This window comes from Phreatobacter sp., assembly GCF_027532945.1.
GTDB lineage: Bacteria > Pseudomonadota > Alphaproteobacteria > Rhizobiales > Phreatobacteraceae > Phreatobacter.
On the sequence record NZ_JAPZTZ010000014.1, the window covers coordinates 1 to 55,879 of the forward strand.

51 protein-coding genes, 1 tRNA gene and 3 pseudogenes are annotated in these 55,879 nt (G+C 69.1%); 17 read left to right on the forward strand and 38 right to left on the reverse strand.

Annotated features, from left to right (window positions below):
* Positions 1–125, forward strand: a pseudogene (locus tag O9344_RS10510) (IS630 family transposase); the annotation flags it as partial.
* Here the strand turns inward: O9344_RS10510 and O9344_RS10515 are convergent.
* The 6 genes from O9344_RS10515 to O9344_RS10540 all read right to left on the reverse strand — a co-directional run bounded on the left by O9344_RS10515 (position 97) and on the right by O9344_RS10540 (position 7,809).
* The gene (locus tag O9344_RS10515) at positions 97–462 is read right to left on the reverse strand and encodes a DMT family transporter (protein WP_298476348.1); all 366 of its coding nucleotides are present in this window, start codon (positions 460–462) and stop codon (positions 97–99) included. The pseudogene O9344_RS10510 and the gene O9344_RS10515 sit on opposite strands and share 29 nt — an antisense overlap.
* A gap of 115 nt (positions 463–577) precedes the next feature.
* Complete coding sequence (locus O9344_RS10520) at positions 578–2,362, reverse strand: DUF882 domain-containing protein (RefSeq protein WP_298476351.1); 1,785 nt, start codon at positions 2,360–2,362, stop codon at positions 578–580.
* A gap of 236 nt (positions 2,363–2,598) precedes the next feature.
* Positions 2,599–4,239 (reverse strand): L,D-transpeptidase family protein, encoded by a 1,641-nt coding sequence (locus O9344_RS10525; RefSeq protein WP_298476354.1) that lies wholly within the window; start codon positions 4,237–4,239, stop codon positions 2,599–2,601.
* A gap of 138 nt (positions 4,240–4,377) precedes the next feature.
* Complete coding sequence (locus O9344_RS10530) at positions 4,378–5,859, reverse strand: sigma-54 dependent transcriptional regulator (protein WP_298476357.1); 1,482 nt, start codon at positions 5,857–5,859, stop codon at positions 4,378–4,380.
* Between the two features lie 100 nt (positions 5,860–5,959).
* Positions 5,960–6,976, reverse strand: coding sequence for a glycosyltransferase family 1 protein (locus O9344_RS10535; protein ID WP_298476362.1), 1,017 nt, complete (start codon positions 6,974–6,976; stop codon positions 5,960–5,962).
* Between the two features lie 5 nt (positions 6,977–6,981).
* Positions 6,982–7,809 (reverse strand): UDP-2,3-diacylglucosamine diphosphatase, encoded by an 828-nt coding sequence (locus O9344_RS10540; protein ID WP_298476365.1) that lies wholly within the window; start codon positions 7,807–7,809, stop codon positions 6,982–6,984.
* Positions 7,810–7,992: 183 nt separating this feature from the next.
* Between O9344_RS10540 and O9344_RS10545 the strand changes: the two genes are divergently transcribed.
* From O9344_RS10545 to O9344_RS10580, 8 genes are all read left to right on the forward strand, one after another.
* Complete coding sequence (locus tag O9344_RS10545) at positions 7,993–8,673, forward strand: class I SAM-dependent methyltransferase (RefSeq protein WP_298476368.1); 681 nt, start codon at positions 7,993–7,995, stop codon at positions 8,671–8,673.
* 123 nt (positions 8,674–8,796) lie between these two features.
* On the forward strand, positions 8,797–10,641 hold the full coding sequence (locus O9344_RS10550) for a M3 family oligoendopeptidase (protein ID WP_298476370.1): 1,845 nt from the start codon (positions 8,797–8,799) through the stop codon (positions 10,639–10,641).
* Between the two features lie 73 nt (positions 10,642–10,714).
* Complete coding sequence (locus O9344_RS10555) at positions 10,715–12,079, forward strand: AarF/ABC1/UbiB kinase family protein (protein ID WP_298476373.1); 1,365 nt, start codon at positions 10,715–10,717, stop codon at positions 12,077–12,079.
* A 7-nt stretch (positions 12,080–12,086) separates the two neighbouring features.
* Positions 12,087–12,371 (forward strand): DUF4031 domain-containing protein, encoded by a 285-nt coding sequence (locus O9344_RS10560; RefSeq protein WP_108178333.1) that lies wholly within the window; start codon positions 12,087–12,089, stop codon positions 12,369–12,371.
* 64 nt (positions 12,372–12,435) lie between these two features.
* The gene (ispH, locus tag O9344_RS10565) at positions 12,436–13,395 is read left to right on the forward strand and encodes a 4-hydroxy-3-methylbut-2-enyl diphosphate reductase (RefSeq protein WP_298476384.1); all 960 of its coding nucleotides are present in this window, start codon (positions 12,436–12,438) and stop codon (positions 13,393–13,395) included.
* Between the two features lie 8 nt (positions 13,396–13,403).
* Complete coding sequence (locus O9344_RS10570) at positions 13,404–14,366, forward strand: homoserine kinase (RefSeq protein WP_298476387.1); 963 nt, start codon at positions 13,404–13,406, stop codon at positions 14,364–14,366.
* Positions 14,363–14,824, forward strand: a complete 462-nt coding sequence (gene rnhA / locus O9344_RS10575) for a ribonuclease HI (RefSeq protein WP_298476390.1) — start codon at positions 14,363–14,365, stop codon at positions 14,822–14,824. Before O9344_RS10570 ends, rnhA begins: the two co-directional genes overlap by 4 nt.
* Before the next feature lie 98 nt (positions 14,825–14,922).
* The gene (locus O9344_RS10580; protein ID WP_298476393.1) at positions 14,923–15,444 is read left to right on the forward strand and encodes a cupin domain-containing protein; all 522 of its coding nucleotides are present in this window, start codon (positions 14,923–14,925) and stop codon (positions 15,442–15,444) included.
* 78 nt (positions 15,445–15,522) lie between these two features.
* Here O9344_RS10580 and O9344_RS10585 read toward each other — a convergent pair whose 3' ends face one another.
* Both O9344_RS10585 and O9344_RS10590 read right to left on the reverse strand, forming a co-directional pair.
* On the reverse strand, positions 15,523–16,008 hold the full coding sequence (locus tag O9344_RS10585; RefSeq protein WP_298476397.1) for a peroxiredoxin: 486 nt from the start codon (positions 16,006–16,008) through the stop codon (positions 15,523–15,525).
* A gap of 110 nt (positions 16,009–16,118) precedes the next feature.
* A complete protein-coding gene (locus O9344_RS10590; RefSeq protein WP_298476399.1) occupies positions 16,119–16,940 on the reverse strand; it encodes a protein-disulfide reductase DsbD domain-containing protein in 822 nt (273 codons plus the stop codon).
* A gap of 124 nt (positions 16,941–17,064) precedes the next feature.
* Between O9344_RS10590 and O9344_RS10595 the strand changes: the two genes are divergently transcribed.
* Positions 17,065–17,682 carry a YqgE/AlgH family protein gene (locus O9344_RS10595; protein ID WP_298476401.1) on the forward strand — a complete coding sequence of 206 codons (618 nt, stop codon included), beginning with the start codon at positions 17,065–17,067 and terminating at the stop codon, positions 17,680–17,682.
* Between the two features lie 112 nt (positions 17,683–17,794).
* Positions 17,795–19,228, forward strand: coding sequence for a pyruvate kinase (gene pyk, locus O9344_RS10600; protein ID WP_298476404.1), 1,434 nt, complete (start codon positions 17,795–17,797; stop codon positions 19,226–19,228).
* On the opposite strand, the gene O9344_RS10605 is transcribed toward pyk, so the two are convergent.
* From O9344_RS10605 to ykgO, 3 genes are all read right to left on the reverse strand, one after another.
* Positions 19,225–20,169, reverse strand: a complete 945-nt coding sequence (locus O9344_RS10605; RefSeq protein WP_298476407.1) for an alpha/beta hydrolase — start codon at positions 20,167–20,169, stop codon at positions 19,225–19,227. The two genes, pyk and O9344_RS10605, sit on opposite strands and share 4 nt — an antisense overlap.
* Positions 20,170–20,211: 42 nt before the next feature.
* The gene (locus O9344_RS10610) at positions 20,212–20,847 is read right to left on the reverse strand and encodes a tetratricopeptide repeat protein (protein WP_298476410.1); all 636 of its coding nucleotides are present in this window, start codon (positions 20,845–20,847) and stop codon (positions 20,212–20,214) included.
* A gap of 96 nt (positions 20,848–20,943) precedes the next feature.
* Positions 20,944–21,069, reverse strand: a complete 126-nt coding sequence (ykgO, locus tag O9344_RS10615; protein ID WP_106749089.1) for a type B 50S ribosomal protein L36 — start codon at positions 21,067–21,069, stop codon at positions 20,944–20,946.
* A 192-nt stretch (positions 21,070–21,261) separates the two neighbouring features.
* On the opposite strand from ykgO, the gene greA reads away from it, so the two are divergent.
* Complete coding sequence (gene greA / locus O9344_RS10620) at positions 21,262–21,738, forward strand: transcription elongation factor GreA (protein WP_298476413.1); 477 nt, start codon at positions 21,262–21,264, stop codon at positions 21,736–21,738.
* A 4-nt stretch (positions 21,739–21,742) separates the two neighbouring features.
* On the opposite strand, the gene O9344_RS10625 is transcribed toward greA, so the two are convergent.
* The 5 genes from O9344_RS10625 to O9344_RS10645 all read right to left on the reverse strand — a co-directional run bounded on the left by O9344_RS10625 (position 21,743) and on the right by O9344_RS10645 (position 27,733).
* The gene (locus O9344_RS10625; protein ID WP_298476416.1) at positions 21,743–23,869 is read right to left on the reverse strand and encodes a hypothetical protein; all 2,127 of its coding nucleotides are present in this window, start codon (positions 23,867–23,869) and stop codon (positions 21,743–21,745) included.
* Positions 23,870–23,899: 30 nt separating this feature from the next.
* Positions 23,900–24,472, reverse strand: a complete 573-nt coding sequence (locus O9344_RS10630) for a HutD family protein (RefSeq protein ID WP_298476419.1) — start codon at positions 24,470–24,472, stop codon at positions 23,900–23,902.
* Between the two features lie 5 nt (positions 24,473–24,477).
* A complete protein-coding gene (locus O9344_RS10635) occupies positions 24,478–25,563 on the reverse strand; it encodes a TRAP transporter substrate-binding protein (protein ID WP_298476422.1) in 1,086 nt (361 codons plus the stop codon).
* Between the two features lie 137 nt (positions 25,564–25,700).
* A complete protein-coding gene (locus O9344_RS10640) occupies positions 25,701–26,765 on the reverse strand; it encodes a neurotransmitter-gated ion-channel ligand-binding protein (RefSeq protein ID WP_298476426.1) in 1,065 nt (354 codons plus the stop codon).
* Entirely contained in the window at positions 26,765–27,733 is a 969-nt protein-coding gene (locus O9344_RS10645) for a cache domain-containing protein (RefSeq protein ID WP_298476429.1), read from the reverse strand. The genes O9344_RS10640 and O9344_RS10645 overlap by 1 nt, the downstream gene beginning before the upstream one ends.
* A gap of 127 nt (positions 27,734–27,860) precedes the next feature.
* Between O9344_RS10645 and O9344_RS10650 the strand changes: the two genes are divergently transcribed.
* The gene (locus O9344_RS10650) at positions 27,861–29,459 is read left to right on the forward strand and encodes a peptide chain release factor 3 (RefSeq protein ID WP_298476432.1); all 1,599 of its coding nucleotides are present in this window, start codon (positions 27,861–27,863) and stop codon (positions 29,457–29,459) included.
* Here O9344_RS10650 and O9344_RS10655 read toward each other — a convergent pair.
* The 4 genes from O9344_RS10655 to O9344_RS10670 all read right to left on the reverse strand — a co-directional run bounded on the left by O9344_RS10655 (position 29,441) and on the right by O9344_RS10670 (position 33,007).
* Positions 29,441–30,046, reverse strand: coding sequence for a lipase (locus O9344_RS10655; protein ID WP_298476435.1), 606 nt, complete (start codon positions 30,044–30,046; stop codon positions 29,441–29,443). The genes O9344_RS10650 and O9344_RS10655 overlap by 19 nt on opposite strands.
* Before the next feature lie 299 nt (positions 30,047–30,345).
* Positions 30,346–31,023 carry a hypothetical protein gene (locus tag O9344_RS10660; RefSeq protein ID WP_298476437.1) on the reverse strand — a complete coding sequence of 226 codons (678 nt, stop codon included), beginning with the start codon at positions 31,021–31,023 and terminating at the stop codon, positions 30,346–30,348.
* A 125-nt stretch (positions 31,024–31,148) separates the two neighbouring features.
* On the reverse strand, positions 31,149–31,748 hold the full coding sequence (locus tag O9344_RS10665; protein WP_298476440.1) for a protein-S-isoprenylcysteine O-methyltransferase: 600 nt from the start codon (positions 31,746–31,748) through the stop codon (positions 31,149–31,151).
* Positions 31,745–33,007 carry a hypothetical protein gene (locus O9344_RS10670; protein ID WP_298476443.1) on the reverse strand — a complete coding sequence of 421 codons (1,263 nt, stop codon included), beginning with the start codon at positions 33,005–33,007 and terminating at the stop codon, positions 31,745–31,747. Before O9344_RS10670 ends, O9344_RS10665 begins: the two co-directional genes overlap by 4 nt.
* Positions 33,008–33,382: 375 nt before the next feature.
* On the opposite strand from O9344_RS10670, the gene O9344_RS10675 reads away from it, so the two are divergent.
* A complete protein-coding gene (locus O9344_RS10675; protein ID WP_298476446.1) occupies positions 33,383–33,673 on the forward strand; it encodes a hypothetical protein in 291 nt (96 codons plus the stop codon).
* A gap of 44 nt (positions 33,674–33,717) precedes the next feature.
* Here the strand turns inward: O9344_RS10675 and O9344_RS10680 are convergent, their stop codons facing one another.
* The 3 genes from O9344_RS10680 to O9344_RS10690 all read right to left on the reverse strand — a co-directional run bounded on the left by O9344_RS10680 (position 33,718) and on the right by O9344_RS10690 (position 34,756).
* Entirely contained in the window at positions 33,718–33,918 is a 201-nt protein-coding gene (locus O9344_RS10680; protein ID WP_108178357.1) for a hypothetical protein, read from the reverse strand.
* Positions 33,919–34,176: 258 nt separating this feature from the next.
* A tRNA-Glu gene (locus tag O9344_RS10685) sits at positions 34,177–34,252 on the reverse strand.
* Between the two features lie 141 nt (positions 34,253–34,393).
* Entirely contained in the window at positions 34,394–34,756 is a 363-nt protein-coding gene (locus O9344_RS10690; RefSeq protein ID WP_298476450.1) for a hypothetical protein, read from the reverse strand.
* Positions 34,757–34,825: 69 nt separating this feature from the next.
* Between O9344_RS10690 and O9344_RS10695 the strand changes: the two genes are divergently transcribed.
* A complete protein-coding gene (locus O9344_RS10695; RefSeq protein WP_298477033.1) occupies positions 34,826–35,809 on the forward strand; it encodes an RluA family pseudouridine synthase in 984 nt (327 codons plus the stop codon).
* Positions 35,810–36,145: 336 nt separating this feature from the next.
* The gene (rpoH, locus tag O9344_RS10700; RefSeq protein ID WP_298476455.1) at positions 36,146–37,054 is read left to right on the forward strand and encodes an RNA polymerase sigma factor RpoH; all 909 of its coding nucleotides are present in this window, start codon (positions 36,146–36,148) and stop codon (positions 37,052–37,054) included.
* 92 nt (positions 37,055–37,146) lie between these two features.
* Here the strand turns inward: rpoH and O9344_RS10705 are convergent, their stop codons facing one another.
* The 8 genes and pseudogenes from O9344_RS10705 to O9344_RS10740 form a co-directional block, all read right to left on the reverse strand.
* Positions 37,147–38,739 (reverse strand): hypothetical protein, encoded by a 1,593-nt coding sequence (locus O9344_RS10705; RefSeq protein WP_298476458.1) that lies wholly within the window; start codon positions 38,737–38,739, stop codon positions 37,147–37,149.
* A 27-nt stretch (positions 38,740–38,766) separates the two neighbouring features.
* Positions 38,767–40,056: an adenylosuccinate synthase gene (locus O9344_RS10710; protein WP_298476461.1), complete on the reverse strand. Its 1,290-nt coding sequence runs from the start codon at positions 40,054–40,056 to the stop codon at positions 38,767–38,769.
* Positions 40,057–40,238: 182 nt separating this feature from the next.
* Positions 40,239–41,879, reverse strand: a complete 1,641-nt coding sequence (locus tag O9344_RS10715; protein ID WP_298476464.1) for a mucoidy inhibitor MuiA family protein — start codon at positions 41,877–41,879, stop codon at positions 40,239–40,241.
* Between the two features lie 87 nt (positions 41,880–41,966).
* Positions 41,967–42,785, reverse strand: coding sequence for a phosphate ABC transporter ATP-binding protein PstB (gene pstB, locus O9344_RS10720; protein ID WP_298476466.1), 819 nt, complete (start codon positions 42,783–42,785; stop codon positions 41,967–41,969).
* A 31-nt stretch (positions 42,786–42,816) separates the two neighbouring features.
* Positions 42,817–43,650 (reverse strand): annotated as a pseudogene (pstA, locus tag O9344_RS10725) (phosphate ABC transporter permease PstA); the annotation flags it as partial.
* 519 nt (positions 43,651–44,169) lie between these two features.
* A pseudogene (locus O9344_RS10730) lies at positions 44,170–44,655 on the reverse strand (DUF3333 domain-containing protein); the annotation flags it as partial.
* Positions 44,648–46,027, reverse strand: a complete 1,380-nt coding sequence (pstC, locus tag O9344_RS10735; protein ID WP_298476469.1) for a phosphate ABC transporter permease subunit PstC — start codon at positions 46,025–46,027, stop codon at positions 44,648–44,650. The gene pstC and the pseudogene O9344_RS10730, both read right to left, overlap by 8 nt.
* A 91-nt stretch (positions 46,028–46,118) precedes the next feature.
* Complete coding sequence (locus O9344_RS10740; RefSeq protein WP_298476474.1) at positions 46,119–47,144, reverse strand: substrate-binding domain-containing protein; 1,026 nt, start codon at positions 47,142–47,144, stop codon at positions 46,119–46,121.
* Between the two features lie 309 nt (positions 47,145–47,453).
* Between O9344_RS10740 and O9344_RS10745 the strand changes: the two genes are divergently transcribed.
* On the forward strand, positions 47,454–48,338 hold the full coding sequence (locus O9344_RS10745) for a DMT family transporter (protein WP_298476475.1): 885 nt from the start codon (positions 47,454–47,456) through the stop codon (positions 48,336–48,338).
* Positions 48,339–48,430: 92 nt separating this feature from the next.
* Here O9344_RS10745 and O9344_RS10750 read toward each other — a convergent pair whose 3' ends face one another.
* From O9344_RS10750 to O9344_RS10780, 7 genes are all read right to left on the reverse strand, one after another.
* The gene (locus tag O9344_RS10750; protein ID WP_298476476.1) at positions 48,431–48,880 is read right to left on the reverse strand and encodes a hypothetical protein; all 450 of its coding nucleotides are present in this window, start codon (positions 48,878–48,880) and stop codon (positions 48,431–48,433) included.
* 70 nt (positions 48,881–48,950) lie between these two features.
* The gene (gene serA / locus O9344_RS10755) at positions 48,951–50,543 is read right to left on the reverse strand and encodes a phosphoglycerate dehydrogenase (protein WP_298476477.1); all 1,593 of its coding nucleotides are present in this window, start codon (positions 50,541–50,543) and stop codon (positions 48,951–48,953) included.
* Between the two features lie 239 nt (positions 50,544–50,782).
* A complete protein-coding gene (locus tag O9344_RS10760; protein WP_298476478.1) occupies positions 50,783–51,955 on the reverse strand; it encodes a phosphoserine transaminase in 1,173 nt (390 codons plus the stop codon).
* A 116-nt stretch (positions 51,956–52,071) separates the two neighbouring features.
* Positions 52,072–52,890 carry an outer membrane beta-barrel protein gene (locus O9344_RS10765; protein ID WP_298476479.1) on the reverse strand — a complete coding sequence of 273 codons (819 nt, stop codon included), beginning with the start codon at positions 52,888–52,890 and terminating at the stop codon, positions 52,072–52,074.
* A 235-nt stretch (positions 52,891–53,125) separates the two neighbouring features.
* The gene (locus O9344_RS10770; protein WP_298476480.1) at positions 53,126–53,944 is read right to left on the reverse strand and encodes an outer membrane beta-barrel protein; all 819 of its coding nucleotides are present in this window, start codon (positions 53,942–53,944) and stop codon (positions 53,126–53,128) included.
* A 150-nt stretch (positions 53,945–54,094) separates the two neighbouring features.
* Positions 54,095–55,441, reverse strand: a complete 1,347-nt coding sequence (gene glmM / locus O9344_RS10775; RefSeq protein ID WP_298476481.1) for a phosphoglucosamine mutase — start codon at positions 55,439–55,441, stop codon at positions 54,095–54,097.
* A 172-nt stretch (positions 55,442–55,613) separates the two neighbouring features.
* A complete protein-coding gene (locus O9344_RS10780; protein WP_298476482.1) occupies positions 55,614–55,862 on the reverse strand; it encodes a DUF3297 family protein in 249 nt (82 codons plus the stop codon).
* Positions 55,863–55,879 lie beyond the last annotated feature (17 nt).

Below are 55,879 nucleotides of genomic sequence, written 5' to 3' on the forward strand. Positions count from 1 at the left end.
TGCTCAGAAAGGCCGCCGAGCGAACCGTGGACGGGCTATGGGCCGCGATCGGCCGCCTCATCGACCACTTCCAGCCCGCCGAATGCCGGAACTACTTCAACGCAGCAGGGTACGATGCAGCCTGATCGAATGGCGCTCTAGCACGATAGCCCAGAGCGGCGTGGTGAAGGTGAGGATGGCCGCCCGCGACGTCGTCGTGTTGAGCTGCGCGAAGACCACCGCGAGATTGAAGAGGGCGATGTTGAAGGCGCCGGAAATAATCAGCGGCACCCATGACGCCCGCGCCACCTTCAGCGACCGTCCGAGGAGGGCGGCGAGAGCGATCAGGATCAGCGCCCCTGCCCCCATGCCCACCGTCCGCAGCGCAAAGGGGGGCACTTCCGACAGGCCGATCTTCACCGCCGGCCAGTTGAGCCCCCACAGCACGGCGAGGGCGACGGGAATGAGGCGGGTGAAATCCATGGGCTCCATCGCGGACGCGGCAAGGAGCCGGCGCCGGGCGACGATGCGACAGCGGATGGGTGCTTCGCCATGGGGCACGGCGCAGGGCAGGCGCGCGAGGCGCCGTCGGGCGGGCTCAGCGCGAGAGCCAGGCTCCGCGCTGGCGGGCCGGAGCCGCCGGCTCGGCAAATTCCAGCGTGCGGAGCGAGGCAACGGCCTCACCGCTGAAGCGCTGGGTCGGCACGGTGGCGGGCGCCGAGGCGGAGAAGGTCATGGCGACGACCTGGGCCGGCTGTTGCAGCAGCTGGCGCTCACGCGGGTCCGGCGCCTGCAGGGTGGCGGCGGGAACGGCGCGATCGGTGGTCTGGCGGGCGAAGACGACGGTGCCGCGCGACCCGTTGATATTCGGCGGCACCATCGCGGGGGCGGCGACGCGGGTCGGGCGGGCGGCGGGACGCGGCGCGGTGGCAGGTGCCATCGCAGCCTGGACAGGAGCCTGCGGGGCAGCCCGCACGGCCTGGGCCGGGCGGGGCTGCGGACCCTGGAGGGATGTCTGGCCCGGCAGCGTGACCGGCTGCGACGGGGAGGCGAAGGCAAGCGCCATCGCCGGCTCGCCCTCGGCCTGGCGGCCGCGCTGCTCACCCGTCGTGATGAGCGGCGGCAGGGTCGGCTGCGACGAGGCGGCGGCGAGAACCTGTGGGCGCGCGGGCGGCAGCGGCGCCTGGGCGACCGCGGCCGGCTCGCTGAGGACGGTCGGCCGGGTCGACGGTTCCGGCGCCAGGGCCACGGCGGTGCCGGGCATGGCAGGGCGGGCGGCGGGCAGCGGCGCGGCGACGAGGCGGGGCTCCGCCTCCTCCTCGGCATTGCCGCGCAGGCGCTCGGCGGCGGGGGGCGCGCGCAGCGGCAGCGGAGCGGCGGCGATCTGCATCCGCGGCGGCGCGTTGGTGACGATTTGCACCGGGCGGCCAGGGGCCGGCTGGTTGATGGCGGTCGGCACCGGCTGGGCCGGCGCGGCGGCGGCAGGGGCCGGAGCGGCTTCCGCGGCGGGGGCGGGAGCCGGGGCAGGAGCCGCCGGCTGCGGCGCCGGGGCCGCCTGCTGCTGGCGGTTGCCGAACAGACCGGCGAACAGGCCCATGGACGAACTGCGCTGGCGGATGACCCCGCCACGGGCGCTGTCATCGTCGTCCTCGTAGGTCACGGCCTCGTCGGCCCGCGAATCGTAGAAGCGCGAGGCGGTGCCGCCACGGGCGCGGACCATGGCCAGCGCGGTCTCGAAGCCGGCCAGCGGGCGGCCGTCGGACGGGATATGGACGGTTCGACCGTCTGGGAACAGGCGGGCGAGATAATCGCGCGACACTTTCGGCCAGTGGCGGACGGAGCCAGTGTCCATGTGGACGAACTGGTTGGCCGAGCCCGGATAGAAGCCGACGCCGCCGCGCTGCAGCAGCAGGCCGGCTTCGCGCACCCGGGTCATGGACGCGCCGGGAATGTAGAAGTCCATCGCCTGGCCGGTAATGTGCCGGGACTGCTGGGCGACACCGCGCGAACGGCGGCGCAGCATGGCGTTGGTGCCGGCGGAGCGATAGGCCGAGACGACGTGGATCTGTGACTGCGCGCCGACCGAACGATAGACCTCCCAGACGATGTCGAAGAGGTGCGGGTCCATCCGCGTCGGCTCGTCGCGGCGCCAGTCGCGCAGGAACCAGTTGAGCTTGTTCAGCGCTTCCTGGTCATAGCGGCCGTTGCGCTTGAAGGTGATGAGGATCTGCTCGCCCGTATGCTTGTGCAGCATGGACAGCGTGCGCGTGTCGCCGTTCGCCACGACAGTCTGCGTCGAATTGCTGATGGCGATGAGGAAGCCGACACCGAGAGTGACGGTGGCACAGGCGCGCAGGGCTTTGCGCGAGACCAGGCCAGGCACGGATCGGTGGGATGAGGGCACTATGACCTGGCTCTGTCGCTGCACGAAGCACGGGACCAGGGCCGCCAGGCGACCATGGTGAACGCATCATCGCCGGGAACGGTTAAAGATCCCTGACATCCGTCAACAGTTCGCCAACCATGCGACCGTTCACGGCAGCGTGAGCGGTAGGCAGCAAAAGTGGCGAAATCATGCTGCGACACGCACGCCCCCTGCCCGCGTTGTGAACGAAACCTTTAGCCGCGCATCCCGGTCAGGGCGGCACGAACCCGGGCATTGTGGCCGTAGATATCGGGAAGCTCAACGAGCTTCCCTGTCGCATCCACTGTCATCGTGAAATAGACGAGGTGGATCGGGATGGCCTGGCGGAAGCGCACCGTGCGCTCGCCCGAGCCATAGATGCTACGCATCCTGGCCGTGGACCAATTGTCTCCGGGCAGGGCGATGCCGAGCAGCAATTCGGCAAGCTCCTCCGGATTCTGCACGCGCACGCAGCCATTCGACAGGGCGCGGTTGCTGTGGGCGAAATAGGAGCGCGACGGCGTGTCGTGCAGGTAGACCGCGTGCCGGTTGGGGAACATGAACTTCATCCGCCCCAGCGCATTGGCGGTGCCGGGCGGCTGACGGAAGGAGTAGCGGCCGATATTGGCGGAGGCCCAGTTGATGGTGGAGGCGTCGATGACCCGGCCGCCCTGCATCACCTGGATGCCGCGATGGGCGAAATAGCCGCCGTTGCGGGCGGCCGAACTCAGCATCGAGCGCCGCACGATCGAATGCGGCACGTGCCAGGACGGGTTGAAGACGATGAAGCTCATCGCGTCAGAGAAGACCGGCGTCTGAGTCTCCGGGCGGCCCATGACGGCGCGGGTGCGATGGACCACCTGGCCCTCGCGCACGACGTTGACATGGTAATCCGGCGAATTCACCCAGATATGGGTCTCGCCCAGCGTCCGCGGCAGCCAGCGCCAGCGCTCCAGATTGGCGATGAGGTCGCGCTCGCGCAGCGCATGGAGGCGCGAGGCCTCGGTGGTGCTCATCTCCCGGCGCTCGCCGCGCATCTCGATAAGCTTGGCGCGCAGAGCCCGGAAGCCCGCATGCGGCGGGTTGAAGCCGTCGATGGCAGCAGAGACGTCAGCCGCTGCGGCGAGCGCGCCGAGGGCGACCGCTGTCTCGATGCGCGGCGGCGCCACGTCGAAATAGCCGGAGAGGCGCTTGGGGTCGGTGCGGCCACCCGAGGCATGGGAGGCATAGCGCGCCACGGCCTGGGCGAGGGCCAGCTCGAGGCGGGCGACGCTTTCGGCGTTGCGCGGGCCCGTTGGCAGATCGATCCGATAGGCGGAGGGGTCGAGCCCGTCCTCGCCGGCCCGGGCAAGGCGGTTCAGCACCTGCTGGCCACGCTCGGAGATGATGCCTTCCCTGACGAAGAGCGGCTGGTAGGCGCGGCCGGCATAGAACGGGTTGAAGCCCTGCTGCAGGGCGCGGTCACCACCCGGGCGGGCGAGCAGGACGCGCAGCTGCTGGGCGACGCGCTCGGCGCTGATGGCGGGGTCGGGCTGGCCGGCCTCGACGAGGCTCGGCGGGTCGTCCGGCATCGCGGCGAAGTCGGCCTCCGTCGGCTGCGGCACCGGCGGGGCCTGCACCGTCTCCGGCGCCTCGTCGTCGGGATTGTTGACCTCGGCGACCAGCGGCGAGACGGGGAAGGCGGCGAGGCCGAAATCGGCCGGCTTCAGCGGACCCGCGCCATCAAGGTCCGGGCGCGGGATCGCCTGTTCGACCTCCCAGCCGGCGAGGCGGAAGCGGCTGGCCTCCTCGGCACGGGTCACAAGCCCCGTGGCGCCCACCAGGGCGCAAGCGAGCAAAGCCGAGCGCAGTTGCATTCCCGTCCCCTCACGTCCCGGCGAATCCGGCCGGACCGCCCATGCTTTGAAACCGCCCGTTTTTCCGTCATGTGTCGCGGAACGATCAAGCCACGAAGTCTTGTTCGGCCGCGAATTCCGCGCCGCGCGACTTCGCGGTCACACCTCCTCGGCGGCCTCGGAGCCTTCCTCGAGGCCAAGATCCTTCAGCTTGCGGTAAAGCGTCGAGCGGCCGATGCCGAGCCGCCGCGCGACCTGCGACATCTGCCCGCGATAATGATCGATGGCAAAGCGCAGCGCGTCGGTCTCGATCTGCTCCATCGGCCGGACATGGCCGGCCTCGTCCACGAGGGCGATGGAGGCGCCCGGCACGATCATGGCGGGCTGGGCCATCATGGCCGGCTGGATGCTCGGGGCGGCTATGACCGGCGGCGGGGCGAGCGGCACGACCACCTCATAGCCGTCGACCTGCGCGGCGATCTGCGGGAAATCGGCCACCGAGAGCTCATCGCCGTCGCAGAGCACCACGGCGCGGAAGACGGCGTTCTCGAGCTGGCGGACATTGCCCGGCCAGGGATAGGCGGAGAGCAGGCCGAAGACGGCGGGCTGGACGCCGCGAATGCGCTTGCCCTCCTCCGCCGCAATCCGCGCGAGGAAGTGACGGACGAGGTCGGGAATGTCCTCGGCGCGCTCGCGCAGCGGCGGCAGCGTCATGGGGAACACGCAGAGGCGGTAATAGAGGTCCTCGCGGAAGTTCCCGTCCTTCACCGCCTTGATCAGATCGCGATTGGTGGCGGAGACGATGCGGATGTCGACCTTCACCGGGCGCTTGGCGCCCACGGGATCGACCTCGCCCTCCTGGATGGCACGCAGCAGCTTCACCTGCGTCTCGAGAGGCAGCTCGCCCACCTCGTCGAGGAAGAGCGTGCCGCCATGGGCCTCGACGAACTTGCCGGTATGCTTCTCCGTGGCGCCGGTGAAGGCGCCCTTCTCGTGGCCGAACAGGATGCTCTCGACGAGGTTCTGCGGGATGGCGCCGCAATTGACCGCGACGAAGGGCTTGCCGCGGCGCTCGCCGGATCCGGCAATGGCGCGGGCGAGCAGCTCCTTGCCGACGCCGCTCTCGCCCTCGATCATCACCGGGATCATCGACGCTGCGGCCTTCTCGGCCATCTTGAGGAGCGGCTGCATCCGCGGCGAGCGCGTGACGATGTCCTTGAACGACATCGTCCCCTCGGCCTTGCGCTTCAGCCGCTGCACCTCGGCAACGAGGGCCTCGGTCTTCAGGGCGTTCTTGATGGAAACGGAGAGACGCTCGGCCCCGACCGGCTTCACCACGAAATCCGTGGCGCCTGCCCGCATGGCGTTGACGACCGTGTCGATGCCGCCCTGGCTGGTCTGGACGATGACCGGTTTGACGATGCCTTCCTCGCGCATGGCGGCGAGGACACCCATGCCGTCGCGCTCGGGCATGACGAGGTCGAGGAGCACGAGGTCGATCGCGTCCCCCTCGGCGGCGAGAACCTGCATCGCCTGCTCGCCGTTCTCGCACATCCGCGGCTCATAGCCGAACCTGCGCACCATGGCCTCCACCAGCCGGCGCTGCACCGGATCGTCGTCGCAGATGAGGATGGTGGTCATGGGCATGCACTCCCGATGCGGATGTCTCGATTCGGGAGAAGGTGGTTGTCGCCGCTTAAGGTCGGGTTAACGGCCCTCTAACGCCCTGGCCGGGAACGGATCAGGCCGCCCGCGCAACGCTGGCGAAAGGCGCAAGCGCGCTGGCGAACTGGCGCGCCGCGGCCTCCCAGCTGCGGGTCAGCGCGAAGGCGCGGCAGGCCGTCCGGTCGAGGGTGAGCGCCCGGCGAATCGCTGCCGCAAGGTCGCCATCGAGCGCCCCGACCGCCGGATCGGTGATGACGTCGAGCGGGCCCGCCACGGGGAAGGCCGCCACCGGCACCCCCGAGGCGAGCGCCTCCTGCATGACATTCCCATAGGTGTCGGTCAGGCTCGGGAAGACGAAGACGTCGGCACTCGCGTATAATTCGGCGAGCGCCTCGCCGGTGCGCGACCCGAGGAACACAGCGTCGGGATGGCGCTGCTCCAGCGCCGCACGCTGTGGCCCGTCACCGACCACGACCTTGGTGCCCGGCAGGTCGAGCGACAGGAAGGCCTCGAGATTCTTCTCCACCGCGACCCGGCCGACGCTGAGCATCAGCGGCCGCGGCCATGCGACGGCGCCGAGCTCCCGCGGCCGGAACAGTCTGGCATCGACGCCGCGCGACCAGACCGACAGGTTCCGGAACCCCCAGGAGGCGAGTTCGCGCCGCATGGTCTCGGTCGGCACGAGGGTGCGCGAGGCCGGCCCGTGGAAGTGGCGCAGCCATGCATAGGTCAGCGCTTCCGGCACCGGCGCGCGGGCCCGCACATATTCGGGATAGCGGGTGTGATAGCTGGTGGTGAAGGGCAGACGCCGCGCCAGCGCCCAGCGCCGCGCCGCATGGCCGATCGGGCCTTCGGTTGCGATGTGGAGCGCGTCGGGCGCGAGGCGGTCGAGCCGCTCGGCCACCGCCGACCCCGCGCCGATAGCGAGGCGGATATCCGGATAGGTCGGGAGCGGCCAACTCGGCAGGCCCTCCGGCGTGATGAAATCGACGGCGTAGCCCAGCGGGCCGAGCGCCGCCGCCGTTTCGGTCAGCGAGCGGACCACACCGTTGATCTGCGGGGCCCAGGCATCGGTGGCGAGGGCGACGCGCATGGGCCTCAGGCCTCCACCTTGGGCCGCCCGGGCATGGCGAGCGGCGTCGGGACGAGGGCGGGCTCCTCCTCCGGCAGGCTCGCGGGAGCGGCAACCGGAACGGTCCAGCGGATGATCTCGAAGCGGCCGTCATGGCTCTCGGCGAGAGCGGTGCAGCTCTCCACCCAGTCGCCGCAGTTCATGTAGCGGATGCCGAGCTGGTCCTTGATGGCGGCGTGGTGGATGTGGCCGCAAATGACGCCGTCGACCTTCTGGCGACGCGCCTCCAGGGCCAGTGCCTCCTCGAAGGCACCGATGAAGTTCACGGCCTTCTTCACCTTCAGCTTGGCCCAGGCCGACAGCGACCAGTAGGTGAGCCCGAGGCGGCGACGGAAGAAGTTGACCCAGCGGTTGCAGTAGAGCGCCGCGTCATAGGCCCAGTCGCCGAGATGGGCGAGCCAGCGCGCATGCATGACGACGACATCGAAGGCGTCACCGTGGATGACGAGGTAGCGCTTGCCATCGGCCGCCTCGTGGACAATCCGGTCCATCACCTCGATGCCACCGAAATGGGTGCCGAAATAGTCGCGCAGGAACTCGTCGTGATTGCCGGGGAGATAGACGAGGTGGCTGCCCTTGCGGACCATGCGCAGCAGCTTCTGCACCACGTCATTGTGCGCCTGCGGCCAGTACCAGCCGCGCCTGAGCTGCCAGCCATCGACGATGTCGCCGACCAGATAGACGACATCGGCCTCGTTGTGGCGCAGGAAGTCGATGAGGAGCTGTGCCTGCGAACCCCGGGCGCCAAGATGGACGTCGGAGATGAACAGGGCCCTGTGCCGCTTCACCGTCATGCCGTGGCTCCGCCAGATTGTTTGCTGGACCCAGACCAGATTCCCGCTGCGCTTTTGTGACAGGTTGCCGCAGCGGCGCGAGAAACCTGCGACATCCTGTCGTCGAACTGTCGTCCGCCGCTGCTAGCGCTCCGCTTTCAGTCGCCCGGGCCATCGTCCGGGCCTCATTGCCGGGAGTGCCGCATGGCCGGAGATCTCGATCGCGATACGATGGAACGCGCCTATGCGCGCTGGGCGCCGATCTACGACGCCGTCTGTGGTCCCATCTTCGAAAGCGGCCGTCGCGCCGCCACCGATGCGGCCAAGCGTGCCGGCCGCCGCATCCTCGAACTCGGTGTCGGCACCGGCCTGTCGTTCCAGGACTACGGCCCGGAGCACGAGGTCTATGGCATCGACCTCTCGGAGCCGATGATCGCCCGCGCCCGCGACCGCATGGCGAGCGGCGCCTTTCCGCATGTGAAAGACGTGCAGGTCATGGACGCCCATGACCTCGCCTTTCCCGACGGGATGTTCGATGCAATCACCGCGCAGTTCGTCATCACGCTGGTCGAGCGCCCCGAGCGTGTGCTCGACGAATGCGCCCGCGTCCTCAGGCCCGGCGGCGAGATCATCCTCGTCAACCACCTCTATTCCGAGAAGGGCCTCGCCGCGGCCGTCGAGCGCTGGTTCTCCAAGCACGCCCACGCGTTTGGCCTTCGGCCGGAATTCCCCTTCCACCGCCTCGAGGCCTGGGCCGCCAACCATGGCGGCGTGATGGTGGTGGAGCGCCGCCGCGTCGCGCTGTTCGGCGTCTATACGCTGGTCCGCTTCCGCAAGCTCACCGCCGCAGACGCCGTTCCGCAGGCCTTCGCCGCAGTCGGCTGACCCGCCCCGTTGCCGATCGGCAACGGCTCGCGCCAGAGGACCCCGGCCAGCGCCGCGGACGTTGATCCGCCGGGGCGGAACGCCCATACAGCCTCCTGTCCGCCGAAGCTTCAGGAGGCCCGCATGCGCCGGTCCGTCAACGACGCCGCCTCGAAGAGCGCCGCCTCCCGCGGCCGTGCCGACGAGGCCGTCGGCGCCCTGCCGGAATGGGACCTCGCCGCCCTTTACCGCGACATGGACGATCCGGCGATTGCCGCCGATCTGCAGGCCGGCGAGACCGAGGCCGTGGCCTTCGAGGCGGCGTTCAAGGGCAGGCTCGAGGCCGTCACCCGCGCCCCCAGCGCGACCGCCGATCTCACCGACGCCGTGACCCGCTTCGAGCGGCTCGAAGACCGGCTCGGCCGCCTCGCCTCCTATGCCGGCCTCGTCTATGCCGGCGACACGACCGATCCGAAGCGGGTGAAGTTCTATGGCGACATCCAGGAGAAGATCACCGCGATCTCCTCGCACCTGCTGTTCTTCACGCTGGAGCTGAACCGCATCGACGACGCGCTCCTCGACCAGGCCATCAGCCGCGATCCGCTGGCGCATTACCGGCCCTGGCTCGAGGATATCCGCAAGGACAAGCCGTTCCAGCTCGACGACCGGATCGAGAAGCTCTTCCACGAGAAGGCGATGACCGGCCGCGCCGCCTGGAACCGCCTCTTCGACGAAACCATGGCGAGCCTGCGCTTCGACATCGACGGCGAGAAACTGCCGCTCGAACCGACGCTGAACCTCTTGCAGGACAGCGCCGAGGAGAGCCGCCGCAAGGCCTCCGAGGCCCTCGCCGCCACCTTCAGGGAGAACCTGCGCACCTTCGCCCTCATCACCAACACGCTGGCGAAGGACAAGGAAATCTCCGACCGCTGGCGCGGCTTCGAGGACGTCGCCGATTCCCGCCACCTTGCGAACCGCGTCGAGCGCGAGGTGGTCGACGCCCTGGTCGCCGCCGTCCGCGAGGCCTACCCCGCCCTCTCGCACCGCTATTACCGGCTGAAGGCCAAATGGTTCGGCAAGGACACCCTGCCGCACTGGGACCGCAATGCGCCGCTGCCGAAGGTCGAGCAGCGGACCATCGCCTGGACGGAAGCGCGCGACACCGTGCTCTCCGCCTATGGCGGCTTCTCACCGCGCCTTGCCGACATCGCCCGCCGCTTCTTCGACGAGGGCTGGATCGACGCCCCGGTGCGCCCCGGCAAGGCGCCGGGTGCCTTCGCCCATCCGACCGTGCCCTCCGCCCATCCCTATGTGCTGCTGAACTACCAGGGCAAGCCGCGCGATGTGATGATCCTTGCCCACGAGCTCGGCCACGGCGTCCATCAGGTCCTCGCCGCGCCGAACGGCGCGCTGATGGCGCCGACCCCGCTCACCCTCGCCGAGACGGCGTCCGTCTTCGGCGAGATGCTGACCTTCAAGGCGATCCTGAAAGGCACCACCGACCCCGTCCAGAAGAAGGCGCTGATCGCCTCCAAGGTCGAGGATATGATCAACACGGTGGTGCGCCAGATCGCCTTCTATTCCTTCGAGCGGAAGATCCACACGGCGCGCCGCGACGGCGAACTCACCGCCGACGACATCTGCGCCGCCTGGATGAGCGTGCAGGGCGAGAGCCTCGGCCCCGCCATCGAGCTGAAGCCGGGCTACGAGACCTTCTGGGCCTATATCCCGCACTTCATCCACTCGCCCTTCTACGTCTACGCCTATGCTTTCGGCGATTGCCTCGTGAACTCGCTCTATGCGGTATACGAGAAGGCCGATTCAGGGTTCGCCGAGCGCTACCTCGCCATGCTCTCGGCCGGTGGCACGAAGCATCACGCCGAACTCCTCGCGCCCTTCGGCCTCGACGCCCGCGATCCCGCCTTCTGGCAGGGCGGCCTCGGCGTCATCGCCCGGCTGATCGACGAGCTGGAGGCGATGGAGGGGTAGGCCGAACCATAGCCCCCTCGAAACCGGCACCGCGGCACCCTATCTGCCCCTCGACAGCACGAGGACGCACCGCATGCCCCCACGCGACGACGAAGCCAACCGTCTGACCGGACGCCTGTCGCGCTATGCCCGCGTCGGAACCAATGTCGCGGGCGCCGCCGCCTCCATCGCCGCGGCGCGCCTCTTCGGTGCGAACCTCGATCGCGAGAAGAATGCCGCCGACCTCACCCGGGCGCTGGGCGGCCTCAAAGGCCCGATCATGAAGGTGGCCCAGCTTCTCGCCACCATCCCCGAGGTCCTGCCGCCCGAATATGCCGAAGAGCTGCAGAAGCTGCAGTCCGAGGCGCCGCCCATGGGCCCGGCCTTCGTCAAGCGCCGGATGATGGCCGAGCTCGGGCCGGACTGGGAGCGCAAGTTCGCGACCTTCGACAAGATCCCGTCTGCCGCCGCCTCGCTTGGCCAGGTGCACCGCGCCACCGCCCATGACGGCATGGCCCTCGCCTGCAAGCTCCAGTACCCCGACATGCAGTCGGCGGTGGAGGCCGATCTCGCCCAGTTGGAAGTGCTCTTCGCCATCCACCGCCGCATGGACCCGGCGGTCGACACCCGCGAGATCATCAAGGAGATCGGCGCCCGCGTCCGCGAGGAGCTGGACTACCGGCGCGAGGCGAAAAATGCCGCGCTCTATCGTGGCGTCCTCGCCGACGAGCCTCTGGTGCGCGTGCCCGACGTGCGCGACGAGCTGTCGACCGGCCGCCTGCTGACCCTCTCCTGGCTCGACGGCACCAAGATGCTGAGCCACGTCGACACGTCGCTGGAGATCCGCAACCGTCTCGCCATCGCGATGTTCCGGGCCTGGTGGCACCCCTTCACCGCCATCGGCGTCATCCATGGCGACCCGCATCTCGGCAATTACACGGTCTTCGAGGAGGCAGGCGAGCCGGGCGGCATCAACCTTCTGGACTACGGCTGCATCCGCATCTTCCCGCCGCGCTTCATCGGCGCGGTGATCGACCTCTACAAGGGCCTCGAGACCCATGACGACGCCCGCATCGTCCATGCCTACGAGACCTGGGGATTCCGCAACCTCAACCGCGACCTCATCGACATCCTGAACCTCTGGGCGCGCTTCATCTACGGCCCGCTGCTCGACGACCGCGTCCGCTCCATCGCCGACGGGATTTCGCCCGGCGAATATGGGCGGCGCGAGGCCTTCACCGTCCACAAGGCGCTGAAGGAGAAGGGGCCGGTGACGATCCCGCAGGAATTCGTGCTGATGGACCGCGCCGCCATCGGCCTCGGCGGCGTCTTCCTGCATTTGAAAGCCGAGCTGAACTTCTACCGGCTGTTCAACGAACAGATCGACCAGTTCTCGCTGGAGGCGGTCACCGCCCGCCAGGACGCGGCACTCGGCTCGGCCGGGCTTCTTGCCGCCTGAGGCGAGCATGGCGGTCTATGTCGATGATCCCATCTGGGACTGGCAGGGCCTCAAATGGTGCCACCTCCTCGCCGACACCGAGGAGGAGCTGCACCGTTTCGCCCGCGCCATGGGCGTCCACCGGCTGATCTACCAGGGCCCCCCGAAGACCAGCGCGCCGCACTACGACCTCACCGGCTTCGAGCGGCGCCGCGCCATCGCCATGGGCGCCATCCCCTGCACCCGCCACGAGATCGTCGCGGTCTTCCGCCGAGTCAGGCAGCCGCGCGCATCGCTGCCGCGCGCCGCCTGAGGCGCCTCGCCTTGACAGGCGCGCCGCTTCCCCCGAAACGGGAGCGTCCCATCCGGAGAGCGCCTTGACGAAGCCGCCGCTGAAGATCCTGCTGTGTTCGCCGCGCGGTTTCTGCGCCGGCGTGGTGCGGGCCATCGATGCCGTCGAGCAGGCCCTCAAGCTCTACGGTCCGCCGGTCTATGTCCGCCACGAGATCGTCCACAACCGCTTCGTCGTCGACGGGCTGAAGGCCAAGGGCGCCATCTTCGTCGAGGAACTCGACGAGATCCCCGACACCGCCGCCCCCGTCATCTTCTCCGCCCATGGCGTGCCGAAATCTGTGCCGGCCGAGGCGCAGGAGCGCAACTTCCTCGCCATCGACGCCACCTGCCCCCTCGTCACCAAGGTCCATCGCGAGGCGGAGATCCACCATCGCCGCGGCCGCGAGGTGGTTCTCGTCGGCCATGCCCGCCACCCCGAGGTGGTCGGCACCATGGGCCAGTTGCCCGCCGGCGCGGTGACCCTGGTCGAGACCATCGAGGATGCCCGCGCCTTCACCCCGCGTGACCCCGGGGCGCTCGCCTTCGTCACCCAGACGACCCTGTCGGTGGATGACACCCGCGAGATCGTCGAGTGCCTGCGGGAGCGCTTTCCCGCCATCGTCGGGCCCCACAAGGAAGACATCTGCTACGCCACGACCAATCGCCAGGAGGCGGTGAAGCGCGTCGCGCCGCATGTCGAGGCGATGATCGTCGTCGGCGCGCCGAACTCCTCCAACTCGCAGCGCCTGCGCGAGGTCGCCGAGCGCGAGGGCTGCCACATCGCCGACCTCGTCCAGCGCGCCGCCGACATCGACTGGACCCGCTTCGGCGCCATTGCCTCGCTCGGCATCACCGCCGGGGCCTCGGCCCCCGAGGTCCTGGTCGAGGAGATCATCGAGGCTTTCGCGGCACGCTACGAAGTCTCGGTCGAGACCGTCTCCACCGCCGACGAGAGCGTCTTCTTCCCCCTGCCCCGCCAGCTGCGCCCCGACGCGGCGGCCTGAGACCTGCCATGGCCGTCTATACCGACGTCACCGCCGAGGACCTCTCGGCCCATCTGGCGCGCTACGACATCGGCACGCTGCTCTCGTTCAAGGGCATCGCCGAGGGCGTTGAGAACTCGAACTTCCTGCTCCACACCACCGGCGGCAGCTTCATCCTCACCCTCTACGAGAAGCGGGTCGATCCGAAGGACCTGCCCTTCTTCATCGGCCTGATGGAGCATCTGGCCGCCCGCGGCCTCACCTGCCCGCAGCCGGTGCACATGAAGGACGGCGAGACGCTCGGTGAGCTGGCTGGACGGCCGGCCGCCATCGTCACCTTCCTCGATGGGATGTGGATCCGCCGGCCGCAGGTCCTGCACTGCGCCGCGGTCGGCAAGGCACTGGCCGAACTCCACCTCGCCGGCTCCGGCTTCGCCCTGACCCGCGTCAACGCCCTCTCCGTGCCGGGCTGGCGGCCGCTCTACGAGCGCGCGAAGGACCGTGCCGACACGGTCGCGCCGAACCTAGCCGCCACCATCGCCGCCGAACTCGCCCATTGCGAGGCCTTCTGGCCGCAGGACCTGCCGGCTGGCGTCATCCATGCCGACCTGTTCAACGACAACGTCTTCTTCCTCAACGACCGGCTGTCGGGCCTCATCGACTTCTACTTCGCCTGCAACGACATCCTCGCCTACGACCTCGCCATCTGCCTCAACGCCTGGTGCTTCTCGCCCGACAGCGAGTTCGATTTCGCCAAGGGCAGCGCGATGATCGCCGCCTATCAGGCGGTGCGGCCGCTGAGCGCCGCCGAGACCGCCGCCCTGCCGCTGCTCGCCCGCGGCTCGGCGCTGCGCTTCCTCCTCACCCGGCTCGTCGACTGGCTGAACGTGCCGCCGGGCGCGGTGGTGACGCCGAAGGACCCGCTGGAATATCTGCGCAAGATGCGCTTCCACCAGAAGGTCACCTCCCCCACCGAATACGGCCTCGCATGAGCACCGCCGCTGCTGATCCCCGTCGCGTCGAGATCTTCACCGACGGCGCCTGCTCGGGAAATCCCGGCCCCGGCGGCTGGGGCGCGATCCTGCGTTATGGCGAGGTGGAGAAGGAGCTGAACGGCGGCGAGCCGGTCACCACCAACAACCGCATGGAGCTTCTCGCCGCCATCAACGCCCTGGAGGCACTGCGCCGCCCCTCCCGCGTCGACCTGCACACCGACAGCCAGTACGTGAAGAACGGCATCATGACCTGGATCCACGGCTGGAAGCGCAACGGATGGCGCACCGCCGACAAGAAGCCGGTGAAGAACGCCGAGCTGTGGCAGCGCCTCGACGACGTCGCGGACCTTCACGAGATTACCTGGCACTGGGTCAAGGGCCATGCAGGCCACCCCGAGAACGAGCGGGCCGACGAACTCGCGCGGATGGGCATGGCGCCCTTCAAGACCCGCTGACGCGGCCACGCCATCACGCCAGCGTGAAACTCGGCAAGGCTCTTGCGATCTCCTGACGCAACCGGGGCGCGTGTCCCGGCGTGACACAGGAGACGTCCATGACGCGGCCGCCTTTCTCTGCCGAGAGCCTCGCCCATCTCGACCTCGACCCCGCCCCGATCCGTCCCGAATGGGTCATCGGCGGCAACCCCGTCGCCCGCTGCCGCCACTGGTCGGATTCCTCGGATGGCACCACCTCCGCCATGGTCTGGGACTGCACGGCCGGGTCTTTCCGCTGGTATTTCGGCGGCGACGAGATCGTCCACATCATCGAGGGCGAGGTGATCGTCTCCGGCGATGGCGCGGCTCCCCGCACCCTACGCCCGGGTGATGCCGCCCTGTTCCGTGCCGGGACATGGTCGACCTGGCATGTGCCTCACTACGTCCGCAAGCACGCCATCTGCCGCGACAGCCTTCCCGCTCTCGTCACCCTGCCGCTGCGCGCCGCACGCAAGGCGGGCCGCATCGTCGAGCGTCTGCGGCAGATCCTGCCTGCCCGCACGCCCGCCTATGCCATGCGCGCCGGCGTGCCGCTGGTGGGCATCGGCCTCCTCGGCGCCATTGGCGTCCTCGGCTTCTGAAACGACGACGCCGCCCGGGCCGGCAGGCCGGGGCGGCGCGGGACGTGATGCGGCGGCCGGTCGGACCGGCCGCAGCGCTCAGAGCTGCTTCAGCAGGTTCTCGGCGCCCGAGACATCGGCCTTGCCCGGGCCGTCCTCGATGTTCAGCGAGGTGACGACGCCGTCCTTCACCAGCATGGAATAGCGCTTGGTGCGCATGCCCATGCCGAAGGAGCTCATGTCGTTCTCGAGGCCGACGGCCTTGGCGAAATCGGCGCTGCCATCGGCGAGGATGCCGACCTTGTCGACCGCGCCGGTGGCCTTCTGCCAGGCGTCGAGGACGAAGACGTCATTGGTCGAGGTCACGTAGATCGCGTCCACGCCCTTGGCCTTGATGGCCTCGAAATTGGCGACGAAGCCCGGCAGGTGGTTCTTGTGGCAGGTGGGCGTGAAGGCGCCTGGCACGGCGAAGAGCACGACGGTCTTGCCGGCGAAGATCTCCCCGGTGGTACGGGCGGCGGGGCCCTCGGCCGTCATGGTGCGGAAGGTGGCTTCCGGCAACTTCTCGCCGACCTGGATCGTCATGGGGAACTCCTCGATGAAGGATAGGGAACGCAGCCCGCGGGCCGCCTGTTGCAAAGACGCGACAACACTTAGTGCGTCACCCAGCCGCCGTCGAGACGGCATCGGCGCGATCAGCGGGGGGTGAGCTTTGCCTCCAGCGCACGCTGGCCCGAGACCAGCGTGAAGGTCAGCGCATGGCCGAGCGGATCGGTGCCGCGCGGCGCCCCGTCGAGCGTGAGCTTGAAGCGCCGCATCGCGCCGGATGTGTCCTGCGGCTCGGGCAAGGGCAGCGTCCAATGGGCGTCCGGCCCCTCGGCGAAGAGATCGGCCGGCGCGCCGGCCTCCACCTCGGCCTTCAGTGTCACCACCGGCCACTGGTCGGAGCGATCCACCGCATCGATGGCAAGGGAAAGGCCCGGCACGGCCTGCTGTGGCACGCTCGCCCGGTAGCGGGCGATGGCGGCGGCGGCAGCCGGGTCGGAGGGGGTGCGTGAGAGGCCGAGGAGCGCATCGGCCTTGGCGGGAATGCAGATCTGGTCGCAGACCGCATAGTCGAGATGGAGGCCGAGCCGCACCTGTTGGCCGGCGACCTTCGGCTTCACCGTCAGCGGGAAGACGACGCCGGTCTTGTAGCCGATGGAAAAGCCGTTGCCGTCGGGAAAGCGCAACGGCGCCGGCCAGGACACCGCCACATCAGCGACATTGGTCGACTTCGACCAGTCGAAATGGGGAGGGACGCCGGAATCGCCGGGTGTGCGCCAATAGGTCTTGGTGCCCGGATCGAGGGTGATCTCAACGCCGGCGAGATGGACACCGCCCTCGAACCCGCCGTCGAGCAGCCGGACCGCGGACTTGGTGTCGCGCGACCAGGCAGACGCTGATGGTGCCGCCAGGACCGGCGTCCCGGTCCCGGCCAGCGCCAGGAAAGACAGGAGGGCGCGCCGGTCGAGCATGGCAGGAACTCTTATGTCCGCCGCCGGATTTTTGCCACTGACGTTCCGTTGAACATGCAGACACCGCACGTCCACCGCCTCCTCGCGCGTTGGCAAATCGCGGCTGTCCGGGTTAGCGTGGGGCATGGCAGGCAAGATCCGAAGCGGGGGGCGCGACCGCGTCCGCGGTTATCTCGATGGACAGATGCTCGTCGCGATGCCGACCATGCGCGACGAACGGTTCTCGCGCACCGTCATCTACCTCTGTGCCCATTCGGCCGATGGCGCCATGGGCATCGTGGTGAACCAGAGCGCCGCGGATCTCGCCTTTTCCGACCTGCTGGTGCAGCTCGACATCATCCCCGAGGCGCGGAAGATCACTCTGCCGCCCCGGGTCGATTCGATCCGGGTGCTGCGCGGCGGGCCAGTGGAGACCGGCCGCGGCTTCGTCCTACACTCATCCGACTTTTATATCGAGAACTCGACGCTCCCCATCGACGAGGGCATCTGCCTCACCGCGACCCTCGACATCCTCAAGGCGCTCGCCATTGGCGAGGGCCCGGCCAGCGCCGTCCTCGCACTCGGCTATGCCGGATGGGCGGCAGGCCAGCTCGAAAACGAGATCCAGGCCAATGGCTGGCTGCACTGCCCGGCCGACCCGGACCTGATCTTCGGCGCTGACGTCGAGACCAAGTACGAGCGCGCCATGCGCAAGATCGGCATCGACCCGGGGATGCTGTCGAGCGAATCCGGCCACGCCTGACATCGGGGCGTCACGGCCCTCACTCAAGCGTTCTTCCGCGCGAAACCGTCGCCCGCCTCTCGCCCTGCGCGATCGAACCGGTTTAGGATCGCGTCAGGGAGTGAATTCACACATGCGACGCCAGCGCCGGACCAAGATCCTCGCCACCCTCGGACCCGCCTCCACAAGCCGCGACCAGATCAGCGCCCTTTTCGCCGCCGGTGCTGATGTCTTCCGCATCAACATGAGCCACACGCCGCACGACAAGCTGCGGGAATTCGTGGAGACGATTCGCTCCATCGAGCACGAGGTGCAGCGGCCCATCGGCATCCTCGCCGACCTCCAGGGCCCGAAGCTGCGCGTCGGGACCTTCAAGGACGGGCCGGTCATGCTGGTGAACGGCGCGACCTTCGTCCTCGATTCGGACAAGGCGCCCGGCGATGTCGGCCGCGTCCACCTGCCCCATCCGGAGATCCTTGCAGCGCTCGAGCCGGGGCATCGCCTCATCCTCGACGACGGCAAGGTGCTGCTGGAGGCGGTTGCCTGCACGCCGAAGCGCGCGGAGTGCCGCGTTCTGGTCGGCGGCAAGCTGTCGGACCGCAAGGGCGTGTCGCTACCCGACACCACCCTCCCCGTCTCGGCGCTCACCGACAAGGACCGCTCCGACCTCGATGCGGCGCTGAATGCCGGCGTCGACTGGATCGCGGTGTCCTTCGTCCAGCGGCCCGAGGACGTCGCCGAGGTGAAGAAGGTGGCGCGCGGCCGCGCCGCCGTCATGGCCAAGATCGAGAAGCCGCAGGCGGTCGCCCGCCTCGCCGAGATCATGGAGATTTCCGACGCGCTCATGGTCGCCCGCGGCGATCTCGGAGTGGAATTGCCCATGGCCAAGGTGCCGGGCATCCAGAAGCAGATCACCCGCCAGGCCCGCCGCACCGGCAAGCCGGTGGTCGTCGCCACCCAGATGCTGGAGAGCATGATCACCGCGCCGGTGCCGACCCGCGCCGAGGTCTCCGACGTCGCCACCGCCGTCTTCGAGGGTGCCGACGCCATCATGCTGTCGGCCGAGAGCGCCGCCGGCCAGTATCCGGTCGAGGCGGTGGCGATGATGAACCGCATCGCCGAGGAGGTGGAGGCCGATCCCACCTATCGCGCGGTGATCCAGGGCCAGCGCGCCGAGCCCGAGGCGACCGGCGCCGACGCCATCGCGCTCGCCGCCCGCGACATCGCCGAGACGCTCGACCTCTCGGCCATCGTCTGCTGGACCATGTCCGGCTCGACGGCGCTGCGTGTCGCCCGCGAGCGACCGAAGCCGCTGACTATCGCCCTCACCCCGAAGATCGCCACGGGCCGCAGGCTCGCCCTGCTCTGGGGCGTCCATTGCGTCGTCACGCAGGATGCCCGCGACCTCGACGACATGGTGAGCCGCGCCTGCCGCTTCGCCTTCAAGGACGGCTTCGCCAAGCCGGGCCAGCGCATCATCGTCGTCGCCGGCGTGCCGCTCGGCACCCCCGGCGCCACCAACATGCTGCGCATCGCCTTCGTCGGCTCGGACGACGCGGAGATCTAGGCTCCGGCCTGCAGCGCCCGGATCTCGGCGATAATGCGCTCCGGATCGGCATGGTGCGGCCCATGGCCGACGCCGGGCATGATGATGAGCTTCGTCTGGGCAATGTCACGGGCAAGGCCCGCCGAGTGGAGATGGGTCCAGACGACGCCATCGGCATCGCCCGAGATCACCGTCACAGGGCAGCTTATGTCGCCGTAGAGCCGCGACTGCTCCTCGACCTGCGGCAGGAGCCCTGCCACGTCCTCGGCATTGGCGCGGAACTGGTGCGGCCGCAGCACCAGCGGGATGCCAGCCGCCTCGGCATAATCGTCCTCCACCGCCTGCGGGCTGAAAACGCCGGCAATGCTGGCGCGCATCCAGGCCTCGCCCACGGGGAGGGCCACGGTCCAGGAGAACAGCGGGCCGAGGACCGGGCTCGCCGCAACCGCATAGTACCAGTGGACCCCGCCGGGCCAGGGATGGGTGGCCGGCGCGATGAGGCAGAGGCCCGCCACGCGGTCGGCATGGTCGAGCGCCATGCGGCAGGCAAGCGCCCCCGCCCAGGAATGGGCGACGATGACGGCTTTGCCGATGCCGAGCCCGTCCAGCGCATCGACGATGGCGCCCGCCTGGTGTTCGAGGCGCGCAGCATCGCGGCCCGCCCGCCGCTCCGAGGCGCCATGCCCCGGCCGGTCGACCAGCAGCACGCGGCCGAGCCCGTCCAACCGGTCTCCGAAGGCAGGCCGCCAGCTTAAGGCCGAGCCTGACGCGCCGTGGAGGAAGACGACGGGCGGCTGCTCATCGGCATCGCCACTGTCGATGAGGTGCAAGGCGCCGGCCCGCGTCGGCAGGAACCGCCCTTCCGGCGGGAAGCTGCGGGTGATGCGGCGGGCGCGCATGGCGGTCCAGCCGGCGAGCAGGGCCGGCACCGCGGCGGCGGTGATCAGCGGATCGAGAGCCATGGGGGATCTACGGGAGGGCGCGGGTCGCGGATCGCCGGAGCCTCAGAGCTCGACGCCGTCGACCTTCGGCTTGAGGCGCTGGATGATCTGCGGCACCCGCTCGATATGCGGGTTGACCTCCATCGCCTGCTGGAAGGCGGTCAAGGCCCCCTTCTCGTCGCCGAGCTGCTGCAACAGCATGCCGAGGCCGACCATGGCGCCGAAATGGCGCGGCTCCAGCCGCAGCACGTTCTCGAGGTCGGAGAGCGCCCGGCCGAATTCGCGGCGGGCGAAGTAGAGCGTGGCGCGGCGGCTCCAGGCCTCGGTGAAGTCCGGCTGCAGGTCGATGACCGCGTCGAGCAGCGAGAGGGCGAGATCGGCCTGGCGCTGCTGCATGGCCTGCTGGGCGCGGCCCATGAGGAGATCAGCCGTGTCCGAGCCGGAGACCGACATGAGCATGCCGATCTGGGCCTCCAGCACCCGCGCCTGCCGGGCATTCTCAGCTTCGCGCAGGCGGGAATAGAGTTCGTCCAGCCGGCGGGCGCGCTCGGAAGCGAGAGCCGGCGGGGTGATGGCACCGGCGGCCGGCGCGGCTTCTGACGGCGGCGTCGGCACCGGACCGGTGGTCTGGGCGTGCGAGGCCGCGCCGCCAAGGGCCGTACCGAGCAGAGCAAAAAGAAAAACCGCCGCGCGAGTCATGGCACCAAGCTGGGCCAGGACACGGCGACGGTCAATGTCGGGACGATGACAGCCGCGTGAGCGGCGTCAGTCCCAAAGGACGGCGTTCAGCCGGCCTCAGCCCTGACGCGCCTTGAAGCGCTTCTGGGTCTTGTTGATGACGTAGACGCGGCCCTTGCGGCGCACGATCTGGTTGTCGCGGTGGCGACCGCGCAGCGACTTGAGTGAGTTGCGGACCTTCATGGCGGCGATCCCTGGGAGACGAGCACCGGGATCGGGGGACCCGACGGACGCTGCGTCGATAAAGAAGAGGCGGCGGCTATACGTGTCCGGGGCGGGAGTGTCAAGGTTGCGGCGGGGAGATCGCCGCCCCATCTGGCGGGATCACGGGCCCCGGGGCCGGACAGTCACCCCATAGCACGAGAGACGGGACGGATGAGCGTCGCCTTCACCAAGGAGAACGACCGGGACGGCACGGAGGCGAACCTCCAGGACCGGCCGATCTCGCCCCATCCGAACCTCGTCACGTCAGCCGGCCTCGCCGCGCTCGAGGCGGCGGTGGAGGAAGCCCGCGCCGCCGTGCTCGCCGCCAAGGCCGCCGGCGAGGATGCCACCGGCATCGCCTATGCCCGCGCCGCCCGCGACCTGCGCTACTTCCAGGCCCGCCGCGCCAGCGCCGAGGTCCAGCCGGCCCCGCCCGCCGATGGAAGGGTGCATTTCGGCAGTCGCATCACCATCGACCGGGAGGACGGCCGGCGGCAGACCTACACCATCGTCGGCGAAGACGAGGCGAACCCGTCCGTCGGCACCATCTCCTATGTCTCGCCCATGGCCCGCGCGCTCATGGGCAAGGGCGTCGGCGACGTCGCGATCGTTGCCGGCCACGAGGTCGAGATCATCGCCATCGGCTGAGGCCTCAGAACAGGCCGCCCGTATCCGACGGCGCGATCCAGCGCGGCTCGCCCACCGCGACCCATTCGCCGAAGCCGTCGCCGTCGTCGGTGACCACCAGCGCCATGCCGGGCCGCAACAGCCCGGCGGGAAGCAGCAGGGCATACCAGAGATGGTGCTCGCGGAAGGCGGGCGCGGCCTCGGCCAGCACGGTTCCATCGACATCGACCAGCCGGACCGTCTGGCGGCGATGATCCTCGCCCGTCGCGATCGGCAGGGCGAGCGTCTGGCCCTCGGCCACGGCACGGATCTCGATGCGCAGGACCCCGCGCCGCGCCGCACCGGACGACCCGCTGCCATGGACCGTCGCGACACCGGCCAGGGGCCGCAGCGGAGCCGGCGGCGCACCTGCGCGGTCGAAGCCCTCGCCGCTGATCACGACATCCGCGGGCGTTCCGGCAAGGCCCGGCATGAACGGCATCTGCGCGAGGAGAACGGGCGAGGAGGCCGGCATGGCGAAGCGGCAGAGGATCGTCCCGGCCGCATCGAGGCCGATGATCCCGCCGGGCGGCGCCTCGCTGCGGGCCGCGAGCGCGAAAACGTCGCTCTGCGGGCTGATCACGGAGCGCCGCGGACGGGTCCAGCCGGCGATCGGACCGCCCTCGTCGCGGGCCACGATCCAGGCCGGGGCAGCCGCCGCCCGGCGATCGACGACGCCCGAGACCCTGACCGCGCCCGGCCCGATCCGTGTCACCGCGGTGATGGTGCCGGCACAGGCGGGAGGGTCCGGCGGAGCGGCGCCCGCAAGCGCGGCGAGCGGCGGCCAGGCCGGTCCCGCCGCGCGGTCGTAGAGGCCGAGGCCGGCGCGGCGCAGGCTCACGAGGATGGGCTTCAGCGCCTCGGCGGAAGGATAGGCGAAGCGCAGAACCTCGGGATCGGCGATGCCGTTCCGCGCCATGTCGGCGACATCGGCGAGCCGCTGGCGCTGCTGGATCACCTGCGACACCCAGGGATGCGGCACGGCGGCGACCACTGCGAGGCCGACCAGCGCGAGACGCCCGGCCAGCACCACAGCGGCCCGGTGCAGCCAGAAGCGCACGGCGGCGAGGACGATGAGCAGCAGGCCCGTCAGGGAGACCAGCGCGTAGCGCGAGACGAGCGCATAGGCCGGCGGCCCCTCTGCGCCGCGGGTGAGGCCGGTGGCGAGCGCCACCGCCAGGATGAGGCCAATGCTGCCGAGGAGGCTTGCCGCACGCGGATCGAGCGGCCTGTCACGTCGCCAGCAGCGATGGGCACCCCAGGCGATCAGGCTGATCCCGGCCAGCGCGATGGCGAGGCCGACGGCCTGCGCCAGTCCCACCGTGCGGGTGGGCGTGACCGATCCGAGGAAGGCGAGGCCATAGGCCAGCGCCTCCATCGGCGCGGCAAAGGCGCGGGCCGGCGCCGGCCCCTCGACGGAGAGGGTGGCGAGCCCGACGGCGATCGAAGTCGGCACGGCCATCGCGACGGCCCGCGGCAGGTCGCGTCGGAACATCAGCGCTGCCGCGCCCGCCGCCACCGGCGCGAGGATCCCTGCGGCCATGGTGTAGGCGCACAGGACCGCCAGCGGACAGGCAACGAGGAGCGCCGTTGCCGTGTTGCGCGCCGCCATCGCCGCCCAGACCAGCCCCAGCGACAGCATGAGAAACAGCGGGAACTGCGCCTGCGTGAACCAGGTGGTGTTCTCGACATGGACCGGGGCGAGGAAGAGACCCGCGCCCGTCACCATCAGGACGACGAGCGAGGCGCGGTCCACCCGGTCGGCGAGGGCGAGGACGAAAAGAAAGGCGCCGGCGGCAGCCATGAGCGCCAGATGGATCCAGAGCCCGATCCCCGGCCGGCCGTACCAGTCCGCCAGCATGACCAGCTTGGCGAGGCCCGGCCGATGCTCGTTGTGCCGGTGGTGCAGCGCCCGCGCCCAGTCCGCGAGGCTGCCGCTCTCATGGGCGCGGAGCAGAACCTCGGCATAGCCCCAGCCATCCCAGTAGAGGGTCGGCAGGGCATGGAACAGGCTATAGCCGAGGCCGAACGCAGCGAAGCCCAGGGCCCCCGCGAGCGAGACAAGCATGAGCCAGCGCGGCGACGCCAGCGGCGCCTCGCTGTCGTCGGTCACGACTGGCCGCGGAGGCTCCGCCACGGAACGTCAGGCGAGATCGATGGCGACGACGGCGAGACGTCCGCCCGCAGCGCCGCTAACGGCGAGGCCGGTGCCGGCCTCCACGAGAAGCCCGGCCCCTGCGGGAAGAGCGATGTCGCCGGTCGCCGTCGCCACACGCCAGTCCCCCTCCACCGCGAAGAGGACGCTGATATCGGCGCCCGCGAGCGCCTCAACCGCGCCGCCGCCGGCGAGGATTCTCACCGTTCCGCGTGCCGCCCCGTCCCGCGTCAAGAGGTTGAAGGCGGTCGCCGGCACGCCGTCGACGAGCCGGCAATAGGGCGCCGGCGCACCGGAAAAGACCGTCGGGACATCGAGGGGCACGGGTCGTGCCCCCTCCCCTGCGAAGTCCAGCGTGACGCCCGCACCGTGAATCACGGTGAAGGTGCGCGTCACGCCCGCATAGTCGGAGAACGGACCGTCGCAGTCGATCGCGGCGGTGCCGACGCGCCAGTCCGGCTCGCCATCGGCACCGAGCTTCTGGGCGATGTCGGTAGCCGTACCGCCACCGTTCTTCCAGGGAACGGTGCGGAACGAGGCCGGATCGAGCTGGCGGATCATGCCGCTCACTGCGCCACGTAGGTGATGCCGCTGATGGGCGAGACGATGCGGTTGTAGATCTCGCCGCAGCGGGCGCCGCAGCGCTTCACGAAGGCCGGCAGCACCACCTTGGTCAGGGCCTCGCGCAGCGTCGCCTCGTCGGCGGCCGTGGCACGGGTGACGGTCATGGGACGGTTGGTGACCACATGGCCGATCTTGCAGCCGTCGGCATTGCCGGCATTGCACTGGATGCCGTCTTCGGTGAGCTCGGCGCCGAGCTTCCACTGCGCCTCCTCCACCTCGTTCATCGTCGCCTGCAGGAAGTCGCGGACGGCGGGGTCGAGGCGGTTCCACCACGCAAGATTCACCGCATAGGCGGCGACGCCCCACTGGATCGGCAACGTGTAGAGATGGCGCGTCACCTCGTACCAGCGCGCGCCATTGCCAGTGGCCGTGCCGGTCACGGCGCAGTCCACCACGCCGCGCTCCAGCGCCGAATAGACCTCAGGGAAACCGATGGCGACCGGCTGGCCGCCGATGGACTGGATGAAGTCGTTCTGCGAGCCGCCGGGCGTGCGCACGCGCCGGCCCTTGAGGTCGGCGAGGCTGGTGACCGGATCGCGGCAGAACAGCACCTGGCCGGGGAAGGGATAGAAGGCGACGATCTTCACCCCGAAGCGCTCGAGCTCCTGGTTCAGCGTCGGCAGCATGGCATGGGCAATGCGCCGGCCCTGCTCATGCGAGGGGTTCTGGCCCGACATGTCGATGATGTCGAGCAGCGGCACGTCACCGGCCACCGTCGGCAGCGCCATGCCCGCCAGGTCGATCTGGCCGGCGCGCAGCACGCGGATGAGGTCGGGGCCGGAGAGATTGCGCTCCGGCCAGCTCGCCAGCGTCACGCGGATGCGGCCGCCGGAGCGCGCCGGGATGCCCTCGCGCAGCATGGGGATGTCGACCCTGGTGTATTGCGGGATCGAGGGCGAGAGCTGCGTCACCATCTGGATGGAGACCGGCGGGCCCGGCGGCAGGGTCGGGGCCTGGGCGAGCGCCGGTGAGGCAAGGGCGAGGCTGGCCGCGCCAAGCGCGGCAAGGGGCAGGCGAGACGAAACCATGGGAGACACCCTCCGGCAGCGGCGAGATGACCGCCCTCCTGCGACTATAGGACGCCGCCGCGAAGCGTCGAGGCCGGCCACCGCAGGGCTCGGCCGGGACGACCCGGCCATAGCGCATGGCTCCCGTCGCGGCGGGCTCAGCCCGGCAGCGCCCGGAGCGCCGCCCCGAGACAGACAATGACCATCATCGCCGGCAGGGCCCAGCGCAGGTGTGAGCGCAGCGCCACCGCCTCGTCACGCCAGCGCGCCGTCGGCGAGGCAACGGCGACCGAGAGCACCACCTCGAAGAGCAGCACGGCGACGAGGTAAAGGTAGCCGAGCGAGATCATCTCCGCGACCGGGGTGTTCAGCGAGATGGCGCCGGGAAAGCTCGATTCGAAGGTGAAGCTGATGGCGGCGAGCGCCAGCAGCGAGGAAAAGATGAGGCTGCCCTTGTCCTTCTCGAGGAGACCCGGCCCCCACAGCACAAAGAGCGACACGGCCAGCACAGCGATGACCGGCACGAAGATGCGCAGCACATAGCGCTGGGCCTCACGGGCCAGCGTCACCGTCACGTTGAGCCGCGAATAGGAGCGGGCATTCCAGCCCATGGCGAGGTCGTTGACGAAGCGCAGGCCGATGGGCCGCCAGTCGACAACCGCGAGGGCCCGCTCGATGCCGGAGAACTGCCGGTCGGCCTCGGTGGTCATCAGCACCGCCTCCTGCTGCGGATGGCGTGGCAGCGAGAGCGCGAGGGTGAGGTTTTGCTGGTCGAAGGGAAAGGCGTCCATGGTCATGCGAACGCGCACATCCGCCTCGAAGCGCTCGATCAATACCGCCTCGCCATGGGCGTGAATGGAGAGGGCCACCGTGCGCGAGTCGCGACCGCCCACCTGATTGTCGAGGACGAGGCCCGGCGTCCAGATCGCCTTCAGCCGCTCGTCCGCCTCCGCTCCGACGCTGTCTTCACGCGACAGACCGCGCGCCACGGCGTCGAAAGCGAGGCGCGGATCGTGCCAGCGCTGGGTGATCTCGAGATGGAGCCGCGCCTGGCCGCCGACCTCCCGCACCTCCAGCACATTGAGGACGCGCACGGCGACGCGCACGCGCACCGGCAGTTCGACGCCGCGCGGCAGGGCGGTGAGGCCCTCGCCGGCCCCCTCCGCATGGGCGATGAGGCCGAGGCCGAGGAGCCAGAGCCAGGCGAGGAGGATGCGGGCCATCACGCCTCCTGCCGGCGCAGGCGGGCGAGAACCAGGAAGGCGACGAAGGCAACGATGCCGCCGACAAGGGCCATGACCCAGAGCTCCGTGGTCAGCCGCCGCCCGTCGGAGCCCATCTCTTCGCGGGCGATGACGGTGAGGCCGATGAGCCGGCCGGAGAAATCCACCAGCGGCTGGGCCATGACGGCATAGGTTCGCCCGTCGAGGCGGCGGGTGCCGATGCTCACGTCGCGGACGGCGCGCAACGGCTCGGCGCGCATCAGCCCGGTGAACAGCGCCTCGTCGGTCGCCGCCATGACGGTGAGGTCGCCCACCGCCGGCAGCTTGGGGTCGAGCGTGACGCCGGCGAGCGAGGACGCGGCAATGACGGCGATGTCGGTATTGGTCGCAGTCTTCACGAGGTCGAGGATCGGCCGGATGTCGAGGCCAGCCTCCACCGTGCCGAGCAGGGAGGCGCCCTGCTCGACCGGCGCGACGCCGCGGATGCCGATGCCGGCAATGCCGATCTCGACGCCGGTCTGCGCCCGGCGCAGGCGGTTCGCCGCCACCACCATGGCGCGGAAGGTGGAGATGTCGTCACCGTGCTGGTCGGGCCGGTGCATGCGCAGGAGGTAGCGCAGGTCCGGCGTGTGAAAGCCGAAGATCTGCACACTCGCCTGGCCGCCGAGATAGCCATAGGCCTCGGCCGAGAGCGCCTGGAGCCGCTGCCGGTCGCTGGCGGCAAGGGCCGCGCGCACCTGCGGGTTGCGGCCGAAGGATTCGGCGATGGCGAGGGCGAATTTCGCCGCCTGGTCCATGTTGGCGCCAAGCAGCGAGCCGACGAGCTGCATTTGCGCGGTGCGGTCGCGCTCCTCGACGGCGCGAAGGCTCGCCTGCTGGTGGCGGAGCATCGCCCCAAGCACCAGGGCGATCACAAGGGCCGGCGCCAGAGCGCTGGCGCCGATCCGTCTCCACTGCACTGCCACCACGATGCACGTCCCTGAAAATGCATTGCGCCCTAGCACGGGCACCATCGACGCGGCTGATAGGCGAAGGCCGGGCGGAGAACAAGGGTGGCCGACACGAGCCCTCGCGCATTGACCGGGCGCGGCCCGCATGGCTAAACCGCCGGCCATGACCGTCACCCAATCCCCCGCCTCGCGGCGGCGCACCTTCGCGATCATCTCGCACCCGGACGCCGGCAAGACGACGCTGACCGAGAAGCTGCTGCTCTTCGGCGGCGCCATCCAGCTCGCCGGCGAGGTCAAGGCCAAGCAGGGCCGCCGCCAGACCTCCTCCGACTGGATGGCCATCGAGCGCCAGCGCGGCATTTCGGTCGTCACCTCGGTGATGACCTTCGAATATGGCGGCTGCGTCTTCAATCTCCTGGACACGCCGGGCCACGAGGACTTCTCCGAGGACACCTATCGCACGCTGACGGCGGTGGATTCCGCCATCATGGTCATCGACGGCGCCAAGGGCGTCGAGGACCGCACGCGCAAGCTCGTTGAGGTCTGCCGCCTGCGCGACATCCCCATCATCACCTTCGTGAACAAGATGGACCGCGAGAGCCGCGATCCCTTCGACCTCATGGACGATGTGGAGAAGGCGCTGGCGATCGACACCACGCCGATGACCTGGCCCATCGGCCAGGGCCGCGAATTCGCCGGCACCTATGATCTCGTCCACAACCACATCCGCCGCATCGACCACGATGACGATGTCATCAAGGTCAACGGGCCGGAGGCCGCGGTCTTCGATGAGCTCCTGCCCAACGGCACCGACGACTGGCGCGAGAGCGCCCTGCTCGCCAAGGAGGGCGCCAAGCCCTTCGACCTCGCGAGCTATCGCGAAGGCCACCTGACGCCCGTCTATTTCGGCTCGGCCCTGCGCAATTTCGGCGTCCGCGACCTCATCGACGCGCTCATCGCCTATGCCCCGGCGCCGCGCGCCCAGGTCGCCGACAGCCGTACCGTGCTCGCCGACGAGCCGCGCATGACCGGCTTCGTCTTCAAGATCCAGGCGAACATGGATCCGAACCACCGCGATCGCATCGCCTTCCTGCGCGTCTGCTCGGGCAAGCTCTCCCGCGGCATGAAGGCGCGGCTGGTGCGCACCGGCAAGCCCATGCCGCTGAACGCGCCGCAGTTCTTCTTCGCCCAGGACCGCCAGCTCGCCGAGGAGGCCTTTGCCGGCGACATCGTCGGCATTCCCAACCACGGCACGCTGCGCATCGGCGACACGCTGACCGACGGCGAGGACATCGTCTTCAAGGGCGTGCCGAGCTTCGCGCCCGAGCAGCTGCGCCGCGTCAAGCTGAAGGATGCGATGAAGGCCAAGAAGCTGCGCGAGGCGTTGCAGCAGATGGGCGAGGAGGGCGTCGTCCAGCTCTTCGTGCCCAATGACGGCTCACCGGCCATCGTCGGCGTCGTCGGCGCGCTGCAGCTCGACGTGCTCAAGGAGCGACTGGCGGCCGAATACACCCTGCCGGTGGACTTCGACCCGTGCCAGTTCTCGGTCTGCCGCTGGATCTCCTCCGACGACGAGCGCGTGCTCGACGCCTTCATCGAGAGCCATGGCTCCTCCATGGCGCGCGACCTCGACGGCGCGCCGGTCTACATGGCCTCCTCGGCCTTCTCGCTGCGCTACGAGGAGGAACGCGCCGCCGGCATCACCTTCTCGGCGGTGAAGGACTATCAGCGCGCCGCAGCCTGACGGCCATTGCCGCGCGGCGAGCCAACCGCCTGGCCGATCCAGCCGATGACGCGGTTGTGCAGGCCGGCATCCTTGTCGATGTTGAAATGCGTCAGGTTGGCCTCCTGGCGCAGGTCGATGTTTTCCAGCCGGCCGCGATAGCCCGGCACGGCGAAGACCTGGGTCCCCCAGCCATTGTTGGACTGGAAGAGGTTGACGTAGCGCCGCGCACCCCCTGCAAGGGACTGGCGAACCGTCGGGTCGAAGGCCACCGCCAGCGCCAGGGTCCCGCCCTGCTGCGCCACGGCATTGGCGATATCGGTGACGGCATTGGCGCCGAGCGAATGGCCGATGACAACCGCCTGGTGGCGCCCGCCGGTCGCGCGCTGGTTGGCGACGATCTCCGCAGCGATGGTGCTCCAGGCGCCGTGCTCGTGGACGGTGGCGTTGTAGCCGCGCGCCCGGAGCTTGGCGCCGAGATCGTCCATGCCCTGCGAGAAGACATTGGCGAGGCCGCGGATCAGGTAGATGCGCGGCGGGATGGCCGTCGTCCGGCGCGCCGAGGCGGTGGAATAGACATCACCCCGGGCCATGGCGTCGCGTGCCATCTGCACGGCTCCGCCCCCCTCTCCGCTGATCTCCGCCGTCGTCTGGCACCCGGCCAGCAACAGACCCGAGAACACGACGCCCAGAACCCGGACGCGCAGCGACACTGCCATGGCCAACCCCAGCCTTCGACGACCTGCTCCAAACCCGGGCGCACCGCTGCGGTTCACCCGGCAAGACTCGCCGGTCAACCTGACGGAACGTGGTTAATCCAAGCTGAAGATGGGGAACCGTGCCTGTCAACGGTTCGCTGAGCGAGCCCGCGCCATGGCCTGGCAGCTGTTGCAGCCTTGCCGCGCTGTCAGGAGGGGCGGCCGTCGCGCGCCCGGGCGACGGCAGGCACCGGCGCTGCCCTCGCAGGGATCTGGCGGATCGCGGTGAGGACCCGCTCATGCACCCTGGCGTCGCGGTCGATGGTGAAATGGGTCAGGTGCTCCATCGTCTTGAGGTCGATGTTCTCGACCCCTCTGGCGCCAGCCCCCACACCGACCGCGCGGCCCCAGCCATTGTCGGACTGGTAGAAATTGAGGAACTGGCGGGCGCCACCCTGGACGGTGAGGTCCACCGTCGGATCGAAAGTGACGGCGAGATCGACCTCCACGCCGCGAGCCGCAAGGGTGTTGACCAGAGCGACGACGGAATTGGCGCCCAGCGAATGGCCGACGATCACAGCGCGAGAGGCCCCGCCACTGGCCCGCCGGTCCTCGATGATCTGCGCCGCGATGGCCGGCCATTCGCCATAGGCGTGAACGCTGGCGCGATAGCCCTGCCGCACGAGCTTGGCGGAGAGGTGATCGACGCCCTCGGAGACGGTCTGGGCGAGGCCGCGCATGAGGAAGACGCGCGGCCGCGATCGGGCGGCGGGATCGGTGTCGAGCGGCGTCGCGGCGGCCAGCGCCGGTGCGGCGCCCGCCTGCGGCAGGGCCTCGCTGGGCGCGACCATCTCGATGGTCTGGCAGCCCCCGAGGAGGCCCGCCACGACCAAAGCTCCGACCAACCTGCGCAACACGACCATGAACTGAACCGACACGACAAACGACTGCGACGCCCGGGCCGGGGCGCCGGGCGATGGTCGAAAGACTCAAAGGCAGGGGCGGTGAAGAGTCAATGAACGAAGGGAATGATCCGCTTCGTCTGCGCCACATAGGCCTCGTAGGCGGCGCCGAAAGCCTCATGCATCATCCGCTCCTCGCGGCCGACGCGGAAGGCGTAGAGCGTGCCGAAGCCGATGAGACCGGCGGGCCCGACAACCCAGTTCTGCAGGAGAAGGAGCTGAGCGAGGCCCCAGAGGAAGAAGGCCGTGTACATGGGATGGCGCACCAGGCGGTAGACGCCATGGGTGACGAGCGTGTGCCCTTCGCGCAGCTCCAGCGTCTGCGACCAGTTGCGGCCGAGCTGGCGGTGGGTGGCAAGGAAGAGCGCCAGCGCGCCGGCGAAGACCAGAACGCCGAGCGAGGCGACGGCCGCAGAGAACGGCAGGTCGGCGAAGGCAAGGACGCGCCTGAGGCTGGCGGACAGGCAGTAGGCAATGGGCAGGATGCCGAGGCCGGTGAGCGACACGAACAGCAGGACCTTCTCCTGGCGGTCGGCCTGGCTCACCTCGATGCGGTTCTTCCGCTTGTTCTTGATCTCGTGGGGGATGCGGATGGCGCCCCAGCCGAAGACGCCGATCAGGAAGACGATCTGGGCGAGGAAAGGGGTCATCGGGCCGGCATGTCCATGGTGGAGGGGAGCGGGGTGGCGGCGGCGGCGAGAGACCCGTCGGGGCCGAGAGCCCCCGGCAGATCCTCGCCGCGCCGGGCGATGTCGGCGAAGCGAAAGGGCCCGCAGGCGATCATGTGGACGTCATAGAGATATCGCTGCTCATTGCCCATCACGTATTGGCGGTGGATGCGCAGCAGATTGCCGCGGAAGCGTCGCCAGGTGGCCGGCGCCAGCATGCGCGACAGGCGGATGGAGCGCCGCAGCGGCGGATGGGCGACGGTGAGGCCAAGGGCGGTCGGCGTGTCGTTCTTGTAGAAGCAGATGAAGTCGACATGGCTGTCATACTCGGCCCAGGTGATGCCCGGCGCATCGGCCACCCGCTGCACCGCCGCACGGAGCCAGCCGGCGGCCGGGTGAAGGGCGATCTTCAGGGTGGAGGATCCGGCGCCGACGAGACCGAGCGGGCGGCCGGTCGACACGAGGGTGGGATCGGCGGAAAGCGCCCGCGCCACGGCATCGGCCATCCAGGCGGCGCCCAGGCTGTGGGCGACGATGACGACCTCGTCGAAGCCGGGATCGGCGAGCCCGGCGGCGATCTCGCGGGCGAAGGCCTCGGCGCGGGCATCGATGCCGGGCCGCCGCTGGCGCATCATGTCGCGGGCGAAGATCCAGTCGGCGAGCATGTAGGTGAGGTGCATTCGCGGCCCGGCGAACATGGTGAGGCCGAGGAAGGTGGCGAGGCCAAGCGCCAGGCGGACCGGCCAGGGCGCCCCGAAGCCGAGCAGCCCCGGCACCAGGCTCGCGAGGATGCCGACAAGGCCGAACAGGACCAGCAGGACCAGCGGGTAGGCGGCGAAGAGGCCGTAGCGCCAATAGGCGGCGACATAGCGGGCGAAGGTGCCCGTGACGAGGATGTCACCGGCGGCAAGGAGATAGCGCGGCAGCCGCTGCCAGAGCGGCATCTCCATGTCCTCGGCGACGATGTCGTCCCAGCGCAGCAGCCGGACCTCGGTCTCGACGCCGAAGTCCGGACCTTCCAGCGCCACCGGCCAGGTCGCGACCGGCCTGTCGGGGATCTCAGTGAGGCCGCCGACCGTCGCCTTCAACGACCAGGTCGCCTCGAAACGCCTGATCTCGCGCGCGAAGCGATGGTGGTGCGCCGCCGGCGGCAGCGGCTCATAGCCGGTCAGGAGGAAGGTGAGGCGGCGGCGGACGGGGGAGATGGCAGGCCTCCGGGTCAGCAGCGGCCTCGCCGCCATGCAGGACGGGCGCCTCCGGTCCGGTGCCCTGCCGCACCGGCGGAATGCCCAGGTGGGGTCAGTGTGATGCCATGGCGCGGCTGGCATCGCCAGTCCGGTCATGCCCTTGCGGCGGCGTCATCCCCAGAAGGAGCCCTTGGGGACGCAACGTCAGCGAGGCGTCGACGGGTCTGGATCGTGGTCGCGAAGCCAACTTGCCCCACGCCGATCGGGCAGGCCGGGCGGCATCGCCCATCACGACATTGCGTTCAGCGCATCCCCCATCGGCCAGTTGGGGCTCTTCGCCCCGGCGGGCGAAACAGGTTATGCTCCCCTTGATCGACCGGTATCGGCCGATCGCCCTCGCCGTTTCCCGTCGACAGGAGACAGGGGCCGATGACGCGCGATGACGACCACAGGGATGACAGGCCGGCCCTCTTCCGCAGGGCCCCGACCTGGACCCTCGAACACCGGCGGCAGGAACCGGAAAAGCCCGGGTTCAACGCCTGGGACGAGCGTGTCCGCGCTCGCCAGAACCTTGCCGCAGCCGCCGTCGTCACCCTCCTCGGCCTCGCCACCTACTATGTGATGATCGAGCTGCGGGCGACCTCCCGCACCATGGCCTGCATCGAGGCGGGGCACCGCCACTGCAACCAGCCCGTCATTCCCGGCAACGGCCACCGCTGACCGCCGGCCCGCGAGCCCGGCCGGCGCCGTGAGCCGCCCCCCGCTCAGGGCAGCTTCACCAGCTCCAGATGGCCATAGGCCCTCAGGAAATTGCGTCCCTCGGCCCGGTCCTCCGCCAGCGCCGCGAGATCGTCGAGCAGCGCTCGGATCGCCCGGCGCACGTCGCCGTCGAACTCCGCCAGCACGGCCTCGACCTCCTCATCCACCAGATCCGCACCCGTCGTCACCGCCGCCTGCCCTGCCATGATCGACCTCCCGGTTGATATGTTCTTATTTTGTTCTCATCGATCCCATAAGTCAAGCCCCGGCTGACGGAACTGTTCACGCGGATCTGGGTCTTCGGCCTGCTGGTCGCCTGTCTCGAGAGCACCTTGCTGGCGACCACCGGCGCGCTCTGGTTCTCGATGCTCATGGCGATTTTCGGCCTGCGCCTCCAGTCCCGCGCAAGGCTGCGTAGCGGCCCGTGAAGGCGCCTTGGCGAGCCTGACGATGTGCGGAAAAGCTGGCGCTCCCTAGGGGACTCGAACCCCTGTTTTCGCCGTGAGAGGGCGACGTCCTAGACCGCTAGACGAAGGGAGCGGACCGCCTCAAGCGGCGGAGGGCGCTTCATAGGCGCAAAGGCCCCGGCGGGTCAAGCGGGCCTCGCTGGGCTCTCGCAAGAAACTGGGGAACCCTGTGGGACGCCGCCTCTGGCCGGAGCGGGACGCTGCCGGCGCCCGTTCAGGGCCGCGGCACCTGCGGGCCTCCGACGCGGATGCGGTGGCTTTCCTTCAGCGTCTTGAGGTCATAGATGACGATGGTGGCGCCGCTCTCCGCCTGATAGGTGACGGTCAGCCGGTTCTCGGCGCTGACCGCCGAGACGAGGCGGCCGGGCTCGGCGGGAATGGCGCCGGAGACCACCGTTCCCGGCCCCGGCACCGTCATCAGCCGGTAGACGATGACCGCCAGCACGCTGCCGACGCCGAGGATCATGACGAGGAACGAGATCACCGAGATGCGGCGCATGCGCGCCACCACCGCCTCGCTGGCGGGATCGGCGGCGTCCGTCTCGGTCTGGGCGGGGGTCGGCTGGGTCTGGCTCATGGGTCTTGCGGCGAGGCGAGGAGGGGCGGCGTGACGCGCACGGCCGACGAAGAACCGGAAGGCATCCGGATGGACGGCGTCCAGATGGACAATGTCCAAGTGGTGGCCGACACGCCGCGCGAACGGCTGGACCGTCTCTTGGCGCGCCGCCTGCCGGACCTGTCGCGCTCGCGCCTCAAGGCGCTGATCGAAGCCGGACAGGTCAGCATCGGCGGGCGGACCATGACCGATGCCGCCCACAGGGTCAATGCGGGCGACGTCGTGGCCCTGACCGTGCCGGAGCCGGAGGACCCGACGCCGCAGGGCGAGGACATCCCTCTCGCCATCGTCCACGAGGACGAGGCGCTCATCGTCATCGACAAGCCGGCGGGCCTCGTCGTCCATCCGGCAGCCGGCAACTGGACGGGGACGCTCGTCAACGCCCTCATCGCCCATTGCGGCGACAGTCTCTCCGGCATTGGCGGGGTGCGCCGGCCGGGCATCGTCCACCGCCTCGACAAGGACACCAGCGGGCTGCTGGTGGTGGCGAAGACCGATCGCGCCCATGCGGGCTTGAGCGCGCAATTCGCCGATCACGGCCGCACCGGCCCGCTGGAGCGCGCCTATATCGCCTTCGCCTGGGGGGTGCCTTCGCGCGCTAGCTTCACCATCGACGCTGCCCTCGACCGCGACCCTCGCGCGCGCGAGAAGATCGCCGTCCGCCCCTCCGGACGCGACGCGGTGACGCATGTGAGCGTCGAGGAGCCCCTCGCGGGCGGGCTCGCGAGCCGCGTCACCTGCCGCCTCGAGACCGGACGAACCCACCAGATCCGCGTCCACATGGCGCATGTCGGGCACCCGCTGCTCGGCGACGAGACCTATGGCAGCGGCTTCCGCACCAAGGCGGCCAAGCTCCCCGCGCCCGCCCGCGAGGCCCTCGACGCCCTCCGCCGCCAGGCGCTCCACGCGGCCGTTCTCGGCTTCGAGCACCCGGTGACGGGCCAAACCATGCGCTTCGAGAGCCCCCTGCCCGCCGATCTCGCCCGCCTCGCCGAGGCCCTGCGCGACCGTTGAGCGCACCACGGAACCTGGGGCGCCGCGCCCTGTTCACGTCCCCGACGGGGGCGCCCCATCACGGCGCCGTCACGGCAACGTGTAACGACACGACGCGCCGGTTCGTAGTTGACTAAGGACTGAGGTGATCGCCGCGCACCTTGCATCGATGCAAGGTCACCCGGGCGAACCTTCCCCTCTCGCGGGCATATGTCAATGTTCTGCCATGATTGCCCGACATGATCCCGAAAGGTCGGCGGGCGTAGATGCCCAATGACCAGCGGGCCACCCAGGCTTTTGGGGTGGGTGGCTCGGGGCTCGCCGGATGGTCCGGGAGCCAAAGACAAGGAGCGCCCTATGGCTCATGCTGCATCCCTTCCGATCCTCTCGGCCGAAGCCGGGCTGTCGCGCTATCTCGATGAGATCCGCAAGTTCCCGATGCTGCAGCCGCAGGAGGAGTACATGCTCGCCAAGCGCTGGCGCGAGCACGGCGACAGCGCGGCGGCCCACCGTCTCGTGACCTCCCACCTCCGTCTCGTGGCGAAGATCGCCATGGGCTATCGCGGCTACGGCCTGCCGATCGGCGAGGTGGTTTCCGAGGGCAATGTCGGCCTCATGCAGGCGGTCAAGCGGTTCGAGCCCGACAAGGGCTTCCGCCTCGCCACCTATGCGATGTGGTGGATCAAGGCCTCGATCCAGGAATACATCCTGCGCTCGTGGTCGCTCGTGAAGATGGGCACCACCGCGAACCAGAAGAAGCTGTTCTTCAACCTGCGCAAGGCGAAGAGCTCGATCTCGGCGCTGGACGAGGGCGACCTGCGTCCCGACCAGGTCAAGGTGATCGCCACCAAGCTCGGCGTCGAGGAGCAGGATGTCATCGACATGAACCGCCGCCTCGGCGGTGACGCTTCGCTCAACGCGCCGCTCCGCGAGGACGGCGATGGCGAGTGGCAGGACTGGCTGGCGGATGATTCCGACAGCCAGGAGGCCGTGCTCGCCCGCGAGGAGGAGACGGACAACCGTCGTGCCGCCCTTACCAAGGCGCTCGGCGTCCTCAACGAGCGCGAGCGCATCATCTTCGAGGAGCGCCGCCTCAAGGACGATCCGATCACCCTGGAGGAGCTGGCGGAACGCTTCGGCGTCTCGCGCGAGCGTGTCCGCCAGATCGAGGTCCGCGCCTTCGAAAAGGTGCAGGACGCCGTGGTGAAGTCGATCCGCGAGATCGAGCGCCCGGCGGCCCAGGCCGCGGCCCTGCCGGCGCACTGAACAACCCGCGGCACGCAAGGGTCGCGACACAAACAAAAGGGAGGCCGCGAGGCCTCCCTTTTTTCATGTCCCGTCGTGGATGAAGCCGGGGCTCACTGGCCCCAGGCCTGCAACGCCTCCTCGAAAGCGCGGTCGCCGCTGGCGCCCTTTTCCACCGTGAGAATGGCGCGGCGGCCGGCATCGTAGCGCAGGGGGATATCGAAGAACGGCCGGGTGCGCAGCGCCTGGAGGTTGTTGTTGCGGTCCATGTCGAACCCGGAAAGGCCGACGAAGAAGAAGCCGTTGGTGACGCGCACCGCCTGGCCGACCAGCGGCACGCCGCGCGCCTGTTCCGAGACCTTCATCAGCACGCCGGGAACCTCCGCGACGCCGCCGAACTGGAAGTCGCGCGGCAGAGCATAGAGGATCTCGATCGTGTGGCTCGCCGGAAGCGTCTGGTCGAGGTTGCGGCGGATCGTGATGGTCACCGTCATGCGCCGCTCGGGGATCGTCACCTCGCCAAGCAGGGCGAGGTCAGGCGGCTGGCCGGGGCCAACGCTCACCGTCTGGGTGCGCCAGACGACGGTACCCTGCATCAGCGTGCCCGCCGCATTGCCCGGCGTCTCCTCGAAGAGGGCGGCGCGGGCCGCCTGGCCCGCAACGGCCGGAGGCGCGGCGGGAGCCGGAGCCGCAGCGGCGGGCGCCGCGGGTGCGGGAGCCGGGGCGGCAGGAGCCGGCGCGGGCGCCGCGGCGACCGGCGGCGCGGCAGGAGCCGGGGAAGCCGGCACCGGGGCGGGTGGCGGCGGCTCGTTGGACGCGGCCTGCGGGTCAGACGCGCCCTCGTTGGCCGGCGGCAGGGCCGCGGCGGGCGGATCGACGGGAACGATAAGGCGCGGTGTCGGCGCCGATGCAGCGGGCGCAGGCGCGGGCGCGGCAGGCGCCTGGGCTGCCGGGACTGGCGCAGGGTCGCCGCCGACGCGGTCGGTCGATTTCGGCCGGTCGGCGTCGGGAGCGCGGGCGGCGGGGGCCGGTGCTGGCGTCGCCGGCGGGTTGGGCGCGCGGGCCGTGGAGAAGGGCATCCGGTCGGGATAGGTGTTCGCCACATACCAGCCGAGCCCGCCGGCACCGCCGAGCAGGATCAGCACCAGCACGATGGCGATGAGGCCGCCCTTGCCCTTGCGCGGCGCCTCCTCCGCCTCCTCGCCGAGAACCGCGACGCGCGGGCGGATCGGGCCGCTCGCAGCATCGTTGGCGTCGGTGAACGGCGTGGCGCGGCCGACCGACGGCTCAATCCGCTCAGCGTCGGCCTGGGGCTCCGGAGCCGTCAGCTGGTCGCGGGCGGAACGGCGCGCCTGCGCCGTGGCATCACCCAGCGTCTGCGCGTCGTGGGCGGCATCGCTGACGGTGCGGGCACCGGCGATGGAAATCGGCGCGGGTTTCTGCGCGGCAATGCCGAGGGAGGCGAATTCCCGCTCCAGCATCGCATCGAGGCTGTCGCCGGCATTGTCCGCCTCAACCTTGCGGATCGCGTCCTCGAGCGACATGCGCTCGCGCGTGATGTGTTCTTCCGGCAATGGCGGGTTCATACCGCGCAGCTGTGCGAGCAGCGCGGCGCGCGCGCGCTCATAGACCGCCCGGCGGGCTTCCCCTGTGTTCTCCGCCAGAGCCCCGACGGCGCGGGAGATGAGCGGCGTGTAATCGGCCATCGAAACTCGCTTCTTGCCCCCGAACTCTTACTCGAAGGGGTTGCGGACCAGAATCGTGTCGTCCCGTTCAGGGCTTGTCGATAGTAGCGCGACGGGACAGCCGATCAATTCCTCGATTCGCCGGACATACTTGATCGCCTGTGCGGGCAACTCGCCCCAGGACCGGGCGCCCATCGTGGTGGAATCCCACCCTTCGATGGTCTCGTAGATCGGCTTGATGCGCTGCTGCGCGTCCTGGTTCGCGGGGAAGATGTCGATCTGCTTGCCGTCGAGTTCATAGGCGACGCAGACCTTGATCTCCTTGAAGACATCAAGAATGTCGAGCTTCGTCAGGGCGATGCCGTCGATGCCGTTGGTCTTCACTGCCTGGCGCACCAGCACGGCGTCGAACCAGCCACAGCGCCGCCGCCGGCCGGTGACCGTGCCGAACTCGCGGCCGCGATCGCCCATGATCTGGCCGTTCTCGTCTTCCAGTTCAGTGGGGAACGGGCCGCCGCCGACGCGCGTCGTGTAGGCCTTGGTGATGCCCAGCACATAATTGATGGCGCTCGGCCCCATGCCCGAGCCGATCGCCGCCTGGCCAGACACGGTGTTGGACGAGGTGACGAACGGATAGGTGCCGTGGTCGATGTCGAGCAACGTGCCCTGGGCGCCCTCGAAAAGGATGCGCTTGCCGGCGCGGCGCTGCTCGTCGAGCAGGTCGAACACCGTGGTGACATAGGGCAGCACCTTCGGCGCCACCGCAGCGAGCTCGTCATAGATCGCCTGCGGCTCGATCTCCGCGAGATTGAGGCCACGGCGCAGCGCATTGTGATGGGCGAGCAGTCGCTCGATCTTCGGCATGAGCGTGCCGAGATCCGTCAGGTCCGTCATGCGGATGGCGCGACGGCCGACCTTGTCCTCATAGGCCGGGCCGATGCCTCGGCCGGTCGTGCCGATCTTGGTGCCGGAATTGGCCGACTCGCGCTGCTGGTCCAGCTCGCGATGCAACGACAGGATGAGGCAGGCGTTCTCGGCAATGCGCAGCGTCTCCGGCGTGATCGACACGCCCTGCGCCGACACGCGCTCGATCTCGGCGATCAGGGCATGGGGGTCGATAACGACGCCGTTGCCGACCACCGAAAGCTTGCCGGGGCGCACGATGCCCGAGGGCAGCAGCGACAGCTTGTAGGTGACGCCGTCGATGACCAGCGTGTGGCCGGCATTGTGCCCGCCCTGGAACCTGACCACCACGTCAGCCTGGCTCGACAGCCAGTCGACGATCTTGCCCTTGCCCTCGTCGCCCCACTGCGAGCCGACGACAACCACGTTCGCCATGGTTCATATCCTCCACGGCAAGGGAAAACCCCGGCGACGCGTCCTCGCGTCCTGCCGGGGCCCTTGCACTGTGCGGATAATGGATCGCCGCGAGGGTGGCAAGTGTTGAGCCGGCAGCCCTGACACCCCGCCTCAGACGGGGGGACAAGGATCGTCAGCCTGGCTCACGAGCGCCCCTGCACCTACTGCATCCGCTTGTCCGCCGGCCAGCGGATGCGCCAGCCGTGGCGGATGTCGCGGCTGGCGCCGGGGGTGATGTCGAGGCTCCAGGCGACGATTCCCCGCCGGCCGTCCGGCTCGCGCTGGGTTGGCGCGGTCATGCCGGCGAGCGTCTCGACAGTGATCTCCTGCTGCTCCGGCACCGGCATCCGGTCCTCGACCACCACGCGCCGGGCGACCTGCGCGCCATTGCGCAGGACGAAGCGGAACTCGCGCTCCTCGGTGCGCGAGGTGGAGATGATTCCGGAGGAGCCGTCGGTCCGCCGCACGACCTGATGATCGACGCGCAGAAGGTCGTCGGGGCCGAAGCCGAGCTTCACCTCGTCCTCACGGGTGGCGGCGGCGATCTGGCCGCGCCCAGCGAAAATGCCGTCCCGATAGAGGCTCACCGGCCCGGCCATGAGCGGCACGTCGTCGCCATGGCGGAAGCGCGCCTCCAGGAAGGCGGTGATATCGAGGCTCGGCACGACGCGCGAGACAAGGTCCGGCTCGAGCGTCGAGGAGGCGATGCGGAGCGTGCGGGCCCCCTCCCCCGAGGCGATCTGCGCACGACCGGGCACGACGAAGCTCGCCTGGAAGGCGCCGACCTCCGCGACCGCCTCCGTTTCGGCGGCCCGGCCGATGATGGAGGCATCCGCCTGCTCACGCGCCGGAGACGCCGGCGCCGGCATGGCGAGCGGGCGCGGCGCGCCGGAGGCGGCCGCACGGTCTCGCGCCGCCTCAGGGTCGTGGAACCGCAGGACCAGAGGCTGGAGCACGGGCGCTGCTCCACCACGGGCGACCCGCGCCGTGGAGACCGTGAGCGCCACATCCGACCAGTCCTCGCCCGTCTGCTGGCGGATCTCGGCGCGGCGGACGAGCTCAAGCTGCGGCTTGGCAGAGGTCGTCACCAGCCGGGCGTCATAGACGGGCGACCAGCGCGCCTGGCGCACCGCATAGGTCAGCGTCAGCTCGCCGCGGAAGGGCTGGCCGGCCTCGACGGCGATGCGCGCCTCGAGCCGCCGCGGCGGCTGGGCGCGCAGCTGCGCCTCGATCTCGGCAATGGTGCGGTCGAGCCCGCGCTGGGCCTGCTCGGCCTGACGGATGGCACGGTCGGCGGCGATCGTCTCCTCATGTGCGGCGGCAAGCGCCTGTCGCGCCTCGGCGATGACAAGGCCGCGCTCACCGCCGGCAAGCGTGCCCGGCGCGACGAGAGCCTCGGCAGCGCGCTTCCTGACGCGCTCCGCGGCGATACGATCGTCGAGCGCCTGGCGCTCATCCTTCAGCGTCTCCAGCCGCTGGACCAGAACGGGGTCGCGCCGCTCGGTCGGGCGCGGCTGGCGGGCATCGACCGCATTGATGGCAAGGCTGCCGGAGCCGGCGCCCTGCACGCGGATGGAGCCGGGATCGGCGGTGAGCGGCAGGTCGTCGATGACGAGCACATGCTCACCGGCCGGTACGGTCACGGTGAGGCGACGGGTGACGCTCGCCCCGTCGGGAAAGACGGTGACGGCGTCAGGCCGGGCGTTGACGGGAATGTCGGCCGCAAGGACCGGGAGCGCCGCCGCGGAGGCGAGCACCAGCACGGCGAGAGGCGCGGCAGAAGCGGCAATGGGGCGGGTCATGGCGATCCTCCGGGTGTCAGGACACCGCATGAGGACGCCGGAATGGGGCCGCCGCGGGGCTGAACCGCGGCGGCTCCCGGTCGTCGATCAGCCGAAGCGGCCGGTGATGTAGTCGCGGGTACGGGTGTCGGACGGATTGGTGAAGATCTGGTCGGTCGCGCCCTCCTCGACGAGGATGCCGAGGTGGAAGAAGGCGGTGCGCTGCGACACGCGGGCTGCCTGCTGCATCGAGTGGGTGACGATGACGATGGTGAAGTTCTGCTTCAGCTCGTCGATCAGCTCCTCGATCTTGGCCGTGGCGATCGGGTCGAGGGCCGAGCAGGGCTCGTCCATCAGGATCACCTCAGGCGAGACGGCGATGGCTCGGGCGATGCAGAGGCGCTGCTGCTGGCCACCCGACAGGCCGGTGCCGGATTCCTGCAGGCGGTCCTTCACCTCGTTCCACAGGCTCGCCTTCTTCAGCGAGGTCTCGACGATCTCGTCGAGGTCGGTCTTGCTCTTGACGAGGCCGTGGATGCGCGGGCCGTAGGCGACGTTCTCGTAGATCGACTTCGGGAACGGGTTCGGCTTCTGGAACACCATGCCGACCCGCGCGCGCAGCTGCACCACGTCGAGGTCGCGGTCGTAGATGTCCTGCTCGTCAATGTTGATGTTGCCGGTGACCCGGCAGATCGAGATCGTGTCGTTCATCCGGTTGATGCAGCGCAGGAAGGTCGACTTGCCGCAGCCCGACGGGCCGATGAAGGCCATGACCGAGCGCTCGGGGATATCGACGTTCACGTCCTTGATGGCGTGCTTCTCGCCATAGAAGACGTTGACGTTGCGCCCGGTGATCTTGGGCCGAGCAGCGGCGACGGGAGCCGTGGACTGGGTCGCCGTCGTCTGGAAGGTGGGAAGCGAGTTCATCGGAACATCCTTGACCTGAGGCACCGGCGGATCACCAGCGGCGCTCGAACTTCTTGCGCAGGAACACGGCGACCGCGTTCATGAGGATGAGGAAGACGAGCAGCACCACGATGGCGGCTGCCGTCTTGCTCTGGAAGGCCTGCTCGGGGAAGTCGGCCCACATGAAGATCTGGACCGGCAGCAGCGTCGCCGCGTCGGTGATGCTGCTCGGCGAGTCGACGACGAAGGCGACCATGCCGATCATCAGCAGCGGCGCGGTCTCGCCAAGCGCGTGCGCCATGCCGAGAATGGTGCCGGTGAGGATACCAGGCATGGCGAGCGGCAGCACGTGGTGGAACACCGCCTGCTGGTGCGATGCACCGACGCCGAGCGCGGCCTCCTTCACCGAGGGCGGCACGGCGCGGATGGCCGCACGCGAGGCGATGATGATGATCGGCAGCGTCATCAGGGCGAGGACGAAGCCGCCGACGACCGGCGCCGAGCGCGGCATTCCGAAGACGTTCAGGAACACCGCGAGACCGAGCAGGCCGTAGATGATCGAGGGCACCGCCGCGAGGTTGTTGATGTTCACCTCGATGATCTCGGTGATGCGGTTCTTCGGCGCGAACTCTTCAAGGTACACGGCCGCTGCGACGCCGACCGGGAATGACAGGCCGAGCGTGATCAGCAGCGTCAGGAACGAGCCGACGATGGCGACCCAGACACCGGCGAGTTCGGCCTCGCGGGAGGCGCCGCCGAAGAAGAACTCGCGGGAGATCCGCTGCTCCACGGCACCGCGCTCCTTCAGGCCCATGAGGAAGGCGATCTCGCGATCCGGCAGCCGGCGATTGGTCTCGGCCTGCGCGATGCGGACGATCTCCCAGGCTCCCGCGGGAGCAGCAGCGGCGGAGGTCGGCGCCACCAGAACCTCGCCGGTCGCGCTGGAGGCCTGGATCTGCGCCAACTTGATGATGCCGCCGTTGATCTTCACGAAGTAGCTGGCAACCGTGTTGTCGAGCGTCTCGGAGGTATCGGCCGACGCAATGCGCTGGCCGAGCTGTTCGAGCCGCTGGCGCATCTGGTTGATGTCGTTCTGGTTGGAGGCGAGCTGGCGGCGCTCGTTCTCGACCCGACCCTGCAGGCGCTCCCGATCGGCCGCGGGGGCGGCCTCGAAGCTGCGGGTGAGGGCCGCGATGTCGCGCTCGAGGCCGGCGGCGACGCGCTCGCGGCCTGCGAGGTCACGCTGCAGCGTGTCGCGGGTGGTGATGAGCTGCGCCTTGATCGCCGCGAGCAGCGGCTGGAAATTGGCCGAGCTGGTCGTCAGCTGAACCTGGCCGGACGTGCCCGAGACGGTCAGGTTGCCCTGACCCTGGGTGATGTCGGTCGGCGCCAGCAGGCCCTTCAGGAACAGGTCGGCATTGTCGTCGAGCGGCAGGTAGAAGCTCTGCGTCGTGCCGATCCAGGCGGGATTGGCAACCACCTGGCGGCGCATCGCGGTGGGCGCGCCGGAAGACAGGATGTTGCCGAGCGCGCGGCGGGCCGTGCGATCCGTCGCGCCGGGGAAGTAGGCGCGCAGGGCCGCAGCGGTGATCCCGTCGTAGTTGGCGGCATCGATCGCCTTGGTGAGGTCGGCGCCGCTGGCATTCTGCGGGTTGAACGTCTCCGGCTTCAGCTCGACGGTGAGCTTCACATAGTTCTGTGTGAAGGCGGGGATCGCCTGCGTGATGATCGTCGACAGGAAGATCACCAGGAAGCCGGCGGCCACCAGGAGGGCGCCGAGGCCGAGAGCCTGGAAGATGAACTCCGAACGGTAGCGCGCCTTGAGGCGACCCTTGGCCTCGTCATTGGTGTGCAGATCGGTGGCGATCCTGGGCAGCGAGACGTCAGTCATACTGTTCCCGATACTTGTTGACGACGCGCAGCGCGACGAGGTTGAGCGAGAGGGTCACGACGAAGAGCACCAGGCCGAGGCCGAAGGCGGCGAGCGTCTTGGGGCTGTCGAACTCCTGGTCACCGGTGAGCAGCGTGCCGATCTGCACGGTCACGGTGGTCACCGCTTCCAGCGGGTTCAGCGTGAGATTGGCGGCCAGACCGGCGGCCATGACGACGATCATGGTCTCGCCCATGGCCCGCGACACCGCGAGCACGAGGGCCGAGACGATGCCGGGCAGCGCCGCCGGCAGCACCACCTTGCGGATCGTCTCCGACTTGGTGGCGCCAAGACCGGCCGAACCATCCCGCAGCGACTGGGGCACCGCGTTGATCACGTCGTCGGAGAGCGAGGAAACGAAGGGCACGATCATGATGCCCATCACCACACCTGCGGCGAGGGCGCTCTCGGAAGCGACCTCGAGGCCGAGGGCATGTCCGGTGTTGCGGATGAAGGGAGCGACCGTCAGGGCGGCGAAGAAGCCGTAGACGACCGTCGGGATGCCCGCGAGGATCTCCAGCACCGGCTTGCCGACGGCGCGCACCTGCGGCGTCGCATAGTCCGACAGGTACACCGCCGCCATGATGCCGAGCGGCGCGGCCACGATCATCGCGATGAAGGTGATGAGCAGCGTGCCGGTGAGCAGCGGGATGAAGCCGAAGGCCGCAGTGCCACCGACCTGGTCGGCGCGGAAGGCCATCTGCTGCGGCGTCCAGGTGAGGCCGAAGAGGAAGTCGATCGGGCTGACCAGCGAGAAGAACCGCATCGATTCCGTGATCAGCGACACCACGATGCCGATGGTCGTGAGGATGGCGATGGTGGCGGAGACCGCGAGGAACACCTTCACAGCCGCCTCCACCCGGTGGCGGGCCCGGAAGGCAGGGGCGATAGCGCCGAAACCGTACATGAAGCCGCCGATGCCGGCGGCCGCCATCGCGGCGATCATCAGGCCGGTGGAGACCCACTGGCGGGACGCGAGGACACCGGCGGCCTCGGTGCGCACAGCGTCACGGATGCCGGGCGTCCCACCGAAGGCCAGCGCCTGGATGTCGCGCCAGAAACCGTCGAGCTGGGCGGCGCTGGAGGCGCCGAGCTGTGCGCCGAACTGGCCGATCAGCATCTGGCGCAGCACGTTGGGGGCGGCGATCGACCAGACGATGAGGATGAGCAGGGGAATGCCGACCGTGGTCAGCGCCAGCCAGGAACCGTGATAGCCCGGCAGGGAGTGCATGGCGGCGTAGTTGTTGCCGGCAAGCGAGACGGACCGGCTCCTGCCGATGACGAAGCTGGCGACGGCGACCGCCACCAGAAGGCCGAACAGGGTCAGGAACATCGGAAAACCGCCCGTCTTGACTGGACCCGGCGGAAGCCGGGCATTGGAAGCAGGAGGCCCGGTGACCCGGGCCTCCCGATGCGTCTGGAGATCAGAGACCGGCCAGGCCGGTGGCAGCGCGGGCCGCGCGGGCGACCGCTTCGCGACGGTCGGCCGGCAGCGGCACGAGGCCCTTCTTCTCGAGATAGCCGTCGTCGCCCATCGCCTGGTCGGAGACGTACTCGTTGATGAACTCCTGCAGGCCCGGGACGACGCCAATGTGCTCCTTCTTCACGTAGACGTAGAGCGAGCGCGACAGCGGGTACTTGCCGGAGGAAATGTTGTCGACGGTGTCCTCGACGCCGTTGATGCGGGCGCCCTGGATCTTGTCGCGGTTCTCCTCGAGGAAGGAGTAGCCGAACACGCCGAAGGCCGAGGGATTGGCAGCGAGGCGCTGCACGATGATGTTGTCGTTCTCACCAGCCTCGATGAAGGCGCCGTCGGCGCGCAGCTGCTGGCAGGCGCGGTTGTCGATCTGCACGTTGGCGCGGCGCTGGACGGCCTTGCAGCCCTCGAGCATCGCCAGCTCGTTGAAGGCGTCGCGGGTGCCCGAGGTCGGCGGCGGGCCGAGGACCTCGATCCTGGCGTTCGGCAGGTTGGGGGCGATGTCCGACCAGTTGCGGTTCGGATTATCGACCATCTGGCCCTGGGCGTTCGGAACCTTGGCGGCGAGCGCCAGGAAGATCTGGTCGAGCGTCAGCTGGAGAGCCGGGCCCTGCTTCGAGTTGGCGAAGACGATGCCGTCGAAGCCGACGACGATCTCGATCGGCGTGACGCCGTTCTTCTTGCAGGTGTCGAACTCGGAGGCGGTGATGCGGCGCGAGGCATTGGCCACGTCCGGGGTGTTGACGCCGACGCCGCCACAGAAGAGGCGCATGCCGCCGCCCGTGCCGGTCGATTCCACGATCGGGGCCTTGCCGGAACGCTGGCCGAAGCGTTCGGCCACCGCAGTCGTGAAGGGGAACACGGTGGAGGAACCGGTGGCCTGGATGCGGTCGCGAGCCTCGGCGGAGCCGGGCAGCGCGGCGACGGCGCCAAGGGCGACCACCGCAGCGGAAAGAACGAGAGAGAGTTTCACAGGATGCTCCTGTCCTTAGAGGGCCCCCGCCCACACACCGGAACGCCGGCGGGACGGGGAATGCAGCCCCATCGATAGGGCCGTCGGGCGATACTTCTATGACCTCTCCTTGACAGCTGGATGAATATAAAAAATGTTTCCAATCAGAGGCTTATCCCCGCGCTCGGGAATTTGTCGCAATGTACGGATGACTCGCGTTAACCGATGAAAAGACAGGCGTCAGCGGGGACATTGCTTCCCTGCGGCCTGCCCCCTGCCCCACTCCGCCACGACCGGTATAGTGCCCATCCCTCGGATTCCGGCGAGCGCATGCGCCTTTACGATCGTCCCTATCTCATTCTCGCCGCCACCACCTTGATCTGGGCCGGCAACGCCATCGCGAGCCGTCTCGCCATCGGCCATGTCTCGCCGATGGTGCTCACCACATTGCGCTGGGTGGGGACGCTGACCCTGATGATCGCCCTTGCCGGTGCCGCTTTCCGGACGGAATGGCCGGTGATCCGCGCCCATTGGAAATGGCTGGCGGTGATGGGCGTCGTCGGCTTCACCGGCTTCAACGCCCTCTTCTATATCTCTGCCGTCTACACCACGGCCGTGAACATCGGCATCATCCAGGGCTCGATCCCGGTGATGGTCCTGGCCGGCGCCTATCTCGCCTACCGCACGCCGGTGACGGGATTGCAGGCCATCGGTATCGTCGTCACCATCGCGGGTGTCGCCTTGCTGGCGGCGCGCGGAGATCTCGCCGTCCTCACCGGCCTCGGCTTCAATCTCGGCGACCTTCTGATGCTCATCGCCTGCCTCGGCTATGCCGCCTATACCGTGGCCTTGCGCGAGCGACCGCCCATCTCCCCCCGCCCCTTCTTTCTCGGCCTCGCCATCGTGGCGCTGATCTCCTCCCTGCCGCTTGTCGGCATCGAGATCGCCCATAGCACGGCGCAATGGCCTGACCTGCGGGGATGGCTCATCATCCTCTACGTGGCCGTGCTTCCCGGCTTCGTCGCCCAGCTCTTCTTCATGCGCGGCGTGGAGCTCATCGGCCCGGGCCGGGCCGGCCTGTGGGTCAATCTGGTCCCGGTATGGTCGGCGATCCTCGGCCCGCTGATCCTCGGCGAGGTCTTCGCCTGGTATCACGCGGTTGCCCTGAGCCTCGTGCTCGGCGGCATAGCCATCGCCGAGAGCGGCAAGCGCTAAGGCGCCCGCGACGGCTGTCGAGGCCTTCCGCGGCCGCGCGGCGGCATCCATAAAGCCGACACGTCACCCGGGCCCGAGGGCGACTGAGCCCCTCAGCGCACGGCGTAGCGCATATAGCCGTTGAGCACCTGGCCGATCCAGGCGAGACCGATGCCGAAGGCGACAGCGAGGGCAGCGCCGGCGGCGATGCGGCCGGCATTACCACCCTCGAAGAGCGCCGCGCCCTGCAGCGCCGGCCAGACGACCCAGAGCACGAGCCCGGGGCCGACGAGGCCGAAGAGCAGGCCGAACCCGGCGCCCTTCACCACGCCGTCGCGGCCCCAGCGATCCCAGATGAGGATGAAGGCAAGGCCCCAGAGCCCGCCGATCAGGGCTGGCTGGGTGAGGCCTGGCAGGCTCGCCGGCAGCGGCGCGCGCATCGGGAAAAGCTGGACCGGTGCGAGGCCAAGCAGGCCGAAGAGCCAGACGGCGCCCTGGAGCGCCAGGACGACCGCCATAACGCCGACGGCGAAACCGAAGGACAGGCGGGCGACGAGATACATGGGCTCGGGCTTTCGACGAATCGCGACGGGGCGAGTTTACCTCACGCCGTCGCGCTCCGCCTTGGGGCCATCAGAACGCGAGACGACGCGCCCGCTTCACCTGCGGGATCTCGTGGATCCTGGCGAGCAGGTCGTCGGAGATGCGCTCGTCCACCGCCACGAAGCAGATGGCGTCGCCGCCGGGTTTGTCGCGGCCGAGATTGAAGGTCGCGATGTTGACGCCGGCATCCCCCAGCAGCGAGCCGAAGCGGCCGATGAAGCCCGGCTTGTCGTCGTTGCGGACATAAAGCATGTGCGGGGCGAACTCGGCGTCCATGGCGATGGCGCGGATCTCGACGATGCGCGGCTTGCCGTCGGCGAGCACCGTGCCGGCGGCATGGCGCGGCATGTCCTCGGCCTCCACCGTGATCATGATGCGGCTCTCGAGATTGCCGCCGGGGGCTTCCCGCTTCACCTCGTCCACCGTGATGCCCTTGTCGTTGGCGATCGGCACGGCATTGACCATGTTGATGTCGGACAGGAAGGGCCGCAGCACGCCGGTGACCGCCGCGGCGGTGAGCGGACGCACGTTGAGATCGGCGACCTTGCCTTCATACTCGATGCGGATGCCCTTGATCGGGGCTTCCGTGAGTTGGCCGAGGAAGGAGCCGAGCTTCTCGGCAAGCGCCACGAAGGGGCGAAGCTTTGGCGCATCCTCGGCAGAGATCGACGGGAAGTTCACCGCATTGGTGATGGCGCCCGAGAGGAGATAATCGGACATCTGCTCGGCAACCTGTAGCGCCACATTTTCCTGCGCTTCGGTCGTCGCGGCACCGAGATGCGGCGTGCAGATCACGTTGGGATGGCCGAAGAGCGGGTTGGTGGTCGCCGGCTCCTCCGAGAACACGTCGAAGGCCGCGCCCGCCACGTGGCCCGAATCCAGCGCCTCGCGCAGTGCCTGCTCGTCGACGAGGCCACCGCGGGCGCAGTTGATGATGCGCACGCCCTTCTTCGTCTTCGCCAGCGCCTCGCGGGAGAGGACGTTCTTCGTCTGCGCCGTCATCGGCACGTGCAGGGTGATGAAGTCAGCGCGGCGGAGCAGGTCCTCGAGCTCGACCTTCTCCACGCCGATGGAGACGGCGCGCTCCGGCGACAGGTAGGGATCGAAGGCGATGACCTTCATCTTCAGGCCGAGCGCGCGGTCGGCGACGATCGAGCCGATATTGCCGCAGCCGATGATGCCGAGCGTCTTCGAGGTCAGCTCGACGCCCATATACTTGTTCTTCTCCCACAGGCCGGCCTGGGTGGTGCGGTCGGCGTCGGGGATCTGCCGGGCGATCGAGAACATCATGGCGATGGCATGCTCGGCCGTGGTGATCGAATTGCCGAAGGGCGTGTTCATCACGATGATGCCCTTGGCCGTCGCGGCGGGAATGTCGACATTGTCGACGCCGATGCCGGCGCGGCCGATAACCTTCAGCTTCGTGGCATTGGCGAGGATCGCCGGCGTCACCTTACTGGCCGAGCGGATGGCAAGGCCGTCATAGTCGCCGATGATGGCGGCGAGCTTCTCCTTGTCCTTGCCGAGCGCCGGCTGGAAATCGACGTCGATGCCCCGGTCCTTGAAGATCTGGACGGCGGCGGGCGAGAGGGCGTCGGAAATGAGAACGCGGGGTTTGGTCATGATGGGCTCCACGGCCTCCTCCTGCGGAGAAGGGGCGCCTTTTGGCGCGGGGTGAAGAAGCGGGCTCCAACCGACCCTCTCCCCATGTGGGAGAGGGTGGCTGCGGAGCAGCCGGGTGAGGGAAGAAAAGCGTCGGCGGTCGATGCGGCCAGCGATCAGCGCGGGCGAGGCAAGTTCCCTCACCCGCCCGCTGACGCGGGCACCCTCTCCCGCAGGGGGAGAGGGGTCCATCGGCAGCCTCAGGCCGCCTTCTTCAGCTTGGCCTTCTCGGTGGCGAAGGCATAGGCGATCCACGGCATCAGCGCCTTGAGATCGCGGGCCTGCACCGTCGCGCCGCACCAGATGCGAAGGCCGGGAGGGGCATCGCGATAATGGCCGAGGTCGAGGCCGGCGCCTTCCTTCTCCAGCGTCGCGACAACGCCCTTGGCGAAGGCCGCCTGGGCATCGGCGGAGAGCGCGGTGACCGCGGGATCGGTGAACTTCAGGCAGACCGAGGTGTTGGAGCGCGTCTTCGGTTTCACCGCGAGGAAATCGATCCAGTCGTTCTCCTTGACGAACTTGGCGATGACGCGGGTATTGGCATCCGCGCGCTTCACCAGGCCGTCGAGGCCGCCGACCTTCTGCGCCCATTTCAGCGCGTCGATATAGTCCTCGACGCAGAGCATCGAGGGCGTATTGATGGTTTCCCCTTCAAAAATGCCCTCGATCAGCTTGCCGCCCTTGGTCATGCGGAAGATCTTCGGCAGCGGCCAGGCCGGCTTGTAGGTCTCCAGCCGCTCCACAGCGCGCGGGGAAAGGATCAGCATGCCGTGGGCCGCCTCGCCGCCCAGCACCTTCTGCCAGGAGAAGGTCACGACATCGAGCTTCGGCCAGTCGAGGCGCTGGGCAAAGGCCGCCGAGGTCGCGTCGCAAATGGTGAGGCCCTCGCGGTCCTCGGCGATCCAGTCGGCATTCGGCACGCGTACGCCGGACGTCGTGCCGTTCCAGGTGAAGACGACGTCGCGATTCTTGGTGTCGATCTTCTTGAGGTTCGGCAGCTCGCCGTAAGGCGCGGTGATGGTGCGCACGTCGGCGAGCTTCAGCTGCTTCACCACATCGGTGACCCAGCCCTCGCCGAAGCTCTCCCACGAGACCATGTCGACGCCGCGGGCACCGAGCATCGACCACATGGCCATTTCGACGGCGCCGGTATCGGAGGCCGGCACGATGCCGATCCGGTAACCGGCGGGGACCTGCAGCACCTCGCGGGTGAGGTCGATGGCGAGCTTCAGCTTCGCCTTGCCGACCTTGGCGCGGTGCGACCGCCCGAGGGGCGCGTCAGCCAGAGCTTTGAGGGACCATCCGGGGCGCTTGGCGCAGGGGCCGGACGAAAAGGTATTCACGCGCGGGCGCGCGGCAGGTGCAGTCGTCATCTGTGTCTCCATCCTTACAGATGGGCGTACCCCGTTGGGGGGGCATGTCCCGCTGATGGGGATAGGACCAATGATGGGTCAGGTCAAGGAGAACACGGCGCCGTCGGTCGGTCGCCTCAATGGCCGGCCAGCCCGTCACCGAACATGTAGCGCAGGCCGACGCGCACCTCGTGCGCCGCAACCGTTGTGCGGTAGCTGCCGCCCACCGTGTCGATGAAGCGCAGCGAACCCATGTGCAGGTAGCGATAGCCGATGTCGATCTTCGTCTGTGGCGTCACGTCGACCGTCACGCCCGCCATGGCGGCCCAGGCCAGCGTCCACTTGGTCGTGTTGGCAAGGACGGGCGTGAAGACCGTCTCGCCGAGGGCGGCCGCACCCGGCACTGGCGTCGAGACGAAGTTCGAGGCCGAGAGCCGCGCCGTGCCGAGACCGACGCCGACATAGGGCGTCAGCGGTCCGAAGGTGCCGAGATCGGCATAGGCATTGATGAGCAGCGTCTGGGCGCTGACGCCGAAGCTGTTCAGCCGCGATGGCACCGGCAGGGGCCCGACATAGCCCCAGTTGCCCTGCGGCGGCGCGAAGCCCGAGAAGGTCGCACGGCCATGGATGTCCAGCGTCGTGTCGAGCCGGAAGCTCTTGTACTTGAAGCCGAAGCCGAGACCCCCGCCGAGCGAGCGCCCGGCCCGGGTGCCGCGCTGCTCGACCATCGCGTTGGCGGTGTCGTCGAAGACCGCCATGGCCGGCGAGCGGAAGAGGTTGGCGATGAGGTCGCCGCGTACATACCAGCCGGAGGAGAAGTCCTCGGGGAGGACGGGCGGCGCGAGGGGCGCATCGGGAAGCGGGGCCCGGCGGTCGGCAGCGAGCGCAGGCGCGGCCATGCAGAGGGCTGCGGCGAAGACGGCGATGCGGTGGGAAAGGCGGGGGTTACGCTTCATCGGACGTCCTGCAACGCTGACGCCGCCCTGCCGGGCGGATGACCATGGCGGCACTGTCGCAGACCGCGGTTAAGGGGGATTTAAGGTTAAGAATTAACCACGCGGGCCGTCGCGCGGGCCTTCGCGCCGCGCACAAGAGACGGCGCGGGCCTGGGGCCCGCCAGCCCCGCCTCACAAAAGAAAACGGCGCGGGCTTGAGGCCCGCGCCGCTGACTTGGGGAACGGTGCTGCGAGGTCAGTAGCGGGCGACGACCGGGGCCGGCGCGACAGGGGTCGAGCCGCCGAAGGCGTAGCGCAGGCCGAGGCGGATATCGTGCGAGGTGACCTGGCGGATCTCGTAGTTCTGCACCGCGGTGGTGCAGAGCGGGCACGGCGCGCCGGAGCGGAAATTGCCGAGGTTGAGGTAGCGATAGCCGATCTCGACCTTGGTGTTGGCCGAGATGTCCCAGGCCATGCCGGCCATCAGCGCCCAGGCGAAGGTGCCGTTGGAGCCGCCATTGATCACGCCCGAGGAGGGACCGACGCCGACGACCACGCCGGTGTCGAAGGTCGGGGCGAGGCGGTTATGGGCGTAGCCGACGCCGCCGCCGATATAGGGCGTGATGCCCCACCAGGTGCCGAGGTCGATATAGCCGTTGAGGAGGGCCACGACCGAGGACATGTTGGAGTGCAGCACGTTCTCGTAGCTCTGCGGGCCGGTGAGGATGTCACGGCCGACGAAACGGCCACCGGAGCGATATTCCAGCGAGGCGTCGACGCGGAACCACGAGTTGAAGGCGTAGCCGATGCCGGCGCCGATGAACATGGTCGACGACAGCGAGTGCTGGTAGGTCGCCTGGGTGATGCCACCCGGCGGGTTCGGATTGTACTGCCAGCGCTGGGCGGTCTGCGTGCCCAAGCCGACGTCGCCGCGAAGGTACCAACCGCCATTGTCGACGGGCTGCACGGCGGGGATGGATTCACGCAGCAGCGGCGGCGCCATGTCGGCGGCGGTGGCGGCGGTGGCGACGAACGCCGCCGTGGCGGCGAAAGCGAGACTGATCAGGCGGCGCATGGCGGTGTCCTGGGAGAGGGCATCGCCGTGCCAGGCGCGCCCGAGGGTTCAACACCCCTGAGCCTGCCGCAGATTGCTTAAAGTCCACTTAACCCTAACGGACGTGGTGAACGGCGGGTAAAAGTCCCCTTCCCTGCCGCTGAAGCCGCGTCAGGCAGCGGCCTTGGTCACCGCCTCGACGATCTGGTCGACCACCGTCTCGACGAGGTCGCGGTCGTCGCCCTCAGCCATGACGCGGATGACCGGCTCGGTGCCCGAGGGGCGGATGACGAGGCGGCCGTGATTGCCGAGCTTCACCTTGGCATCGTCGATGGCGGAGACGACGCTCTTCGCCTCCAGCGGCTTGCCACCCTTGAAGCGGACATTCTTCAGGATCTGCGGCAGCGGCTCGAAGCGGTGGCAGACCTCGGAGACCGGCCGACCCATCTTCAGGACGACGGCCAGCACCTGCAGCGCGGCGACAAGGCCGTCGCCGGTGGTCGAATAGTCGGAGAGGATGATGTGCCCGGACTGCTCGCCGCCGACATTGAAGCCGTGCTCGCGCATGTGCTCCAGCACGTAGCGGTCGCCGACCGGCGTGCGGGCGAGTTGCAGGCCGAGGCCGCCGAGGAAGCGCTCGAGGCCGAGATTGGACATGACAGTGGCGACGATGCCGGGCTGGGCGAGCCGGCCATCCTCGAGCCAGGATTGAGCGACCACCGCCATGAGCTGGTCGCCATCGACCACATGGCCCTTCTCGTCGACGATCAGGACGCGGTCGGCATCGCCGTCGAGGGCGATGCCGATATCGGCGCGCATCTCGCGCACCTTCTCCACCAGCGTCTCCGGATGGGTGGAGCCGCAGGCGTCGTTGATGTTGAAGCCGTCCGGCTTGTCGCCGATCGTCACCACCTCGGCGCCGAGCTCCCAGAGCGCGGCAGGGGCGACCTTGTAGCCGGCGCCATTGGCGCAATCGATGACGATGCGCAGACCGTCCAGGTCGAGATTGCGCGGCAGCGTCCGCTTGGCGAACTCGATGTAGCGGGCCTGCGCGTCGTCGATGCGCTTGGCGCGGCCGAGATGGCGGGAGGCAGCGAGCTTCTTGGACAGGTCCTGGTCGAGCAGGCCTTCGATCTCCTTCTCGACCTCGTCGGAGAGCTTGTAGCCGTCGGGGGCGAAGAGCTTGATGCCGTTGTCGTCGAAGGGATTGTGGGACGCCGAGATCATCACGCCGAGATCGGCGCGCATGGAGCGCGTCAGCATGGCCACCGCCGGGGTCGGCATCGGGCCGACCAGCAGCACGTCCATGCCCACCGAGGTGAAGCCCGCGACGAGGGCATTCTCGATCATGTAGCCGGACAGCCGCGTGTCCTTGCCGATCATGACGCGGTGGCGGTGCTCGCCGCGCTGGAAGGCAACGCCGGCGGCCTGACCGACCTTCATCGCCATGTCAGGCGTGATCGGGAAGGCATTGGCGCGACCACGGATGCCGTCGGTGCCGAAATACTTGCGGGCCATGGGTGAGGGTCTCGGGGTGAAGGTCTCGTCCGCCGCGATGGGGAAGCCATGCGATTCGCGGGATCTGCCCGCCATCGCAGCCTTATAGGCGCGGCTGGGCGAAATGTCCCCGAAACCGGTTCAAATATGGTGATGGACTGTGACAGCGGCGCCTTGGCCCGGCGCCGTCGCCTCAGCTCTTGAAATAGGGCTCGACCGGCCCTTTGAGCTTCACCGTCAGCGGATTGCCGTGGCGGTCGCGGGCATTGCCGGCGACGACGCGGACCCAGCCCTCGGAGACGCAATATTCTTCGACATTGTTCTTCTCGACGCCCTTGAAGCGGATTCCAACCTCCCGCGAGAGGATGTCGGCGTCATAGAAGGGGCTGGCGGGGTCGGTCGACAGCCGGTCGGGCGGGGCGGCGCGGGTCTCGTCGGTCATGCCTGCTTCCGTCGCTG

Excerpts from the sequence above, each read along its gene's own strand:
- rnhA (WP_298476390.1), top strand. The coding sequence starts at position 14,363 with ATGAGCACCGCCGCTGCTGATCCCCGTCGCGTCGAGATCTTCACCGAC.
- O9344_RS10635 (WP_298476422.1), bottom strand. The coding sequence starts at position 25,563 with ATGGTTTCGTCTCGCCTGCCCCTTGCCGCGCTTGGCGCGGCCAGCCTC.
- O9344_RS10525 (WP_298476354.1), bottom strand. The coding sequence starts at position 4,239 with ATGCAACTGCGCTCGGCTTTGCTCGCTTGCGCCCTGGTGGGCGCCACG.
- O9344_RS10705 (WP_298476458.1), bottom strand. The coding sequence starts at position 38,739 with ATGGCCGATTACACGCCGCTCATCTCCCGCGCCGTCGGGGCTCTGGCG.
- O9344_RS10765 (WP_298476479.1), bottom strand. The coding sequence starts at position 52,890 with ATGAAGCGTAACCCCCGCCTTTCCCACCGCATCGCCGTCTTCGCCGCA.
- O9344_RS10540 (WP_298476365.1), bottom strand. The coding sequence starts at position 7,809 with ATGACGGTGAAGCGGCACAGGGCCCTGTTCATCTCCGACGTCCATCTT.
- O9344_RS10530 (WP_298476357.1), bottom strand. The coding sequence starts at position 5,859 with ATGACCACCATCCTCATCTGCGACGACGATCCGGTGCAGCGCCGGCTG.
- O9344_RS10675 (WP_298476446.1), top strand. The coding sequence starts at position 33,383 with ATGACGCGCGATGACGACCACAGGGATGACAGGCCGGCCCTCTTCCGC.
- O9344_RS10655 (WP_298476435.1), bottom strand. The coding sequence starts at position 30,046 with ATGGCACGCGACGCCATGGCCCGGGGTGATGTCTATTCCACCGCCTCG.
- O9344_RS10770 (WP_298476480.1), bottom strand. The coding sequence starts at position 53,944 with ATGCGCCGCCTGATCAGTCTCGCTTTCGCCGCCACGGCGGCGTTCGTC.
- O9344_RS10670 (WP_298476443.1), bottom strand. The coding sequence starts at position 33,007 with ATGGCGGCGAGGCCGCTGCTGACCCGGAGGCCTGCCATCTCCCCCGTC.
- O9344_RS10680 (WP_108178357.1), bottom strand. The coding sequence starts at position 33,918 with ATGGCAGGGCAGGCGGCGGTGACGACGGGTGCGGATCTGGTGGATGAG.
- O9344_RS10515 (WP_298476348.1), bottom strand. The coding sequence starts at position 462 with ATGGATTTCACCCGCCTCATTCCCGTCGCCCTCGCCGTGCTGTGGGGG.
- O9344_RS10555 (WP_298476373.1), top strand. The coding sequence starts at position 10,715 with ATGCCCCCACGCGACGACGAAGCCAACCGTCTGACCGGACGCCTGTCG.
- greA (WP_298476413.1), top strand. The coding sequence starts at position 21,262 with ATGAGCGTCGCCTTCACCAAGGAGAACGACCGGGACGGCACGGAGGCG.
- glmM (WP_298476481.1), bottom strand. The coding sequence starts at position 55,441 with ATGGCCCGCAAGTATTTCGGCACCGACGGCATCCGTGGTCGCGCCAAT.
- O9344_RS10745 (WP_298476475.1), top strand. The coding sequence starts at position 47,454 with ATGCGCCTTTACGATCGTCCCTATCTCATTCTCGCCGCCACCACCTTG.
- pstB (WP_298476466.1), bottom strand. The coding sequence starts at position 42,785 with ATGAACTCGCTTCCCACCTTCCAGACGACGGCGACCCAGTCCACGGCT.
- O9344_RS10560 (WP_108178333.1), top strand. The coding sequence starts at position 12,087 with ATGGCGGTCTATGTCGATGATCCCATCTGGGACTGGCAGGGCCTCAAA.
- O9344_RS10695 (WP_298477033.1), top strand. The coding sequence starts at position 34,826 with ATGGACGGCGTCCAGATGGACAATGTCCAAGTGGTGGCCGACACGCCG.
- O9344_RS10650 (WP_298476432.1), top strand. The coding sequence starts at position 27,861 with ATGGCTAAACCGCCGGCCATGACCGTCACCCAATCCCCCGCCTCGCGG.
- O9344_RS10580 (WP_298476393.1), top strand. The coding sequence starts at position 14,923 with ATGACGCGGCCGCCTTTCTCTGCCGAGAGCCTCGCCCATCTCGACCTC.
- O9344_RS10750 (WP_298476476.1), bottom strand. The coding sequence starts at position 48,880 with ATGTATCTCGTCGCCCGCCTGTCCTTCGGTTTCGCCGTCGGCGTTATG.
- O9344_RS10760 (WP_298476478.1), bottom strand. The coding sequence starts at position 51,955 with ATGACGACTGCACCTGCCGCGCGCCCGCGCGTGAATACCTTTTCGTCC.
- O9344_RS10590 (WP_298476399.1), bottom strand. The coding sequence starts at position 16,940 with ATGCTCGACCGGCGCGCCCTCCTGTCTTTCCTGGCGCTGGCCGGGACC.
- pyk (WP_298476404.1), top strand. The coding sequence starts at position 17,795 with ATGCGACGCCAGCGCCGGACCAAGATCCTCGCCACCCTCGGACCCGCC.
- O9344_RS10570 (WP_298476387.1), top strand. The coding sequence starts at position 13,404 with ATGGCCGTCTATACCGACGTCACCGCCGAGGACCTCTCGGCCCATCTG.
- O9344_RS10665 (WP_298476440.1), bottom strand. The coding sequence starts at position 31,748 with ATGACCCCTTTCCTCGCCCAGATCGTCTTCCTGATCGGCGTCTTCGGC.
- O9344_RS10710 (WP_298476461.1), bottom strand. The coding sequence starts at position 40,056 with ATGGCGAACGTGGTTGTCGTCGGCTCGCAGTGGGGCGACGAGGGCAAG.
- O9344_RS10630 (WP_298476419.1), bottom strand. The coding sequence starts at position 24,472 with ATGATCCGCCAGCTCGATCCGGCCTCGTTCCGCACCGTTCCCTGGAAG.
- O9344_RS10610 (WP_298476410.1), bottom strand. The coding sequence starts at position 20,847 with ATGACTCGCGCGGCGGTTTTTCTTTTTGCTCTGCTCGGTACGGCCCTT.
- O9344_RS10640 (WP_298476426.1), bottom strand. The coding sequence starts at position 26,765 with ATGGCCCGCATCCTCCTCGCCTGGCTCTGGCTCCTCGGCCTCGGCCTC.
- rpoH (WP_298476455.1), top strand. The coding sequence starts at position 36,146 with ATGGCTCATGCTGCATCCCTTCCGATCCTCTCGGCCGAAGCCGGGCTG.
- ykgO (WP_106749089.1), bottom strand. The coding sequence starts at position 21,069 with ATGAAGGTCCGCAACTCACTCAAGTCGCTGCGCGGTCGCCACCGCGAC.
- O9344_RS10690 (WP_298476450.1), bottom strand. The coding sequence starts at position 34,756 with ATGAGCCAGACCCAGCCGACCCCCGCCCAGACCGAGACGGACGCCGCC.
- O9344_RS10595 (WP_298476401.1), top strand. The coding sequence starts at position 17,065 with ATGGCAGGCAAGATCCGAAGCGGGGGGCGCGACCGCGTCCGCGGTTAT.
- O9344_RS10605 (WP_298476407.1), bottom strand. The coding sequence starts at position 20,169 with ATGGCTCTCGATCCGCTGATCACCGCCGCCGCGGTGCCGGCCCTGCTC.
- serA (WP_298476477.1), bottom strand. The coding sequence starts at position 50,543 with ATGACCAAACCCCGCGTTCTCATTTCCGACGCCCTCTCGCCCGCCGCC.
- O9344_RS10545 (WP_298476368.1), top strand. The coding sequence starts at position 7,993 with ATGGCCGGAGATCTCGATCGCGATACGATGGAACGCGCCTATGCGCGC.
- pstC (WP_298476469.1), bottom strand. The coding sequence starts at position 46,027 with ATGTTCCTGACCCTGTTCGGCCTTCTGGTGGCGGTCGCCGTCGCCAGC.
- O9344_RS10715 (WP_298476464.1), bottom strand. The coding sequence starts at position 41,879 with ATGACCCGCCCCATTGCCGCTTCTGCCGCGCCTCTCGCCGTGCTGGTG.
- O9344_RS10585 (WP_298476397.1), bottom strand. The coding sequence starts at position 16,008 with ATGACGATCCAGGTCGGCGAGAAGTTGCCGGAAGCCACCTTCCGCACC.
- O9344_RS10550 (WP_298476370.1), top strand. The coding sequence starts at position 8,797 with ATGCGCCGGTCCGTCAACGACGCCGCCTCGAAGAGCGCCGCCTCCCGC.
- O9344_RS10780 (WP_298476482.1), bottom strand. The coding sequence starts at position 55,862 with ATGACCGACGAGACCCGCGCCGCCCCGCCCGACCGGCTGTCGACCGAC.
- O9344_RS10535 (WP_298476362.1), bottom strand. The coding sequence starts at position 6,976 with ATGCGCGTCGCCCTCGCCACCGATGCCTGGGCCCCGCAGATCAACGGT.